The sequence below is a fragment of the Streptomyces halobius genome (assembly GCF_023277745.1).
GTDB classification, from domain to species: domain Bacteria; phylum Actinomycetota; class Actinomycetes; order Streptomycetales; family Streptomycetaceae; genus Streptomyces; species Streptomyces halobius.
The window spans coordinates 8,965,717-9,021,461 of sequence record NZ_CP086322.1; the positions used below are offsets into that span (position 1 = coordinate 8,965,717).

Sequence of the window (55,745 nt, forward strand, 5' to 3'; positions counted from 1 at the left end):
CCGCCGTCCATGGCCCGGACACCGGGCCTCCTATGCGGGCTTCTTGCCTTTGTCTACTTCGCCTTGGCGGTCTTGCCGGTGTCGGCCGCCTTCTCCTCACTTTCCCCTGTTTCTTCCTGTGCCCTGCTGCGCACGACCCAAGTGGCCCCGCCGATGGCGAGCGCGATTGGCCATTCGAGAGCACCGGCCACGGTGAGCGCTCCGAGGCCGCCGTAGAAGAGCAGGTTCTTGGTCGGAACCTTGGGGAGCCGGGAGGCCACCTCCTGCACGTTGGCCTTCACGTCGTCCGGGGTGAGGTACGGAACGGGCATCGCCGCATGGGCGGTGTGCATGTGCAGAACCTGCCCGACGTGCTCGGGTTGCTCCTGCTCGGCCTTCTTGCTTTCTTGCTCCTGTGCCGCGGCGGTCTTCCGCGCGGTCTCAGCTGCACTGGGCATCCCAACCACTCGATTCGCCTGAACAGGGTGAAGCAGTTCCTTTTCCATTCTGCCGTGCGCAGGGCTCAGGCGATATTGGGAGGACAGTGACGCAGCGTGACCATCCCTGGGGTGGGGCCGACGGCGGTCGCGAACTGGCCGGCGGTGAGGGCAGGACCGTATGCGTCATGGCTCATCCCAATCGGGCGGAATGTCGCGCACAGAGGCATCCCGGAGGAGATCGGCATCCCGGCGGAGATCGACGCCGCCGTGGCCATGGCGTACGCACCCCCGAACCGCGTCGGCCACCAGGACGGTGGAGCGGAGACCGGCGTCGGGACGCCGATGGCGCAGGTCGCCGCTGCGACTTCCGGAGGCACCGTTGCCGGGGAATGTCCATACTTTTCGGACAGGCGCGGCTCCCCGGGGTGGTGCCGCGCACAGGGGCGATCGACGGTGGAGGGTGTGTGATCCAGGCACTGCTTTCCGGAACCGTCCGGGTTGCCGCCGGGGCCGTGAACGCCGCGCCCCGGGTGCTTTCGGACCTCGGTCAACTGCTGATGCCGCAGGCGCGCCGGACATGGCAGGTTCCGGGCGGAGTGCAGATCCAGGTCCGCCGGGTGGGGCAGCCCGGGACGACGCAGGCCGCACGCGACCTGGAGGCCCGGTTACGTGAGGTGCCCGGGGTGGGCCGGGCGGAGGTGAACGGGGCGCTCGGCTGCGTGTTCGTCGGCTGCGAGCCCGCCGAAACCGACCTTGAACTCATCGTCCGCCGTGTCGCGGAAGCCGAGGCGGAGGCCGAGGCCGCCGCCGAGGCGGCAGCCCGGCGGGCGGACCGGGGTGAGGCCGCCCTGGGCGGGGACCGGGCACGGCGCGCCGTCGGTTTCCCCGGGGGCCCTGAGGCTCAGATCGGTGCGGCAGTGCAGCTCGGGGGGAGCATCGCGGCGTTCGGTGTGGCGGTGGCAGGCCGGGTCGCCCGGATCCCCGGTCTGACACCGGTCGTACCCGTTCTCATCCAGCTCGCGGAGGTCACTCCGTGGCTGCGCGACGCCGCTGTCCGCAAGCTCGGTCCGTCGGCTGCCGAAGCCGGCTGGGCGACCGCGAATCTGATCACCACGACGCTGACGTTCCGGCCGCTCGGCCCCGTCGTGGCCGGATGTCTGGCCGCCGTCCGGTATGCGGAGGCGAAGGCCCGGCGCGGGGCCTGGCAGGAATGGGCGCTGCGGTTGGACGGACACGAGGGGGCGTACCGACATGACGCCGCAGCCGCCCACGAGCGGCCGGTTCCGCTGCCACCAGGTCCGGCGGACCGGTACGCCCAGGTGACCGTCCCCGCGGCACTGGCGGGGTACGGACTCACCGCGGCCGTCACACGCAGTCACGACCGGGCTCTGGGCGTGCTGATCGCGGGCATGCCGAGAGGCCCCTCGTACGGACGCGAATCCTTCTCCGCCGCGGTGGGCCAGGCCGCCTCCGGCCGGGGAGCCCTGGTGCTGAGGCCGGAGGCGCTGCGCCGGCTCGACCGCGTCGACACGGTCGTCCTGGACGCCCGTGTGCTGGCCCCCGGCACCTGGACGGTCGGCCATGTGCTGCCCCTGTCGCCGCCCGGCGACCATCCCGGCGGTGTGCCCGAGCTCGATGAGATCCACGCCGCCGTCCACGAGCTGATCGACGGCGCCGACCCCTCGCAGCCCCAGGAGCGAGCGGGCTGGGCACTGCGTCTGCTCGCCGAAGACGACGACGCGAAGGCGGCGCTGCCCGAGGAGACAGCAGCCACGGCCGGGGACTGGGCCCAGCAGGGCGCGCGAGTCCTGCTGGTCTTCCGAGAGGGCCGGCCCGTCGCCGTCGCGGCCTTGGAGCCGCAGCTCCACCCGCTCGCCGAGCATCTGGTGGAGGCGGCGCGCGGGTGCGGCCGGGTGGTGCTCGCGGGTGGCCCTGCCGGGCTGCACCGCCGTTTCGGGCTGGACGAGGCCGTTGCCACCGGCGGCACCCGTACGGTCACGCTGGTCCGCTCGCTCCAGAGGGAGGGCCACGGCGTCGCCGTGGTCGCCACCCGCGCCCGCCGCGCCCTGGTCCAGGCGGATCTGGGCATCGGTGTGACCAACGGCTTCCGCCGCGTGCAGTGGGACGCCGATGTCGCCGCTCCGCCCGATGTGGTGCATCTGCTGCTGACCGCTGTCACGGAGGCCCGCAGACTGACCCGGATGTGCGTCCGCTTGGAGGCGGCCGGCGCTCTGGCCGGCGCGACGATGGCACTGGCCGTCCCCCGGCGTGATGCCTGGGCCCGCGCCGGGTTGCTGGCCGAAGGCATGACCCTCGCCGGTCTCGGCGCGGGCTTCTGGGCGGGGTGGCGGCTACGCGGCCGACCGGCCCCGGCCGCCGTCGAACGCACTCCCTGGCATGCCATGACGGCGCGGCAGGTCATGGCCCGGCTGGGCACGACGTCCCGTGGACTCGACGAGGCCGAGGCCGCACGGCGCCGCCAGTTCGAGGGATACGACCGGCCGACCGGCGCGGTCACCCTGATCGGCAAGGTCGTGGAGGAGCTGGCCAACCCGCTCACCCCCATCCTCGCGATCGGAGGCGGCATCTCGGCGGCGCTCGGCTCCGTACTGGACGCCGTGCTCATCGGCGGCGTGCTGGGCGTCGACGCGCTCGTCGGCGGAGCCCAGCAGCTGGGTGCCGACCGCGCCGCGGAGCGGCTCGTCGAGGCGACCTCGACACTGGTGCGGCTGCGCAGGGCGGGCCGGCGGGGCACCACGGAGGCCCCCGCCGACCGCCTGGTGAGGGGGGATGTGATCGAGCTGCGGGCCGGTGACGAAGTCCCGGCCGACTGCCGCGTGATCGGAGCGACGGGCCTGGAGGTCGACGAGTCCAGCCTGACCGGCGAGTCCCAGCCCGTCCTGAAGTCACCCGCGCCGACGGCGGCCCAGGCGGTCGCGGACCGTCGCTCCATGCTCTACCAGGGCACAACGGTGGCGGCCGGCAGCGTGCACGCCGTTGTCGTCGCCACCGGCTCCGCCACCGAGGCAGGCAGCGCCGCGGGGACAGCACCGGCGCGTGAGACCCCGCACAGCGGCGTCGAACGCCGCCTCAACGCGCTGGGCCGCTGGTTCCTTCCCCTGTCCATCGCGTCCGGCGGCGTTCTGTTCCTCGCGGAATTCGCCCGCAGGCGGCCCCTGGGCGCGGCCTTGAGTTCCGCGATCAGCCTGTGTGTGGCCGCGGTGCCCGAAGGACTGCCCTTCGTCGCCACCGTCGCGGAGCTGGGTGCCGCCCGCCGTCTGTCCACGCGTAACACCTTGGTGCGCCGTGCCTCCACCATCGAGGCGCTCGGCCGCACCGATGTGCTGTGCTTCGACAAGACCGGCACACTCACCGAGGGAAAGATCAGTCTCCAGCAGGTGTCCGACGGCCGCGCCCGGCGCCCGATCGACGCGCTCACCCCGCGGTTGCGCCGAGTCGTCGCCGCGGCGGCCCTCGCAGGTCCGCCCGGTCCGGCAGCGGCGCTCGCCCACCCCACGGATCGAGCCATCGCCGCCGGGGCCGAGCGGGCCGATGCCACCCCCGACCTGGTGGTGCCGGAAGCGGCCGACGGCTGGCAGCGGCTGGCGGAGCTGCCGTTCGAACCGGGGCGCGGCTACCACGCGGTCCTCGGACGTGCCGGCGGACGGACACGGCTGGTGGTCAAAGGCGCACCGGAGGTCGTCCTGGCCCGCTGCGACCGTGTCCGGCAGGACGGCACCGCCGTGTCGTTCACCGGGGACCTGCGGCACGCGATCGACCGCGAGATCGACCAGCACGCCCGGCGTGGCCTGCGGGTGCTCGTCGTCGCCGAACGCACCCTTCCGGACCGCGCCGCACGGGATCACGCGCCCCTCGGCGACTCGGATGTCGAGGGGCTGTGTCTGCTGGGCCTGCTCGGACTGGCGGACCCCGTGCGGGCCACCGCCGCCGAAAGCGTCCGCCGGCTGTCCGCCGCCGGGGTACGCATCGTCATGCTCACCGGAGACCACCCCAGTACCGCGGCGGCCATCGCCGGCGAGCTGCAGCCGGACGAAGGGCTGCGCATGATGACCGGCCCCGAACTGGACGCTCTCGACGACGCCGCCCTCGCCGACAAGTTGCCGCAGGTCACCGTCTTCGCCCGGGTCACCCCCGCCCACAAGGTGCGCATCGTCACCGCGCTGCGCGCCACCGGCAGGGTCGTCGCCGTGACCGGCGACGGTGCCAATGACGCCCCGGCCATCCGGATCTCCGACGTCGGCATCGCCATCGGCTCCCGGGCGACGCCCGCGGCCCGCGCGGCCGCCGACGTCGTGGTCACCGACGACCGCATCGAAACCATCATCGACGCCATCGTGGAGGGCCGGGCCATGTGGGCCTCGGTCCGCAAGGCCCTGGGCATCCTTCTCGGCGGCAACCTCGGGGAGATCACCTTCGTCCTGGCGACCAGCCTGCTCACCGGGCGCAGCGCACTGAACGCGCGCCAGCTGCTCCTCGTCAATCTCCTCACGGACATGCTGCCGGCCATGGCCATCGCCGCCCGCCCCCCTGCGGGCAGAGCCGGGAGACTGCTCGCGGAAGGGCCGGAGGTCTCGCTGGGCAGAGCCCTCACACGCCACATCCGTCTGCGCGCCGCCCTCACCGCGCTCGCGGCGGGCAGCGCATGGACCGTCGCCCGGGCAACCGGCACCCGGGCTCGGGCCGACACGGTCTCCCTGGTCGCTCTCGTCGCCTCCCAGCTCCTGCAGACCCTCGCCGACGCGGGCCGTGATCCGGTGGTCGCCGTCGCCGCCGTGGGATCCCTCACCGTCCTCGGCCTGGTTGCCTCCGTCCCCGGCCTCAGCCACTTCTTCGGCAGCCGGCCGCTCGGCCCCGCCGGCTGGACGATCGGACTGGCAGCAGCGGCGGGATCGGTCCTGCTGTCCGCCGCCCTGCAGCACCGCACCACGGAGACGAGCACCTCCCGGCCCCGAGAGAACCGGCCTCACTAGCGTGCGAACGCCATGGCCAGTTCACCCGCGGGTTACTTGTGTTCTCCTCGCAAGCAATGCGAGCACCGGACAAAGGAGCAGTACGGTCAGACATGCACAGAAAGGCGCTTCTCCGTGCCGCACCTGCTCACCTCCCTCCTCACCAAAGTGGCTGTCACCGTGATCGAGGGGCTCCTCGTCCGTCTGCTCGCGCAGCTCTGGAACGCCTACATCCGCGGCGGGCGCCCGACAGCGGCCACGGCCTGAGGCGCCACCCCCGACCAGCTCAAAACCCGGGTACGCCGCCGACAGCGCCGGGTGACTGGCGCCTTTTGCGCCTTCCGCTACGCCTGACGCGTATGGCGTACGGAGGCCGGGTGAACGGGGAACATGCGGTGGAATCCGTAGGCGTGGAATCCGTAGGCGTTGAAGGAATCCATAGGCGTTGAGCCGGCCACTGAGCTGCGACGGGACGAGGTGACCGGCCGGACCGATACCCGCATGAGGTAGGTTGACCCGCCAACGCACGGAAGCGCGGAGGGAGACCGTACAGGTGCGCGGTAGGGCGGCAATGTACTGGCTGGCGCTTGTCGCGCTCCCTGTGCTCGCCGTCGGGCACGGGTTCGCCGGCGCGGCTACGCACCTCCCGCACCATTCCGACCACGCGCTCGTGGCTGTGACCGAGACCTTCTCCACGTTCTCCGCGTCGCAGACGCATGACCATAACGCCCAGTCGCACAGCGCCACGCCGCACGCCGACGGGCATGACGGCACGTCCTGCAAGATCATCACCAGCGGTGAGTCCGCCCACCACCCCTCTCCCGCCGAGGGCAGCTCTGCCGCCCTCCCCGGGTGGCTGTGTCCCACCGCCGTGCCGGGCGGCATCGCCATCATGCCGCCCCGGCCCCCTCCCCAGCCGTCTCCGGCCGTTCTGTCCGTCCTGCGGATCTAGAAGAGGCGTCGTGTGCCGCTGCCGCTCGCAGCGACACACGGATGCGCGCTTCCAGAATTTCTCCGAGGAACGGACGGAACACGACACATGGAGATCAGGAACAACAACGCATCGCGGGTGATGGCGGACGTGGGGGCGGGCCGCATCGCCGCGGCGTTCGCCTCGCTGGGCGCCGCCGCGATCCATCTCGCGTCGGCACCCGACCACTACGCCGAGTGGTGGCCCGCCGGAGTCTTCTTCTACGCCATCGCCGTATTTCAGGCCGGCTGGGCGCCGGCCGCCCTCCGCCCCTCCGGCCGGGCCGTCATGCTCCTCGGTCTGCTCGCCAACGCGGGAAGCATCGCGCTGTGGGCAGTCAGCCGGACGGCCGGGATACCGGTGGGCCCCAGCGCGGGGGTGCCCGAGGCCATCAGCCGGGTGGGCGTGACCACCGTGGCCTTCGAGACGGTGATCTGCCTGGTGGCGCTGTGGTACGTACCGCGGCGCACCCCCCGCGGCTTCGCCAGCTCACTGCGGGCGGTCGTACTGGTCGGCGCCGCCGGTGCGGCGGTGACGGGTGTGACAGTGCCCGCGGTGGAGGGCGCCATGAACCACAGCCACAGCCACAGCCACCGCACGGTGGAGGACGAGCAGACTCCGCACGGCCACAACGAAGATGACGGCCACGACGACGTCCATCCGGAGAACACCCACTCCGGCAGCACGGCCCCGGACCCGGGCACAGAGGAGGCGTCGGCCACGCACTCCGCGGAGGAGTCCGGTGCGACGACGGAGCCTTCCGAGCAGCCCGCGGACGACGAGCCCGGCCACGACGACACACCGCACGGACACTGAGCGCGCCGGTAGCCCGGGCGTCCCCTCGCGCCTCCGCCGCCGTGCTGCCCGCACGGCGGCGACCCGCGTCGGTTCACTCGCCGGTGACGGCCGGGCTTTCTCGGGGGAGAGGAGCCCACGTCGGGTGAGGCGAACGTCCGGACACGGTCTCCTGGGTCCCTCTACGAGCGCGACGCCGGGCCCTTCCGACCTTCGGCCCGCGGGTTCTCGTTCTGTACGACCTTCGGCCCGCCGGGATCTCGTGCTGGCCGCCTCCGGCGCGGCCCCGTCCATATGCCGGAGCGGTTGTGCCGAGGGGCGGCCCGCGCCTGCGAGCCGCCCCCTTGGCCGGATCCTTCAGTGCGCGGCGATGGCCCGGGTGGCCTCGACCAGGACCTTCCCTCCGTCCCGACCGGACATCACGAGCCGTGGCAGCCAGGGCCCCTTGCGGTCGTAGGCATGGGTGACGGCCGCCTCGCTGGTCTCCCGCTGCGTACCGTCGCCGAAGTACCAGTGGTAGCGGTACCCGGCTGCGGGCGGCTTTCCGTCCACCGTGACGGACATGCGCACCTCGCGGCCGACGTGCGCGTTCTCCGGGAGCTGCAGCTGCGCCCGGGGTCCCTGCCGGGGGAGGCGGAACCATTCGCGCACACTCGGGTTGAGGAGAAAGGCGTCGGCGTACTGCCGGGCGCCCTCGATGTCGGGGTGAGCGACGGCCGCGGTCAAACACTGCGCCGGAGTCGGGCTGAGCTCGGGGCAGGCCCGTGTGCGCAGCGGGAACGCCGGGTCGGTCACCGGAGTGTTCCAGACCTTGGAGTCCCGGGTGAGAACGGCATTGTCCACGGTGAACAGTCCGTCGGCCGCGACCGCGTACGGGCCGTCCGTGGACGCCTCGTTGGCGGCGGCCGCCGCCTGGTGGTAGGCGGCATTGGCCAGTTGCGTGTACTGCTCGTAGCGTTCGGCCACGCCGCCGAGGGCGCCCTTGCAGGAGGCCAGCCGCCCCCCGGCGACTCCCGGGGTCGAACAGGTCTTCACCGGGATCGGAGAACTGCTGCGGCTCAGCGCGTAGTAGAAGTCGGCCACGATCACCTTCGGCCGCCCCGGCAGGGAATGGGCCTTCTCGATCGCCGCCCGCATCCCGCGTCCGCCGTATCCGACCTTCGCGCCGCTGAAGTACGGCACGTCCTTGGCCGGGTTCTCCGGTGCCGCGCCGATGCCGGAGCACTCGCGCTTCACTGCCTCGGGCAGGTTCTTCGAGCCGGGGGTGATGCCGACGCCGATGCCGAAGAAGGGATCGAGGTCGTTGATGCACCCGTTGATCACGACCAGATCGAGACCGTAGCCGCCCGCCCGCGCCTGTGCGCCCGCCTTTTCCAATTGGCAGAACACGTCCGGCGTTTGCTGGGTGACCTCGCCGAACTCCATCTCCCCGTCGCCGTCCGGATCCTGTTTCTCCGTGGTGCGCAGACAGGCAGCGTCATCGTTGCCCGCGGGTAGCTCGGGCGCGTCGAGCACCGCGCCGGAGATCGAGTAGTCCATGTGCTGATGGCCCCGGCCGGTCGCACGGCCGATCAACTGACCTGTCAGGTAAGGGAACTTCTGGTCGTGGTCCAGGCCCTGCCCCCAGACCACGGAGTCCCCGACGGACGCCACCCGCACCGGGTCGCACCCCCGGCGTACCGTGTCCCGCCAGACCTTGCCATAGCGGCCGGGCGCACGGCCGCCGGACGGGGCGGCGATGCGGGCGTCGACCTGTAAGGCGGTCTCGGTTGCGGGCACCCGGTCGTGGGGGATGCGGAACTCCGCCGTGCCGACATCGGCGGCCATGGCGAGACGCCCGCCGGCCAGCTGTTTCTGACCGGCGCGTACGCGCCACTCCACGGCGGCGCCCGCCTTCGCCGCGGCGGGGTCGTAGACCTGCACCCGGCCGTGCACGTCCCCGCTGCACACCGGATTCGGCGTCAAGTCCACGTCGAGGATGAGGGGGAACGCCGATCCCGGCAAGGCGCTGGTCTGTGCTGCGGCGGGGAGCCCGCCGAGGAGCTGGCCGAGGAGCACCGCGGCCGCGCCGACAGCCGCGAACCGCCTCGCCGCCAACGAGCGACCGGCCCTCCGTGGCCTGCCCGGAACGGAACCCGCGCCGGTGCCCGCCCGCCTTCGCGCAACCCACCGCCGCGACCACGTTGATCTCACGCCAACACCTCTGTTTTCGCCGTCATTTCGGTCTGTGCGGAGTCAACTGAATTCCGCATCGGTAGGGATGATGACAGTCGGGAGACCGGCGTGGAGTGCGGACCGAGTTCCGCACGGGGTGAAACTGATCACTTACCCGCAGTTACGGATCGGGTGGTTGAGTGGTCGGGGGGAGTGTGGCGCCGGGTCCGGCGGGAGCGGGGTGACGGATGGCGATGCTGACCGGCCGTCTGGTCGACTGGGGGCAGTGTCCGCTTCCATGCCGGCATCCACCTGTGTCGGACTGGTCATGGAGACGACTGACTCGGCATCACGCATTCAAGTCATCACGCATTCAAGTTCAGTGGCCCCAGGTAAAACACGGCAGCCCCAACAGGCGGCCCCCGCATGCGCGCAGAGCACAGAGAAATACCCCGGAACGAATTGACGTCCGGGGTATTTCTCTGTGTATATTGAGGGCTTCTGTGTCTTGCCAGACAATACAAAACCCAATGTTCTTAGCGAAGAATATCCGAGCGGAGCTGAATTGTCAAACGAGGAAGTGCAAAACGAGCAGGAATTCATCGATCTGCTCTATGAGCGCCTCGCCGAGGTGCGGGCCGAGGCCGAGATGACGGTGACGAAGAGCCTGTCGCTGGCGGGCAACCACGCCCAGACACGGTTGGAGCGCGATGTCCTCGTCGCCGAGCACTCCGGCCTGCTGGCCGCCGTCGACGCGGGGGAGAACGGCCTGTGCTTCGGCCGGCTGGCGTTCCGCGACGGCCGCGATCACCACATCGGACGCATCGGAATCCGGCGCGACGACGCGGAGCGTACCCCGCTCGTCATCGACTGGCGGGCCGACGTGGCACGCCCCTTCTACCTCGCCACCGGACACACCCCGATGGGGCTGCGCCGCAGACGGCACATCACGACCGAGGGCCGGCAGGTCATCGCCCTGCACGACGAGATCCTGGACCTCGCCGACACCGTACGCACGGGACATGAGGGCGCCGACGCGGACGCCGTGCTGCTGGCATCGCTGGACGCGGCGCGCACCGGACGGATGCACGACATCGTGCAAACCATCCAGGCCGAGCAGGACCGCATCATCCGCGCCCCGCACCACGGCGTCCTCGTAGTGGAAGGCGGCCCCGGTACCGGCAAGACCGTCGTCGCCCTGCACCGCGCCGCCTATCTCCTCTACGCCCACCGGCAGCAACTGGCCCGCCGGGCCGTGCTGATCGTCGGGCCGAACCCGTCGTTCCTCGACTACATCGCCGAGGTGCTGCCCGCCCTCGGCGAGACCGGGGTGCTGCTCGCCACACTCGGCGAGCTCTTTCCCGGCGTGACCGCGACCGGCACCGACACCGCCGGAGCGGCCGAGGTCAAGGGCGGCGCGGCGATGGCGGACGCCCTGGCGCGCTTCGTACGCGACCGGCAGGTCCTGCCCGACGAGGTGCGGGTGATCGACCACGAGGACGGCGAGCTGCGGCTGGACGCCGGCATGGTGGACGCGGCGCGGCGCAAGGCCCGTGAGACCGGGCTGCCACACAACCTCGCCCGCCCCCACTTCGCGTTCCGCATCATCGACGCGCTCACCGAGCAGCTGGCCGACCGGATCGGCGCCGACCCCTACGGCGATGGGGGTCCCCCCTGTTCGAGCGAAGCCGAGAACTCGGGGGCGAACCTGCTGGGCCCCGACGACATCGCCCAGATCGGCAAGGCCATCGCCACCAGCCCCGAAGTGCACGACGTCATCGAGGAGTTGTGGCCGTCCCTGACGCCGCAGCAGCTGGTCGCCGACTTCCTCGCCGACCCCGTCCACCTACCGGACGCCGACGCTGACGTGATCCGCCGTACGGACGGCGACTGGACCCCCGCGGACATTCCGCTGCTGGACGAGGCCGCCGAACTCCTCGGCGAGGACGACTCCGCGGCCCGCGCCCTCGCCGAGGCACAGCGCCAGGAGCAGATCGCCTACGCACAGGGTGTGCTCGACCTCTCCTACGGCTCCCGTACCCATGAGTTCGCGGACCGTGACGACGACGATTCGGAGGTGCTGGCCGCGCACGACCTGGTGGACGCGGAGCGGCTCGCCGACCGCCACGAGGAGGCCGACCACCGCAGCGCCGCCGAACGCGCCGCGGCCGACCGCACCTGGGCCTTCGGTCACATCATCGTCGACGAGGCCCAGGAGCTGTCCGCGATGGCCTGGCGGCTGCTGATGCGCCGCTGTCCGACCCGCTCGATGACCCTGGTCGGCGACCCGGCGCAGACGGCGGAGCCGGGTGGCTGCGGCTCGTGGGAGGCGATCCTCGCACCGTACGTCGGCGACCGCTGGCAGCACGTCCGGCTCGGAGTCAACTACCGGACGCCGGCCGAGATGATGGACATCGCGGCGCGGGTGCCCCGGTCCGTCGACCCCTCCTTCACTCCGCCGCGCTCGATCCGCTCCACGGGCACCCTCCCCTGGTCGCTGCGCACTGACGACATGCCGCGCGCAGTCGCGGAGGCCGTCGCACGGGAGACCCGCGACGAGGCGCGGCGTCGGGAGGGTCGCCTCGCGGTGATCGCCCCGGGTGCCCGTCACGCGGCGCTCTCCGCGGTCCTCCCCGACGCCGCGGGCCCCGCCCTGGACCTGACCCGTCCGGTGGTGCTGATCGACCCGCGGCAGGCCAAGGGCCTGGAGTTCGACACCGTCATCGTGGTGGAACCGGAGGAGCTCGGGCCCAGCGACCTGTACGTCGCGCTCACCCGGGCGACCCAGCGGCTGGGCGTCATTCACACCCGCCCGCTGCCGGCGGGTCTGGAGGTACCGCCGGCACCTCGGCCCGCGGCGTCCCGGGGGGGTGACGCCATGACGGTACGGGGTGAGTACGCGTCCGGCGACTGACGGAACGACATCGAGGTGGGCCCTGGGGCGTCTCCGACCCGGGGCCACTATGGCCCTCGCCTGCATGGTGCCGGCGCAGAGGCGGACGTACCCACCGCACTCCGATCGGCCCAGGCAGCGAAGTCCGCGGTGACCGCGCGCAGGGCAGCCGACACCGCTGTCGAGCGCGTCTCCTCTGCCGGACATCCGCCGGTCCTCGTGGATTTCCGGGCCCGCCCGGAAGGAGGCCCCAAAGTCAGCCCGCCGCGGTGGTTTCCGCGCGGGACAGGGCGACTTCGAGCACGACCAGCAGCGCATCCCGGACCGAGCCCGTTGTGCGGGCGTCGAAGACGATCAGCGGTACGTGGGCGGAGATGTCCAGCGCCCACCGCACCTCGTCGGGGTTGTGGTGGACCGCACCGTCGAATGCGTTGACGGCGACGGCGAACGGGATGTCCGTGTGCTCGAAGTAGTCCACTGCGGCGTAACAGTCGTCCAGACGGCGGGTGTCCACGATCACCAGACCGCCGAGGGCGCCCTCGACCACGTCGTCCCACATGAACCCGAACCGGTCCTGGCCCGGCGTGCCGAACAGGTAGAGCTTCAGCGTCGGGTCGATGGTGAGGCAGCCGAAGTCCATGGCGACCGTGGTGGTGGTCTTGCCGGGGGTGTGAGAGAGATCGTCCACGCCTGCCGCGACCTCGGTGATGGCGGCCTCCGTGGTCAGCGGCCGGATCTCGGAGATCGAGCCCACGGCCGTGGTCTTGCCGACGCCGAAGCCGCCGGCGATGACCAACTTGACCGGTACCGGCGGCTGTTCAACCGCTGTCACGGAGTGAGTCCCGTGAGTCGGGGACGGCACGGAGACCATCGATAACCCTTCGCAGTACGGAGATGTCCTGGGTTGTCCTGGCGTTCGGGACGTGAACCGCCAGATGTCCGGCGGAGCACAGGTCCTCCGCCAGCACCCGGACCACGTTGAGGTGGAGCCACAGCCGCGCGGCCAGTTCCGCCACCGACTGCGGCCGGCGGCAAGCGGCGACGATGTCGTGTTGTTCGAAGGCGAGCGAGTGCAGGGCGGAGAGCCCGGACGATGTCGCCACGACCTGGCTCTCGACCGGGACCGGTGGGCCGGCGCCGCCCCCCGCCACCCGGCCGGCGGTCAGCAGGAAAGGCCGGATCGCGGGGGCACGGCCGGCCGGCTCCGATGTCCCCCGGGCTCTGCCCGTTGCCTCGTCCGGTCCTGGTTCACCGACGGCCATCATGATCCTCTTCTCGGCGCCTGCATCCCTGCCTCCGCGGTGTGGGACGGGTCAGCGGGCCGGTGCGGCGCCGGCGTTCTTCTTGAGTTCCAGCACCAGCTGGGGGGTGAGCGCGCTCCCGGCGCGGTTGGCGAAGAGGGTCATCTCGTAGGCGATGTTGCCGAGCTTCGCCTCCTTCGAGGTCACCACGCCGAGGACGGCGCCGCAGCCGATGGACGACACCAGCACATGGCCGCCCTCCAGGTCGATGATGACCTTGTTGAGGCCGCCGAGGCCGTAGTTGCCGGACGCACCGGCGGCCAGACTCGTGATGCCCGACACGATCGCTGCGAGCCGCTCGGAGTCGGCCTGTTCGCGCAGTTGGGAGACGGCGATCAGCAGGCCGTCGGAGGACACCGCGATGGCGTCGACGACGCCGGCGGTCTGGGTGGCGAACCGGTCGAGCAGCCAGGTGAAGTCGGCCGCGGCGGCTGTCAGATCCATGGGCTCCTTCCGCTCGGAACCGCTCTTACCTGTCGGCGTCGTCACTGCCCGACTCCTTCCGGGGTTGCTGGTGTCGCGAGGTGGCCGGATGCTTCGGGGCGGGAGCGCTCTCCTGCTCTGCCCTGCGAACGGCGGCCTCGAAATCGTCGAGTTCCGAACGGACCGCGTCGGCGTCGACGGGCCGGCGCACGGCCCGGGCCCCACGGTCGGCCGTTGGGGTCGTCATGTCGAGCGTCGCGCCCCGTACCCGCCGTCGCAGTGGCCGGCCGGACTGGGCCGGCCGCGGCTCGAATGCGGGGGCGGTCTGTTCCGCGTCCGTGCGGTGCGGAAGGCGCCGGGGAAGCTCGCCCGGCCGCGAGGGGGCGGCCGGGCGCCGCTCGGGCGTGCTGGCGCAGGCCCGCACCGGCAGGGGCGTGGCGGAGGCCGGTGCGGGATCGGGTTCGGGCGCGGTGGACTCCCGCTCGGGTGTTGTCCGGTGCTCCGGCGCGGCCTCGGCCCCGGCCTGGCCGTCGACCGCGGTGTCGGCCCCGGCCTCGGTCCCGGCTCCGGCCACGTCCGCTGCCGGGGACGGTGCGGCGGCGGGGCCCACGGCCAGCAGCAGTGCGGAGGGGAGCCAGACGGTGCCGGTGACCCCGCCGCCCGGTGCACGGCTCAGGGTGACCCGTATGCCCGAGCGCCGGGCGAGGTTTCCGACCACGAACAGGCCGAGGACCCTGGTCGGTACGAGGTCGAGCCGTTCGCGGCGGATGAGCCGGGAGTTCTCCTCGTCGAGGCGTTCCGCGCTCATGCCGAGGCCGTGGTCGATGATCTCGATCAGCGCGCCGCCGTCCGAGGTGACATCGGTGCCGGGCCGGACGACGACGTCGACGGGTGTGTCGGACGGGGAGAACGAGACCGCGTTCTCCAGCAGTTCGGCGAGCATCAGCGTCAGATCGTCGACGATGTCGGGCGCGACGGTGACCTCGCTCTCGGATCGCAGGGACACCCGCTGGTATCCCTCGATCTGTCCGAGCCCCGCCCGTATGACGTCGACCAGGGGGGTCGGCCGGGCCTCCACCTCAAGGTCCCGGATTCCGGCGAGCAGCATCAGGCTGTCGGCGTTGCGCTGGAGGCGTACGGCGATGTGGTCGATGCGATACATCCGCTGCAGGACGTCGGGGTCGGTTTCCTCCCGTTCCACGGCGTCGATCAGCATCAGCTGGCGTGAGGCGAGGTTGCTGACACGGCGTCCGACGTTGCCGAACATCTCGGCGACGTTGCGGCGGCTGAGCACCTGCCGCTCCAGCAGTGCCGCGGCGGTGACCTGCACCTGGTTGAACGCCTCGGCCAGGTGGCCGATCTCGTCGCGGACCGGAACGGGGATCGGCCGCGGCCGCAGCGGGGTGCGCTCCGGCGACTCGTCGTCCTCGACCTTGGCGAGTTCCTCGCCGGCCACGTCGACCACCTGCTGGGCGGCGCCGGTCAGGGCCGCCAGGGGACGTACGACCGAGCGCCGGACCAGGACGGAGAAGGTCAGCCAGGAGGCGAAGCCGAGCAGGGCGAGACCGAGCATCGTCAGCGCGTTGTGCAGGGCGTTCCGGGAGAGACTGTCGGCCCGGTCGGCGATCCGGCCGATCAGCGAGCGGGTGATGTCCAGGCGGGCCTCGGCCTGCCGGGTTCCGGCGGTGATCGCCTTGCGCAGCTGGTGCGGGGTCTGGCCCTGCAGGGAGTCCGGATCGATCTGGAGCTCCGCGAACTGGGCCTCGATGCCGTTCTCCTCGGCGGCTCGCTCGATCCCGCCCAGCCGCAGCACCTGGTCCGGGTCGGCGATCCTGCCGAAGCGTTCGGTCTGCTCCTGGTAGAGCTTGTGGGCGCCGACCGCACGGGTGTATTCGGTGAGCGCGTTGGCATCCCGGGTCTGGGCGGAGAACACCCCGCTCTCGAAGGCCGCGTGGGCGGCGTCGGCGCGCAGTACCGGGTCGAGAAGACGGGTGACCGAGGACGACGAGGTGCCGACGAAGCGGTCGAGGCCGATGCCGTCGATCAGGTAGCCGACCGCGGCGGCGTACGCGGGATCGATACCGGCGGCCGGAACCGATCCCCGCTCGACCTTGTCGCGCAGCACGGCAAGGCCCCGGATGTAGGCGAGGGCCCGCGCCTCCTCCTTCGGCAGGCCCGCCCCGAACGCGGAACGCACGGCGGTCACCTGCTCATCGGTGTCCCGCTGCGCCTGACGGTAGGCGGCGGTTGAGGGCAGGGCGGCGCCGGGCGGGGCCGACTCCTGCTCCACGGACAGCAGCAGCGCCTGCCGGTGTTCGGCCTGGATGTCGTTGATCAGTCTCGTGACCTGCTCGCTGTCGCGCACCAGCTCCGCGCTCCGGCCGGCGTCCAGGGCCTTCTCCACCTGAGAGTTGACGCCTGCGCCCAGCAGCACGCCGACGACCGCGACGGGCGCGATCACCAGCACGTTGAGCTTCCGCCGGAACGGCCATCGGTCCAGGAGAGCGCCCACCCGCTGACGGAACCGCGGCCTCGACGGTGGCCGCCGGGACGGCTCCGGCTCGTGCGGCGGGTTCACCGTGCCCACAGGCACCCAGCCTCCTTACGACGTGCTCCTGAGCGGTGACCGAGGTGTTGTTGCCGACCGCCGACGACGGGGGAGCGTGACGCTTGCGAAGTTCGCCCCAAATGCGAGCGAAAAGATCGCGCCACATGCCCAACCGGCCGCGAACACTACCGCTTGTGCACACGTGCGCAACACATGACCCTCAACGGCCCAGCGGTATTCAACTCTTTGTCGCGTTTGGCCCGTTGGGCCCATCGCGGTGGATGCCCCGCGGAGGACCGCCACCCGTAACCTGTCTCCCCCCACCCCAACCCGTATCCTCAACTCGCCCTGCGAGGAGACCCGTGCACCCCACCCGCAAGGCGGTCGTGACAGCCGCCGCACTCCTGGTCATGGCCACCGCCGGCTGCGAACCCGGCGCCGGCACCACCGCATCCCACAGGAGCTCCGACACACCCGGATGCCCCGCCGCCCTCTCCAGAGCCAAGCAGGCCGTCAAGAAGGCCGAGGAGGTCAACGCCCCCTGGAAGGGCCCCACCACCGGGCCCAGGGCCGTCCACGGCAAGACCGTCGTCTACATCGCCCAGACCCTGACCAATCCCGGCGTCGCCGGAGTCGCCCAAGGTGTCCAGGAAGCCGCCAAGATCGTCGGATGGCACGCCCGCACCCTCAACGGCCAGGGCACGCCCGACGGCATTCGGGCCGCCTTCCAGCAGGCCCTCCGCCTCAAGCCGGATGGCATCGTCATCGGCGGTTTTGATCCCGAGATCGTCGCGGAGGACGTCAAAAAGGCCAATACGGCCGGGATTACGCTGATCGGCTGGCACGCCACCGCAGCTCCCGGCCCCAGTAAGGATCCGCAACTCTTCAGCAACATCACCTCCCGGGTCGAGGACGTCGCGAAGATCAGCGCGGACTGGATCATTGCCCGTTCCAACGGACGCGCGGGCGTCGTCCTGTTCACCGACGCCTCGATTCCCTTCGCGAAGCGCAAGTCCGATCTGATCAAGAAGCAACTCGCCACCTGCGCCGGCACCAAGCTGCTGAGCTACACCGACATCCCCATCCCCCAGGCCAGCAGCCGCTCTCTCGGGGAAGTCCGCTCCCTGCTGTCCCGTTTCGGACGCGAGTGGACCCATTCCGCCGCCATCAACGACCTGTACTTCCAGCACGCCGCCCCCGCCCTGCGCGCGGCGGGCAAGGACGGCGCCGGCGCCCCGTTCAACATCGGTGCCGGTGACGGTGACCCGTCGGCCTTCCAGCGCGTCAACGGCAAGAAGTTCCAGGCCGCCACCGTGCCCGAACCCCTCTCCGAACAGGGCTGGCAGATCATCGACGAGTTCAACCGCGCCTTCGCCGACGCCCCGGACAGCGGGTACGTCGCCCCCGTCCACATCGCCACCGCCGCCAACAGCGGTGGCGCACTGTCCTGGGACTCGGAGGGCTACCGCCAGGCCTACCGCAAGATCTGGGGCGATTGATGCGTTCTCCCGGCCCGCTCGGGCCGGTGCCAGGGGGCATCCGGCCGGGTGCGGATCGGAGCGGTGACGAGCCGCAGCGCGTAGGTCGCACGGCGGGTATCGGGCACCGGCCCGAGGTAGTGATGGCCGGTCAGGTGGCACCACGCCGGCAGATCCAACGGAGCCGCCGGGTCGTTCGCGCGCACATGGACCAGTGTCCCCGCGGGGGCATGGGCGGTCTCGCGGCGCAGGCGGAGCAGGAGCTGGACGCAGAGCAGATCGCCGCCGTCGACGACCAGGTCCGGTGCGGCCGTGGAGTCGGCGTGCACCCGGGGCAGGGCCTGGGTGATGCGCCACAGGCGGCGTGGCAGGTCGCCTTCCTCGAAGGCGTCGGCCTCCTTCAGCATCCAGCCCTTCGCCAGCGTGTCGACGAGGGAGTGGTCGAAGAAGTGCACGGCGAAGCCTCCGTGCTCGAAGATGTCGTCGCCGTGTGCGATTCCCGTGCCGTAGTGGGCGTCGCCGGTGTGGCGGACGGTGTAGACGAAGGTGCCGCCGGGCCGCAGGACGCGGCGGACTTCGGCGACGAGCCGCACGATCTCCTTGGTGGACAGCGCCATGCACAGCAGCATGTGCGCGAAGACGGCGTCCACCGAGGCGTTCGGCAGCGGCAGCGGCTCGCGTACGTCGTGCACGGTGGTGCTCACCCGGCCTGCCAGGTTCCGGTGGCCGGCGGCCTTGCGCAGCTGCTCCAGCCCTGTGGGGGAGAAGTCGGTGGCCTGGACGGTGAAGCCCTCTTGGGCGAAGAACAGGGCGTCGCGCCCGTGCCCGGCTCCCAGCTCCAGCACATCCCGGGCACCGGACGCGGCGAAGGCCGCGGCCGCGTGGGCGGCGGGAGCGGAGGGCGCATCGCCGTACATGCCCGGATGGGCGGCGTAGGTCTGCTGCCAGTGCGCGCGCTGCACCTGGGCCAGCTCCCGGTCCTGCTGCATGCCTACTCCTGTGTCCGGCCGTCCCGGCGGGGCGGTACTGAAGGTTGTGCTGTCCCGGCACCGTCGGGGACGGCCCCGTGCCGAAGGCCCTGTCCGTGCTTGTGTCTGTGCTCGTGTCCGTGTCCGGTCGCGACCGGGGGCTTTCCGCCTCGCAACGCGATGGGCGACGGCGAGGGCGACGTTCTCGGTGCCGGCGCGCAGGCCGTCCTCCTGGCCGCCGCCGTGGACGAGCGGTTCAAGCGCCACGCCGGGACGTACGTAGAGGGCGGCGATGCCCTTGGCGCGTACATCTTGTGCCCGGCCACGGTCAGCAGGTCCACGCCCGGCCCGCTGACGTCCAGGAGGATCTTCCCGGCGGCCTGGGCGGCGTCGCAGTGGAAGAGCGCGCCGTGTTCGCGGGTGATGCGGGCCAGGTCGGCGATGGGCTGGAGGGCGCCGGGCTCGTTGTCGGCGGCCATGACCGGGACGAGCACGGTGTGTTCGGTGAGCGCGTCGGCCAGGGAGACGGGGTCGACCCGGCCGCGGGCGTGGGGCCAGCGCGCCGGGGTTCCGTGCCGTGGATGTGGCTGCCGGAGGAGTTGCCGAACCAGTCCGTCAGATACGGGCGCATGGCCTCGGCCACCCGGGGTCGACGGGGGTGGTGGCGTTGTAGTCCAGGTAGACCGGCCCGTCCGCCGGTGCCGGGTGTGCGGGGATCATGCGGCGGTCCCGGTGGTCACCGGCAGCTCGGCCAGCCGCCACTCCAGCATGCCGTCGCTCAGCCGGACGGCCTTGCGCCCGTGCGCGCTCAGCAGCCGCACGGCGTCGTACGCCATGACGCAGTACTCGCCGCGGCAGTACACGACCACCTCGATGTCGTCGGGCAACTCCGCGATCCGCTCGGCAAGCTGGTCGACCGGGATGGAGACCGCACCGGGGATGTGCCCCGCGGCGTACTCCTCGGCGGGGCGGACGTCGAGGACCACCACCTTGCCCGCCTCCGCGCGGGCGAGCATGTCCTCGCGTCCGACCTCCGGTGCCCGGTCGTCGCCGAGGAGGGCGACGCGGGCGGGCTCGACATCGGTCTGATGGGCCTGGGCGACCTTCCGCAGGAGGGCGTACAGGGCGGCCACGTCCTGCCCGGCCAGCCGGTAGTGGACGCGTACCCCCTCGCGCCGGGTGGCGACCAGCCCGGCCTGTTTGAGGGTCTGCAGGTGGGCCGAGGCGGTGGTCAGATGCAGTCCGGCCGCCTTCGCGAGCGCGTCCACGGTGCGCTCGCCCTGGGCCAGCAGATCCAGCAGTTCCAAGCGCTTTCCGCTGGCCAGCGCCTTTCCGGTGCGGGCGAAAGCGTCGAACAGGTCGGCCTTGCCCCCGCTGGGCAGGGCATCTCCCATGGCTTCCATAGCTTCCTCCATTAATCCATGGAATATTGTAAAGGAAGGGGTCGTCGGCACACCATGGCGGGGCCGAAGGGCCCCTGGCACCGCGCACCGGTCCACGCAGACTGAAGAGAGCAGCGTCTTTACCAAGAGAGCAGCGTCTTCGCGGAGGTGAGGACGGTGATGTACTGGAACGGCGGCGGCTGGGTCTGGATGGCCTTCATGCCCCTGTTGTGGATCGCGCTGATCGGCCTGGTCGTGTGGGCGGTGGTCCGCCTCACCCAGCGCCCGGCCGGACGCGACGACGCTCCCGGACGCGACGACACTCAAGGCCGTGGTCGGCCACCGCGAGAGACACCGGAGGAGATCCTCGACCGCCGCTACGCCTCCGGCGAGATCGACACCGACACCTACACCGAGGCACGCGAACGCCTCGCCCAGCATCGTCCGAGGCCATAATGACCAGGCCGCACGGCCGATGGCTGCCGCTGGCCGTGCTCGCCACCGCGCTCGCGGCGCTGATCGCCTCGATCGTCTGGGTCGCCGGCAGCGCACCCAGCTCCCCATGGCGGCCAGGCCCCGGGGCGATGACGGGCACGGTCTCCAGCACAGGGCCGGTACGCACCCTGGCGGACGCGGACCGCGCGGCGGAGCGCCTCGCCGACCGGTGGGACCTGCACGTCGGGGACGTCATGCAGTTCAGCAACGGCTACTACGCCGAACTCCTCGACCGGGACGGCAAAGGCGCCACCGCGGTGCTCATCGACCCCGGCAGCCGCACCGTCCAGCTGGAGTTCGGCCCGGCCATGGTGTGGAACACCGCCTACGGCATGATGCCCGCCCTCGACCGGGCCGGTGCCGCGGCGATCGGCCCCGACCAGGCGGTGCGGATCGCCGACCGGTGGCTGCGGGACCACCGCCCCGGCCTGCACGCCGCCGAACCGGAACGGTTCCCCGGCTACTACACCCTGCACACCCTGCGCGGCGACCGCATCGTCGGCATGCTCTCGGTCCACGCCACCAGCGGCGACGTCTGGTACCACACCTGGCACGGCCGCTTCCTCCAGATGCAGGAACACCCCGGCAGCCGGTAGCCCATGCGCAGCGCATGCCAGGAGGCCGCCATGAACCGCCGCGAGGAGAGAATCAGCCCCTGATCCTGCAGGGCCAGGGGCTCACCGACCGCCCGGAGTCGACCCGATGCCCACCACGCGTGCCCACGCCGGCGGCGCGTCCGGGACGTAGTCGGGATCGTTCTCGTCCCACGACCGGGCTGCCTGCTGCCGGGGGAACAGACCCACCACCGTCCGGCACGGTGGTCGGGTGTCCGGCCAGGGCGTTTGGCCGTCGGTCAGGGCCACGATGACATCGGGGCGGGGCTGCGCCCGGAGTGCCGTGGCGAAGCCCGTGCGCAGATCCGTACCCCCGCCGCCCACCAGCGGTATCCCCTCGGCACGGCACAGCGGGTGCACGACCCGGGCGGCCGCGTCGCACGGCAGCACGGAGACCAGGTCCCGACGGCCGCCCACGGCACGGGAGATCGCGGCGACCTCCAGGAGCGCGCTGCCCAGTTCGGCGTCACTGACCGAGCCGGAGGTGTCGATGACCACGGAGATCCGGGGCGGTCCGGGAGGCTCGGCAGAACGGCGCCGGGCACCCCGGCCGAGCGCCGCGAGGGCCGGCCGTAGGTGTAGTCCTCGCCCGCGCCGGAGCCGGAGACTGCCGAGCGGACCGCCGCTCCCAGCAACTCCCGCCACGGCTGCGGCGGGTGGAGCGCCTCCTCCGCCCACCGCTGCCACCCCTTCGGCGCATTCCCCGGTCGGCCGGTGACGCCCTGCGCCACGCGGAACCGCACCGCGTCCCGCTCCTGCTCGCTGAGGCCGTGCGCGCCGTCCGGGCCGAGGTCCCATTCGCGTGCCAGTCCGTCGGCGCCACTGCCGCAGTCCAGCCAGGCCAGGCTCTGCGTGTACGGCCCGAGCCGGAACTGGCGCAGGTAGTCCTCCATGAGCTCCCCTTCGGGCAGCCCCAAGGCCGCCGGACCGACCGCGCCTTCGGGCCGGGCGAGGCCGTCACCGAACACATCGTCGTTGATCTCGCAGTCCGCCGCGATGTTCATCCGCAGCCGTTCCCCCGGGCCGGTCAGCCCGCGCTCCCGCGCGACCCGGTCACCGCGTCCGTGATGGTCGCGCAGCAGGTGCGACACCTCGTGCACCCATACTCCGGCCAGTTCCTCCACCGGCGTACGGTCCACGAACGCCGGCGAGACGTAGCACCGCCAGTACCGGTCGACGGCCATCGTCGGTACCCGCCGCGACTCCACGGTGTGCAGCGCGAACAGCGCCGTCGCCAAGTAGGGCCGGACCCGGGCGGCGTGCAGCCGTGCGGCGAAGAGCTTGTCGAGGTCCAGTGCCCCCGATGCGTTCGTGGTCATCGGCCCGCCTTCGCGGCGACCGCGGTCCGGGCCGCCGCCTGGTCCCCTCGCTGCGACAGGGACACCACCCCGGCGAGCTGCTCGATCGACGCCGGTACGTCCCAGTCCGCACGGCGCAGCGTGGCGAGTGTGGTCGCCGGGACGACCACCAGGTCCGGTGCCCCGGTCTCCACCGCCCGGACCAGGAGCGCCCACGCCGCGTCCCAGCGGGACTTGTCCGGCCGCTTGCGGACCGACGCCACCACACCGTCCAGCACGGCTTGGCGCAGATCCCCCCGCTCGGGCAGGGCGGCACCCGCCGGATCGGCGAGCAGCACCTCGGGGTCCGGGAGGTCCATCCGGTCCAGGCGGCGCACTCCATCCCGGGCCCGCGCCAGGGGCGTCAGTCGTCGGGACGGGTGATTTCCGGCGCCGCGTCACATCTCCGCGGCGGCGGGAGGTTACGGATGCGCGTATGAACGCTCAGCCCGTATGCGCGGAGTTCAGTCGTCGACGCCTGACGAGCGGCCGGGTGATCACCGTGGTGTGCGCTGCCGCGGCTTCGGCGCTCTTGCTGGGCTGCGGGAACGGCGCCGGAGAGACGCCGCGCCCCACCGAGTCGCCGACACCGGCCGCGACACCGACCGTGAGCCCGACAGCCGATCCGACGCTCTCCGCGGACCAGGCCGACCGCAAGGACCTGATCTCGGCCACCAAGATCGGCTACGACAAGGCAGCCGAAGCGGCCGTGGGGAAGGTCTCCGGAAGCAAGCTCGTCGACATCGAGCTGAAGTACGCTCGCGACGGCGGTCCGGAATGGGCCACCGAGGTCGCCACCACGGACGGCACCGCACACACGGGCCGGGTCGACGCCGTCTCCGGGAAGGTGGTCGAGTCCCAGCTCGCGACGCATCAGGGCGTGGACGACGAGCGGGAACTGGCCGATGTCCTCGCCAAGGCCAAGGTGTCGTGGAAAGACGCGGTCGGGAAGGCCCTGGCCAAGAGGAAGGGCACGGTCACCTCTGTCGAGCTCGGCACCGAAAACGGCACCCCCACCTGGATCGTCGACGTCGTGACCACGAAGGACTGGCTCAAGACCACGTTCGATGTCGACGCGATGAACGGCACCATCCGCCACGAAGAGGTCGACCGCGACTGACCCTCCGGGAGTCGCTCCGGACGTTCGCCGGAAGTCGCCGCGGACGTTCGTCGACCCGACCCGTCGGGCACAGGATGTCGGGTCCGGCAGGGTGGGACCTTCCTCACGTGAGTGAGCGAAGGGGAAGGACACCGGGATGCTGGAGCGGCTGAACCAGGCCATGGAGCACATCGAGTCGCGTCTCGACCAGCCGGTCGACGTGGCCGACCTCGCGCGGATCGCGGTGACGTCGGAATACCACTTCCGCCGGCTGTTCTCGGCGCTGTCCGGCCTACCGCTGTCGGAGTACATTCGCCGCAGACGGCTGACCGTGGCGGGCGCCGAGGTGCTCGCCGGGGAGCGGACACTGCTGGACGTCGCGATGCGCTACGGCTACCGCTCGGGCGAAGCCATTGCCCGTGCGTTCCGCGCCATGCACGGTGTGGGGCCGGGCGAGGCCCGGCGGACCGGTGCGGCTCTGCGCTCCCAGCCCCGGATGTCCTTCCGACTCGTCGTCGAAGGGAGCAGCAGCATGGCCAAGGTCGACTCCACCCACGCCGTACGCATGGTCTCTGTCACCGGCCGCAGGCTGCCCGCACACTGCACCGCCGTGGGCAAGATGCTCCTCGCCTCGCTCCCCGACGAGGAGCTGGAGGCCCGCCTGGAGGAGTGCGAGGAACTCGTCGCCCTCACCCCGAACAGCATCACCGACCCGGACACCCTGCGCGAGGAGCTCGCCGACATCACGACGGCGGGCATCGCCGTCGAGCACCGCGAGGCCAACCCGGACGTCAGCTGTGTGGCCGCCCCGGTCAAGGACGGCTCCGGCGCGGTCGTCGCGGCCCTGTCCGTCTCCGTGCCCATGGTGCGCTGGAGCCAGGACCGGGAACGCGAACTGGCCGAGCTGGCCGAGAAGGGCGCCGGCGATCTCTCCGCAGGCCTGGGGCACCGGGGCAGCCGGTGAGGGCCGAACTCGCGGTACGCGCCGAGGCCGAGCTCGGCGAGGGCCCGACCTGGGACGTGGCCGCGCGGCGGCTGATCTGGGTGGACATCCTCGGCTCCCGCGTCCACACCTGGGATCCCGCCACCGGCCGCCGCACCGTCATGGCCACCGAACAGCACGTCGGTGCCGCCGAACCACACGCCGCGGGCGGCCTGGTGGTCAATCTCCGGGACGGCATCGGCCGCTACGACACCGAGGGCGTGTTCACCTGGCTGGTACGGGACCCGGTGCCGGGCCGCCGCGGCAACGACGCCGCCGTGGCACCCGACGGCACCCTGTGGGCGGGCACCATGCGCTACGACCAGGCGCCCGGCGGCGGCACCCTCACCCGTATCGCGCCCGACGGCTCGACCACCGTTCTGCTCGACGATGTCACGGTCAGCAACGGCACCGGCTGGAGCCCGGACGGCACCCGCGTCTACTACGTCGACAGCCCCACCCGGCGCATCGACATCCTCCGAGCCGAGGGCCAACGGATAGCCCAGCGGCGGGAGTTCACCGCCATCGAGCCCGGCGCGGGCTACCCCGACGGACTCACCGTGGACACCGACGGCTGCGTCTGGGTCGCCCTGTGGGACGGTGGCCGGATCCGCCGCTACACCCCGGACGGCCACCTCGACCGCACAGTGGAGCTCCCCGTACAGCGCCCCACCGCCTGCGCCTTCGGCGGCCCGGACCTGCGCGACCTCTACATCACCACGGCCCGCACCGGCCAGAACCGTCCGGATCCGCTCGCCGGCTCGGTCCTGGTGCTGCCGGGCGTGGGTCAGGGGCTGGCCGGCGTACCGTTCGGGGGCTGACCGGGGAAGGATCCGCGTCGCACGGTCCTGTCGTTCCCCCGCCGGCCCGCGCACGCGTCCTGGGACACGCGGATGTCCCAGGACGCGTCAGCTACGGCCCGGCCTGCAGGTCAGCAGCCCGGCGCCACCTGGTCGATGCGGCCGCCGAACTTGCCGTCGGCCTTGTAGGCGTTGGAGTAGTCACCGGAGACCACACCGCGCTTCTCGAACGGGTCGGTGTCGATGAAGCAGCCGGCGACGTTGGCCTGGAAGGAGCCGACGTTGTCGTGCAGCTCGGGCGGCAGGTTCAGGGTGCCGCTGCCCGGCGACCAGCGCCAGGTGGGTGCGCCCGGCATGTCATTGTCGACCCAGAAGCAGATCTCGTTGGCCCCGCAGTCGGCGGCGCCCTTCGCCTCCGCGCCGTCCGCCGCGGCAGCCGTACCGGCGCCGAACAGCGAGCCGGTGAGCATCAACACGGACAGTGCGCCGACGACCCGGGCACGCGTCTTGGACATCTCGTTCTCCCGTTTCCTGGTGAGTCGCAGTCAGTTCTGCCTGTTCTGTGTCCGGCCGGACACTCCTCACACGAACGGCGGGGCCTGTCTGTATGACACCCGCGCCGGATTCTTGTGCATGACACCGGCGCCGGATCATTCGGACGCGGAGATGCGTGGGCGCGCACACGACGGGGCAGTCGCGATCGGGGCGATGACCCGGCCGCCAATTCGTCAGACGGCCGGGCACGGCGTACGTCGCCGCGGCCGGCGCGGTCGCTCAGGCGGCCTGCGGTACGACCGCCACGGGGCAGTCGGCGTGATGGAGCACGGTGTGGCTCAACCGGCCCAATTGGAGGCCGGGTTTGTCTTGGCGGCGCCGTGCTCCGACGACGAGGAGGTCGGCGGCGGAGGAGCGCGGCACCAGCACCTTGTGTGCCGGACCTTCGACGGTGACACGGCGTACCTGCACCGTCGGGTGGGCCTCGACCGCCTCGGCGAGGGCCTCGTCCAGCAGGGCGGACGCCCGTTCCTCATGGTAGCGCTCGGGCGCTTGGGTGTGCGGTGGACGGTCGGTGGCATGGTCGCCGGACTCGTGCGCGGGGCACCGCCAGGCCCGTACGGCATCGAGGGCACAGCCGCGGGCCTCGGCCTCGCGGAACGCGAACTGCACGGCGGCCGATCCCGTTGCCGTGTCCCCGACACCGAGGAGGATCCGCCCGTGCCGTCCCGCCAGGGCCTCGTCCCCACGCACCACGATGACCGGGCAGGGCGCCCGCGCCGCCACCGCCAGGCCGACGGACCCCAGCAACATGCCCGCGAATGCGCTGCGTCCCCTCGCCCCGAGAATCACGGCCGACGCGAAGCGGCCCTGCCGCAGCAGTGCGGCCACCGTGTCCTCGGCCAGCACCTGTGCCGATACCTTGACGCCCGGATTGCGGTGGCGGGCACGTTCCGCTGAGGTTCCGACGATGGTGTCGGCGAGCGCCCGCCCGGAGCGGCTGCTCAGGCTCGTTGTCGACACCGGTCCCTCGTAACGCTCCCACTCGGAGGCGTGCACCAGCCGCAGTGGAAGCCCATGGAGCGCTGCCTCGTCGACCGCCCAGTCAAGCGCGCGGAAACCGGAGTCCGATCCGTCCACTCCTACGACCAGGGGCAGCTCCATCGTTCCACCGCCTTTCCCTTTCTCGTGTCCGGGTTCGTGGCCTACACGTCCGTGGATATGGGTTCCTGCGGTGATGCGCCTGGTGACACTTTCAGCGTGGATTCACCCGAGAGCGTCGGACAGGGGCCGGTCGGCCTGTGTGCCGGCCCTGCGGCCCATCGCGGTGGCCGGCCGTACCCGGCGGAGAATAATCGGGCGACGGGGCCCCGCTCGCGCTGTTAGTTTCGGCGATTATGGACCCCGTAGGTGAAAAAGCGATACGTGCTTCTTTTGTTAATTGTTCGAAGGGGGAGGCCGGCAGAATCCATCTGCCCGTGGGGCTGGCCGAGCTTCCTTGGGCGGATCTGGACTTCTTGGGGTGGCGTGACCCGGGAGCCCCCGACCGGAGTTATCTGGTGGCGCCGCGGGGCGACGGGCTCATGGGTGTGACGTTGCGGGTGCCGCAGGGCGTGCGGCGGAGTTTCACCAAGACGACGGTGTGCTCCATGTGCGTGACCGGGCACCCGGGCTCCGGTGTCAGTCTGCTCGCGGCCCGACGCGCCGGGCCGGCGGGGCGGCAGGGGAACACCGTGGGGGCGTATCTCTGTGCCGATCTGGCGTGTTCGCTCTATGTCCGTGGGCGTAAGCGGTCCCAGCTCGCCGGGCGGCACGAGGAAACGCTGCCGTTGGAGGAGCGGATCGCGCGCACCGTGCGAAACCTGAATGCCTTTCTGGACAAGGTCGTTGAGGGAGCGAAAATAGCCGGGGGAAAAGAGAGCGCGAAGTAGGAGCGGATGGGGAAACAGTGAGCGAGGTAGGGAGAGGGAGCACGGCGGGGGAGCGGAAGGCGGGTCATGATCCGCCGGATACGGGGGCGTCCTCCGCTCGGGCGGCGGGCGGGCGGGTGCGGGGTTCGTGGGACGGCGGCGTGCAGAGGGCGGTGGCCAGTGGCTCCGCGCGGATGATCGCCGCCACGAGATCCCGTGGGGGTGGCGACGGGGGCGTGGGTGTGGGCGGGGGTTCCTGTGTCATGGCCGGGTGACCGGTCGACGCCGGCGGGGACAGGTGCGGGCGAGGGCCAGCAGTGTCTGGATCTGGCGGGTGATCTGGTTCGCTTCGCGCAGTGGGGTGGGGAAGGGCAGGCGGACGTCGTGGTGGCTCCGGGCGTGCTCAAGGCGGAGCGTGATCGCGTACCTGTCGAGGGCCAGCGGCCATACACGGACGACGCCGTGCAGGTGGCGCGGGTCCACCAGGCGCGTCAGCTCCGCGACCGCGTCGGGGTGGGCGTCGGCCAGGTGGGTGAGCATCCGTGCCTCGAAGGCGGTCAGGGGGTCCGCCTCGGCCAGGACGAGTTCGTCGAGGCCGACGTCGACGGCGCCGGCCGCTGTTTCGAGGGTGACGCGCGCGAGGTCCAGGCGGAGGTCGACACTGTCCACTTCCGCTTCCGAGTCCGCTTCTGCGTCCTCCACGGTCAGCCACCCGGAGAGCGTCAGCCGGGACCGTACACGATCCCGGACGGCGATCGGGGCGACATCGGTGAACGCCAGCAGAGCGGCCAGGGCGCCGCGTGGCGCGCAGGCGACTCTGGCGGCGAGGTGACCGTCGGCCGGTAGCCGCAGCCACAACCGGCCTTTGCCGTCAAGGATATGACGTCCCACCAGGTCACAGCGGTAGCCGTCCGTGGAGACCGTCAGGGAGCCCGCGGCGGCGAGCACGGAACGGGCCTGTTCCGCTGCGCTCGGCTCCGTCGCGCGGAAAGCGGTGACACTCATCCAGAACCTCCATAAGGTAAGCCTTACCTAACTTAACCCGAGGTCCTGGGTGATGGCCAGCCCGCCACCCGTCGGGAGCGGGGTCGTGGGCCCGAAGCCGCGCGGCGGCGCGGACGCCGAATCGCCGGTGCCTGGTGGCGGATGGGTGGGCGGCATCGTTCCGCGTCGTGGCGATGTGCATGGCCCGGCTGAGACTGCGCACCAAAACGCCGGCCCGGAAGAGGAGCCCACTCGCCGATCTCCGTGGCGGATGGGCCGAATTCAGGTCACGTACCCGGGTAGGGGCAAGCGTCGCTTCCTTCGGTGCCGCCAACCAAGTCCACTCGGGGTCCGGACGGTTCTCGGACCACTCATCGCCGACGAGAGAATCGGCGAGACCTCCTGGGACATCGTCCTGAGTGTCAAGGCGGCAGGCGTTCTCCTGATGGCGCTGGTGATGTATCGCATCACCGTGAAGCGTCTGCCGCCGCTCGCACAAGCAGGCAGCACGCTGGTGGCGCTCCCGCTGATCGCCCTTGGCCTGGCGGCGAATGTCTACTGGCCGGCGATTGCCGCATTCGTCGCGGGGCCGGGCCTGGGCTTCAACAGCATCGCGTGGGAAACCACACTGCGGGAGCACATTCCCAAGATGGTGTGTCCCCGATCTCGTCGTACGACAACCTCGGTTCGTTCGTCGCCATCCCGGCCGGACAGCTCACCGCCGCCCCGCTCGCGGCTGTGTTCGGCGCCTCGTGTGTGGCCCTGGCCGGGTCACTTTCCTCGCGTCGGGGTGATCTCGACAAAGGGGATGTGGTCACGGCCGACGAGGTAGTAGTCCTCGGTGCTGCCGTCGGTCTCGATGCCGCAGATTCCCATGAGGCGGCGGGCGGTTCGCGGGTGGCGGGGTGCGTAGTCGGCCATGGCGCGGCCGGATTCCTCGGGTGTCATGGGGCGGGCGACCGCAGCGGTGCGGTGCCGTCCGACCTGGATGGTGACCTGCGGGCTGTGCCGGATGTTCCGATACCACTGCGAGGTGGGGCCGAAGCCGGAGGCCACGTGGTAGGCGCCGGTCCGTGGATCGCGGCCGGTGATCTCCAGAACGACCTGGCGGGGCTGTCCGCTCTTACGGCCGGTGTGCGTGAGCAGCAGGACGCGGCTGCCTATGAGCGCGCCCAGGTGCCAGCGGTACAGATGGATCGGGGCGCGCGCGATCCGGCGGCGCCAGCCGGTGGGGGACGGGGTGGGTTTGACCTTACGGGGCATGGCGGATCCTTCGGTGGGTGCGCGGCGGCATGAGCGCTGGGAGCCGTCTCATGCCGCCGTGTGCCCACCACCGTTGGAACGATGACGGAGATCCCTATGTTTGCACAGGGCAAATGAAGCCCGCACGCGACGTGCGGATCGCTTCGTGGGGATTGCTTCGTCGGGACCGCTTCGTCGTCAGGACGCGGCGGCGCCGGGCGGGTCGGGCCAGCCCAGGGGATACGGGTCGCGGCCGGCGCCGGGGGCGGCCGGCTCTCCGCCGGCGTCGGCGAACGCGGTCAGGGCCTCGACCAGTGAGGCGCGCTGCCCGGGAGGCATGTGCTCGACGACGGTGGCGATCTCCCGGCGACGGCGCGCGGTGACCTCCTCGACGATGTGGCGGCCCTGCTCCGTCAGCCCCAGCCGGGTCTCGCGCCGGTTGTCCGGGTTGACCTGCCGGTCCGCGAACCCGGCGGCGATGAGGCGGTCGACCATGCGCATCGCGGTGGACGGGTTGACCCCCAACCACTCGGCGACCTGGACGAGTTTGGCCGTGCCCTGCGTGGAGAGCGCGACCAGCAGCCGGAACTGCGGCAGCGTCACCTTGTCCTCGACAGCGGTGAGCGAGCGGGCGGAGACGGCGACCAGGACTCGGGAGGCGGTCAGCACGGCGCGGGTCACGGCGTCGACGTCGGCTACGGCTTCGGGCGGGTTCGTGCGTTCGTCCATACCTCCCTTTCTATCCCGGAGGGGCCACGCACGTGGTGGCCGGAACGACACGTCCCGCCCTCGGACCGGCACGCATACGGGACGGAGGGTCACTTCGGCACGGCCGAGGCGACATCGTCGAGAGTGGCATCCGTGACCAGCCCCGTGTCCTCCAGCACCTCCATGTGGTCCTGGACGGTGTCGTTCGCCACCGTCGCCAGGCGCCGTACCAGCGGGTGCTTGGTCGCCGCGCGGACCTCGCCGATGGTGATGAAGACCTTGCCGTGGGACGCCCGCAGCAGGTCCACGAAGAGCTGATCGAAGGCGCTGCCCCGAGCATTCTTCAACTGATCGACCCAGCCTTGCTGTTCCGGGGTGGCCTCATCGGGGATCGGCACGTTCAGTGCGTCGGCGTCCTCACGGACCAGTTGGTCGAGTTTGCTGTGCCCGTCGAGCAGATGCGTGCCGGCGCGTTTGACGGCTTCGCTCGAAGCGCGTGTCTGGGCGAGCCGGCCCGCCGGTATCTCCCACAGCCCGGCCTGCCGCACCTTGGTGAGGAAGGTCTTGTCGAGCGCGGTGAGCGAGTCCGCCCCACCGTCCTGCTGGGCGGCCGGGCCGGCCGCTGCTGCCGGGAGGTTGGCGGAGACCGGCTCGTCCGCGGAAGTGTCTCTCTGCGAGAGCCACACGGACACGGTGGCGATGACCGCGACGAGGGCGACGACGGCGGTGATCAGTAGGCCACGGCGGGGTGCGGGCCTCGTATTACGGGCGTGCGATTTCATCATGCCTCCTGGAGGGGGCCACGGTTCGCCGACGGGCGATGCGGCGCCTGGGCTGCTGTGGGGCGTGGGCCACGCTAAACGTTGCATTAGGCAAACGAACCGATTCAGCGACGGTGCTCAAAAGCCCGCAAGGCGCGGCATCTCTCCGCTACGATCCCGCCTTTGCCGCGCCGCCCTGCGCTGCCCGCCCCGCGCTGCCCCCCGCCGCCCGCACCGCACCGTCCCGCCGCGACATACGCATGCCGGCGACGCCGGCCGGTGCGGTCACGCGTCGTCACAGGTGGTGCGACTGTCGTAAGCGTGCCCGCGCCCGGTGGCAGAGTGGCGGGCCCGCGCGGGCTGTCGTCCCCATGCTTCTGGGCCCACCGGGTGGAATATTCAGATTCACCGAGGCAGGCTGGACGCATGCGGTCGCCTCTCCGCTCGCCTCCCCCGCCAGGAGCGAGCGGTCACAGCCGGGTCCTCTTCGCCTTCGTGCGGGGTGTGCCGTTCGCGATCGCGCTGCTTGTGGTGGCCATCGAGCTCACACCCGTACATGTGGTGTATACGGGCCCCCTCCTCACCGCGACGCCGGCGTTGGCCGCGGTGTCGATGGGTCCCAAGGGCACCATCACGGCAGCCGCCGTCGCTCTGGTCGTCAGCGTGATCACCGCCACCTACAACCAGGCGTGGGGCACACAGATGGTCTACACGAATCTTCTGGCGCTGCTCCTGGTGTCCGTGGCCGCTGTCCTCATCAGCAGAGCCATGCGTACGCGCAGCCAGAACGAGCTCAACCAGGTCCGCCGGATCGCCGAGGCGGCACAGGAGGTCCTGCTGCGGCCGGTCCCCGCCCGGCTGGGCCCGGTGCGGGCGGCCAGCATGTACCTCGCGGCCGAGACGGGCGCGCAGATCGGCGGTGATCTGTACGAGGCCGTGCAGACCCGATACGGGGTCCGCATGATCGTGGGGGACGTCCGGGGGAAGGGTCTGCCTGCCGTGCGCTCGGCGGCGGCCGTGCTGGGCGCGTTCCGGGAGGCCGTGCACTACGAGGACGAACTGGTCGAGGTGATGAACCACTGCGCGGCCGCGCTGCAGCGGGAGTGCGCCGTGCCCGGTGCCGTCGATCACGAGGCGCTGGCGGAGGGATTCGTCACCGCGCTCCTGGCTCAGGTGCCGGACCGCCCCGTGGTCGAGCTGGTCAACCGGGGGCATCCGCCCCCGCTGGTGCTGCGCGAGGGCAAGACGGAGGCCCTGCACCCCGCCTCGCCGCTGCCGCCGCTCGGCCTGGAAGACTTCATCACCGGCCATTCCGTCAAGGCGGAGAGCTATCCGTTCGCACCGGGTGACCGTCTGCTGCTGCACACCGACGGTGTGACCGAGGCCCGCAATCGCGACAACGAATTCTTCGCCCTGTCCGAGGCGATGGAAGCGGTGCGCGCCCGCACCCCGGCGGAGTTCCTGGAACAACTGCACCAGGGACTGGTCCGCCACACTCGGGACCGTCTGGCGGACGATGTGGCGATGCTCATGATCGACCGGTTCGACGGGTTCGAGGGGGGCGAGGGCGTCGACGGAGAGGCTGTGCGCGAGGTGACGTAGCTGTCGGCCTTCGTCGGCCTCGGAGGAAGCGCTACACGCTCTGGGACGCGCACATCACCCAGCACCGGGTGGAGGGATACGCCCCGACGGGACGCTCCGCACCAGCTTCCCGGTGAACGGACCGGGCGGCATCCGGCGCGGCCCGGACGGGATGATGTACGTCAACCACGGTGTGAACCCGCTTGCTTCGGGGCTCTCGGGCGGCGGCATCATGCGCTTCGACCCCACCGCCGCCGAGCCGGAACCGGAAAAGGTCGTGGAAGGGATCTCCGGCCTCAACGGCCTGGCCATCGACGCCGACGGCAACTTCTCCCTCGGCCGCGAGTTTGCCGCCGGCGTCCTCAAGATACGCCCGGACGGTACGAAGGACGAGGCGTGGACTGCGGGCCGCGGACCTGACGACCTCACCCACTTCGACGGCGACCTGGTGGTGGCCGGCTTCCGCGACGGCGAACTCATCCGGGTGGATCCGGCGACCGGCCGCTCCTGCGTCCTGGTGGCGGGGCTGCGCATGCCCACCAGCGTCCGCGTCCCCTGGGGCTTCGGCGGCCACGATCCTCGGAGCGAGCTGTTCGTGACCGAAGCCTCCGGGCGCGTGGTGACCGTGCGGGTCGGACGGTGATGTCGCCACGAGGTGCCGGGCGTTTCAGCGGCCCTGCGCAGCCTTGACGTTGTCGCCGAACGTCCAGTCCTTCGACCCGTCCCAGTTGAGCGACCAGGTCATCAGGCCCTTCAAGCCGTCGTCGTACGTATGCCATGCCTGCGTCACCAGGTTCGGAGGCATATGGCCGCCACCGGCGCCCGGTTGCGCGGGCAGCCCCGGGACCTGCTTGTCGTAAGGGACCCTGATCGTGGTGCCCTGGACGGTCAGCCCCTTGTCGAGGCAGTCCGTCTGCGCGGTGAAGCCCTCGATCGTGCCGGCGGCGTACGAGTCGCCGGAACACCCGTACATGCTGCCGTTGTAGTACTGCATGTTCAGCCACCAGAGCCGGCCGTTGTCCGCGTACTTCTTGATGACGGGCAGATATGCGCCCCAGATCGATCCGTAGGTCACGCTGCCACCGGTGACGTAGGCCGTCTCGGGGGCCATCGTCAGACCGAAGTCCGGAGGCATCTGGGCGAGTACGCCGTCGATGATGCGGATGAGGTTCGTCTGCGAGGCCGACAGCTGGTTGATGTCGCCGCTTCCGGTGAGGCCGGTCTCGATGTCGATGTCGATGCCGTCGAAGTGGTGCTTCTTCAGGATGGGGACAATCGTCTCGACGAAACGGTCCGCGACGGCACTGGAGTTGAGGTCGATACCGGCCGACGCACCGCCGATGGACATCAGGACGGTCAGGCCGTCGCCCTTGGCCTGGCACATCTCGGCCGGGGTCGGCACCTTCACCGTCGCGTCCATTCCGTCCTCCCAGAGGACCGTGCCGTCCGCGCGGATGACGGGGAACGCCGTGTTGATGACGTTGTATCCGTGTTCACGGATGCGGGTGTCGGTGATCGGCGTCCAGCCGAAGGGTGGGTGCACACCGTTCGCCGCGCCGTCCCAGTTCTCCCAATACCCCTGGAGGACCTTGCCCGAGGGCCTCGGCTTGACCGCGCATGCGTCGTCGCGGGGCGCGCCGGCGGGTGCCGCAGCGACCAGCATCGGCATGACGAAGGTCATCGCCAGGCCGGCCCTCAGCAGACGCGACAGTCGACCGATCACGCTGTGCTCCCTTCGTCTTGTGACGGGGTGTCACCGAGGGGTCAGGTGCCCACAACGTAAGTTGGTCCATACCTCTCGTCAAGAGGTATGGACCAACAGGGGAGGGGACAGTGACAGGCCTCTGTCTCTGCGGCGAGTTCGGGCAGCCTCGAATCCTCGGGATCCCAGTCCAACACCTTGTCGATCTCCTCGACGGCCCGGGTGAACTCCTCGGGCCCGGCGGCGAGCAGCGCGCTGACACGGGCCATGGGCACACCGGTGTCGGCCAGGGCCTTGATCCGGGTCAGGTCCACATCCGTGGTGAGCGTACTGCGCCGGGCCCCGGCCGGAACCCGGAGCTCGCCGTGCGACACCGACGCGGCCAGTACCTCATAACGGCGCCGTCTGCCGTCGGTCATAAGCGGACCCGCTCCAGCCCGTGCCGCCTCGGTCGTCCTGGTCCTACGACAGACCCGGCCGCATCAGCGTCGTATCCACCGCTTTGAGCCCGCTGTGACGCATGATCGACTCGGCTGCCCTGGTACGGCGGGGCGAGTACGCGAGTGTGGTGGGAGGCTGTGGTGGCAGAGCGTCCGGTGTTCGGATACATCGTCTGGGCGGTGCTCTTCGGTGCCGTGTTCGCCTGGGAGGGCATTGCCCTGATCCGGGCGGGCGACGTCTTTCCCACGCTCAGCGATGCCATGCGCGCGGTCATGCGCTATCCGGTGGGGCGATGGGCGCTGTTCGCGCTGTGGCTGTGGTTCGGCTGGCACACCTTCGTCCGTGGCTGGCACTTCCTGCTGAGGGACGGGCAATGACGGCCCACGGGTGATCGAAGGGTCCCTGGAGTGCTCCCCACCTCACTGAACCTCGCCCTCATGCTGACCGGTTATCTGCTGGTCATGGGCTACCTCGGGGTCGGCCTGCTCCTCCTGCGCCGACCCCCGGAGCACACCGAACAGCCTCCCCGGCGGCCGGGGCCCCGGCGCGCCGGGGCCCCTGTCCCCGTTCCCGCTCGACGGGGATGGCCCGGCCTGATCCGCCAGGTGGTCGGCACCGCCATCGGCGGATATGTGCTGCTGATGGTCGCGGCGTTCGGCTACTACTACGGCGTGGTGGGCTTGGGCGGCCGATTTCTGTTGAGCGCGGTCACCGGTTCTGCGCTGATGGTGGGGGTTTCCCTGCCGCTGTTCTTCATCGCGTCGTGGGTGGCTGCATGGTGGCGGAAGCGGTCGTCCCGGGCTGCGGACCGGAGTGGGCCGGCTGACTCGGAGCGGTAGCCCTGGTGGCTGCGGGCCGGGGCCGATCGGTAATCCTGGGTGTCAGGCTGGTCGTCGGCCACCGCTCACGGCAACCACCGCACCGGAGACACCCGGCGGATGTGGACGAGCACGTCAAAGGTGTCGGCAAGGGAAGCGACGGCGAGGTGCTCGGCGGTATCAGGGGACGGGGCGCAGACGCCGCTGATGGCATCGGGCCACACGGCCTCGTCGCCCGCGTAGTCGCCCCGCCCGGCCTTCGGATGATCCCGGTTGAACACCCGGATCCACTCCCATGCCGCGCCCATTCCGGAGGTGCGCCAGGGTCGTCAGGCGTCGTCGAGCTCGGATTCGGCCGCGCCCTCGCCGCCGCGCACGTAGCGGTCGAGGATGGCGGTGACACCGGTGAGGTTGAGGTCAAGCGGGACCCGACTGCCGGAACGTCCTCCAGAACTGACGTCGCTTCTCGTCCTTCACGACGACACCGAGACGCGCCAGCTCCTCACGAAGGTCCCGAACGTCATCGTCGGAGGGCCCTTCCTTTTCCAACGCCTTCTGGCGGGCCTTGAGGAGGGCGTTCGCCCCCTCCGGCAGCCCGGGAGACTCCGGGACCCAGCGGCGGAACTCGTCCTCGTACGGATCGGCATCCGCCCAGGGGTGGCCATGCTCGGCAAAGGCGTCGGCAACGCGGCCGGCGTCCAGATCGCACTCCTGCCGAGTGAGTTCACCACCATCGTGGCCGATCAGGACGAGGCGCTTGCCGTCCCGGAACGCCGTGGCGACGGCGTCATGCGAGAACTCCTGCTCCCGGCCCTTGCAGATGAGCTCGACGCGGTCATCGGACAGGCGGATCACCAACTGCTCGTGCTGGGCCACGAGTCCGAGGACCAGCCCTGCCACCGATCCCGCAACGGGCAGCCACGGAGCGGGAATTGACGCAAGGAGCTCGGCCGGCCCCTGCAGCGGTGCCCAGGGGAGCGTCACGAGCCAGTCGGCCAGGAGGCCGACGAGCCAGCCGATACCCGCCCCCGCCAGCGCGAGAGTGAGATAGACGCACACGGTGCGCCAGACCGGCTCGCGGAGCACGGTGAGCCGGTCACCCCGCGTGCCCTGCTCAAGTCCCTTGCGCATCCTCACGTTCCCCCTTGCCCCGGCCGTACCCCTCGTCATGCTCGTCATTATAGACCGAGCGCTCGGTCTATAATGAGCCATCAGTCATGCAGGATCCGGAGGAGTCGAGAGCCGACGAGGAGGAGGCCACGTTGAGGACAGTCGACCCGGCCAGACACCGGGCACGGCGCCGGCACATCGTCAATGCCGCGGCCGAACTCTTCGCCGCCAAGGGCTTCGAGCGCACCACCACGGCAGAAATCTGCAAGGCCGCCGGCATGAGCGCGGGCAACCTGTTCCACTACTTCCCCAACAAACGCGCGATCTTCCACGCCGTTTTCGAGGATGACGAGCACGGCGAGGCCGACCGGCACGACCAGCATGGAGAGCAGGTCCGGTACGACGGGCACGACCGGCACGGTGAGTGCGAAAACGCCCCCACCAAGTACGAGCGTCTCGCTGCCGCTCGTGCCGCCGACGATCCGTTGACCGCCCTCCTCGACACCGTCGACCTTCTCACCGCCCCCGCCAGGGAGCCGCTGGCCCCGGCCCTCGTCATGGAGGCGATGATCCAGGCATACCGCGACCCCGAACTCGAAGCGCTGCTGAGCCGGGACAACGACGAGGAGCGGTCCACCCTCACCACCGTGCTGCGGAACGCGGCCGCAGCGGGCCAGATCGACCCCGACCTCGACCCGGACGACACCGCAGCCTGGGTCATGGCGCTCATCGCCGCTCTCTACATCAACGCCGCCACCGATCCGTCCTTCAGTCCGGCCGACCAACTCCCCACCCTGCGCCTGATCATCCAGCGCTTCCTACGGCCCGACGCCGTCCCGGAGCGAGCGACAACCGCCGGAACGGTAACTGCTGGAGCGACAACCGGCGGGCCCTTCCCGGGAAGGTAGGACGAGGTGACCTGCGCGCGACAGCGGTGGTGGCCCGCCCCGGCCCTGGGGCAGGCCACCACCGCGTGCCGGCGGATCAGACGTCCGGCATCTTGTTGAGCAGCCAGAGCACGCTGTTGTCCCCGCCGAGCTGGGGGAAGTGGTGCATGGCCTGCTCGCAGAGATCGATGAGGTGGGCCTTCTTGCCCGTTGCGGGCAGCTGGTAGAACTCGAACGTCGGCCCCGGGTTCTGGGGAATGAGGGGGCCGATGTTGAGCTCGCTGGCGACCATGGTCTCGGCCACGGTCACCAGCACGCCCTGCATCAGGGAAATGAACGTGCGCTCCAGGTGATAGCGGTGATTCTCCTTGCCCGGCGCGAGATCTTTCCACGACGTCTCGTAGATGACGTCCAGCATGTGCAACGTGTAGCAATACGCCGCGTTGAACAGCGTGTTGATGGCGTGTGCCGCGGGCTCTCTCTTCTTGTCGTAGTCCGTGGACTTCGGGTCCGTGGGAAGGTTGTAGACGTTCCCCAGCGGCTCGACCCCGTCGGCGATCCGCTTGAACTTCGTGTAGTGGGGCAGTTCATCGAGTCCGGGTTTCGGGTTGAGCGGGTCGATCGGCACCGAGGGGCTCTTGGGATCGATCCCTTCCCCCTGCTCCACGATGATTTTCACGGCGTCCTGCGCGCTCTTCAGATCGTGCACGAGGACCGGCTCGCCACCGCCGTCCTTGTTCCAGTACACCTCCACGTACTGGAATTCCGATTCCTTGGTCTGCCAGAGCTCGCCCTTGGTCTTCTTGTCGAGGGCCTTGATACGTTCCCCCACGGACTGGTAGAATTCGCCGATGGTCCGGTACCAGCCGTCCGGGATGGCCTCCAGAGTGGTCACGTCCTGTCTCGGGAGTTCGAACTCCATGAAGACGTCCTTGACCAATTTCTTGCTGCAGGGCCCCAGATGCAAGGTCAGCTCGGGCCAGCGGTGCAGCATGAGCGACGGATAGGCTGGCACGAATTTCTTGTCGTAGAACTTGATCTTCTTCCGGGCGCCGATCGCGACCAGAATGTTCCGCACCAGGGACAGATGCAGCATCTCCTCGACCACGATGCTGCGGATCAGCCGCGACGCACCCATTCCCGGATCCCACTGGGAGTAGCCCCGCGTCTCGATCGAGAGCAGGGCGTACAGATACATCGGGACCGTCGACATCTCCAGATAGGCGGCCTGGAGCAGGTGATTCTCCAGCTGCTCCATATCCTCCTTGTCGCTTTTGGGGTCCACCGGCCAGATGTCCAGGACGGCTGGCACGAATTCCTTGGTGAGAGTTGCGGTGACCATCGTGGATGCTCCTTCACTCACGTTCATTCACTCATGGGGAACTGACGTCATGGCATGGCCGGGGAGCGTCGTCATGCGCCGCCTTCGGCGAGCCGTGCGGACAGCAACCGATAGGCGTCCGGCTCCAGTTCGGTCACCTTGATCGTGTAGTCGCGCCGCCAAAGAGCCAGGTGTACGGGCCCCGGCGCGGGCGGTTCGGCGGGCCGCCCGCGCCGGACCGCCGCGTGGTAGGTGTGCACGGGCGCACAGACACGCAGCACCCGCAGACACGAAGCCGGTGCCGGCACGGTGCCGGACCATCCTGGCGCCCCGCCCTCGGTGCCGGGGCCGTCGTAGACCTCGGCGAAGGCCCGCTCATAGCGGGCGAGATCGACGATCACGTCCACCCAGCCCTCGCGTTGGCCGTCCGGCAGACCGCGGTCGGGCCGATGGGCGCAGAGGTGCTCGACGAACCGTGCGTCCAGCTGGCAGAGGGTGTACGAGCGGGAGGGGCGGGCGTCGAGGTAGTCGAGCGCGAAATCGTCGAACAGCTCGGGGCCCAGTAGGGCCCGCAGGGCGGGGTGCAGCTCGCGCATCGCCTCCAGCAGACGCAGGCGGTAGCCGCGCCGGTAGACGTCGAGCCGCTGCCGGGCGCTCAACTCGGTGGAAGGGGTGAGCACTTCGTCGACGGCGTCCGGCGGCCCGTCCGGAGTGAGGATGGCGTGCTGCAGCCAGCGCTGGGTGTCGGCCAGGGTGACCGGTGGACTAGCCACAGAGCACCCGCGCCCTCGTGTTCCCGGCCGCGGCGGTGTACCGGCGTGCCTTGGCCAGCTCGTCGAGCAGTTCGGGGAGGGCGGGGATGCGGTCGTCCCATTCGAGCAGGGTGGGGACCGGACCCGTCAGAGAGGTCGCCAGCCGGTACAGCCGCCACACCGGGTCGGCCACCGGACGGTCGTGGGTGTCGATGATGTGGGTGCCGAGGTCGGTGTGGCCGGCGAGGTGGATCTGCACCACGCGCTCGTGCGGCAGCGCCCGTACGTACTCCTCCGGGTCGAAGCCGTGGTTGACGGAGGAGACATAGATGTTGTTGACGTCCAGCAGCAGTCCGCACCCGGACTCGTCGGCCAGCCGGGAGACGAACTCCCACTCGCTCATCGCCGACCCGGTGAACTCCGCGTAGCTGCTGGGGTTCTCCAGTACCAGCGGACGTTCCAGGAAGTCCTGTACGGCCCGCACCCGGCGGACCATATGGGCCAATGACTCCTCGGTGAACGGGACCGGCAGCAGGTCGTGGGTGTTGATCCCGGCCACGCCCGTCCAGCAGATGTGGTCGGAGACCCAGCGCGCCCCGGTCGCGTCTGCCAGGAGGCGCAGCCGGCCCAGATAGGCGAGGTCGAGCGGATCGGTGCTGCCGATCGACAGCGAGACCCCGTGCATGACCACCGGATAGCGCTCCGCGATCCGGTCGAGCGCGTAGCGCGGATAGCCGCCCGAGTCCATGAAGTTCTCGGAGATGATCTCGAACCAGTCCACGTGCGGCCAGTGCCCCAGCACATGTCCGAGATGCGGGGTGCGCAGCCCGACGCCGAATCCCAAGGGGCTTTCCGGCAATCCCAAGCCTCTTTCCGGCAAGGGGGACGGGGTATTCCGTCGCGTCGCGGGCCCGGAGGCCGGGACATCGCCGACGGTCATACGCCGGAGCCCTTGGTGCCTTTGGGAATCTTCCGCTTCTCTTCGTACCTGGGCACCAGGTTGTCCGGGAAACCCTCGCCGGGAGAGGGGCCGAAGGGAATCCCGGCCTCATACATCCGTTCCTCGAAGATCTTGCGGGCCCGTTTCCATACGCTCGTGCCGCGATAGGGCCCGGCGGCATGCACCCTCCCCTCGTTGATGGGGCTGGCGCAGCTGCCGTTCCAACGGCAATCCTGATTACCGGGTTTGGCCTGCTCCGCGTCGCTGCCGCTGTAACCGCAACCGCCCTGCGCCCGGCACGCGTTGGCGCCGTGACAGACGTGGAAGACGGTCGCGCAGTTCCCCATTCCGGCCATGTCGCCGGACCCGTCGACGCCGTGCCTCCGGCAGGCGTTCAGCCCCATGCACACATGGAGCTCGATCTCCTTCTGCAATTTCTCCGGCTCGATGAACGCCGGAGCGGCCGACCTGGCCCCCGCCCGCTTTCTGGCGCCGAGCTCTCCGCCCTCCATGAGTAGGGAGATTTCCTCGGCGCTCAAGCGCTTCTCGCCGTTATGGTGCGGTGTGCCCATTTCCGCTCTCCTCATTCTCTGTCTCCGGCCCCATGTGGGGACGGGCCGGAGCTGGATACCCGGAGTTGCCTTCCAGCGAGTACCGGCCAGGAAACGAGTCATAAGGGTGAAATGAGATCTTTCAGGCGCTTGGTCGAGCCTGGAGCCTGGTCGACGACCTGACGCATGAGCGGGGGGCAGAGCGGTCAAAACCTGCAATCTCGGACCCCGCATCCCGCTCACGTGGTACCGAGTGAAAGGGCGAAAAGCCGGGGGGTTAGCATATGAGCACCGCCTAGCTCGAAAGATAAGCCTGTGACTGTCAATGACGACTCGTTCACCAATTGGAAGAACCGCGAGGAGATCGCGGAGTCGATGATCCCGATCATCGGGAAGCTGCACCGGGAGCGGGACGTCACGGTCCTGCTGCACAGCCGCTCCTTGGTGAACAAGTCGGTGGTCAGCATCCTCAAGACCCACCGATTCGCCCGGCAGATAGCGGGGGAGGAGCTCTCGGTCACCGAGACGCTGCCGTTCCTGCAGGCCCTCACCGCGCTCGACCTCGGCCCGTCCCAGATCGACATCGGCATGCTCGCCGCGACCTACAGGGCCGACGACCGCGGTCTCCCGGTGGCGGAGTTCACCGCCGAGGCCGTCGCCGGGGCCACGGGGGCCGACAAGATCGAGCGTCGCGAACCGCGCGACGTCGTCCTCTACGGCTTCGGCCGTATCGGCCGCCTCGTCGCCCGTCTGCTGATCGAGAAGTCCGGCTCCGGCAACGGCCTGCGGCTGCGTGCCATCGTCGTCCGCGGAGGCGGCGGCCGGGCCGCCGAGGATCTCGTCAAGCGCGCCTCGCTGCTGCGCCGTGACTCCATCCACGGCCAGTTCCAGGGCACGATCACCGTCGACGAGGCGAACAGCAAGATCATCGCCAACGGCAACGAGATCAAGGTGATCTACGCCAACGACCCCTCGGAGGTCGACTACACGGCGTACGGCATCAAGGACGCCATCCTCGTCGACAACACCGGCAAGTGGCGCGACCGCGAGGGCCTGTCGACGCACCTCCGCCCGGGCATCGAGAAGGTCGTCCTGACCGCGCCGGGCAAGGGCGACGTCCCGAACATCGTCCACGGTGTCAACCACGACATGCTCAAGCCGGACGAGCAGATCCTTTCCTGTGCGTCCTGCACCACCAACGCGATCGTCCCGCCGCTGAAGGCGATGGCGGACGAGTACGGCGTGCGGCGCGGCCACGTGGAGACCGTCCACTCGTTCACCAACGACCAGAACCTGCTGGACAACTACCACAAGTCCGACCGCCGCGGCCGCTCGGCACCGCTCAACATGGTCATCACCGAGACCGGTGCCGCCTCCGCCGTCGCCAAGGCGCTGCCCGACCTCAAGGCGAAGATCACCGGCAGCTCGATCCGGGTCCCGGTGCCGGATGTCTCGATCGCGATCCTCAACCTGCAGCTCGAACGCGTCACGACGCGCGAGGAGGTCCTCGGCTACCTCCGCAATGTGTCGCTGACCTCGCCGCTCAAGCGTCAGATCGACTTCATCAGCGCCCCCGACGCGGTTTCGAACGACTTCATCGGCTCGCGCCACGCCTCGATCGTCGACGCCGGCGCGACCAAGGTCGAGGGCGACAACGCGATCCTCTACCTCTGGTACGACAACGAGTTCGGCTACTCCTGCCAGGTCATCCGCGTCGTCCAGCACGTCTCCGGGGTGGAGTACCCGACCTACCCGGCACCGGTGGTCTGATTCCGGTGGCCTGATCCCGGTGGTCAGGACCGGTCCGGTACGGAGATCCGGCGGGTTGGGCGGCAGTGGGGCGGTAACCGATTCCGATCGGTTACCGCCCCACTGCCAGTTGCCGCTCTCCGGCCGCCGCCGGCACCGCCCCGGCAGACTCAGTCCCCTTGGCCGCGGCGGCCTCGGCGAGTCCGGTCCGGCTACTCCTGCGCCGGCTCGTCCTCACCGTATGCGTCGTGCCGGTTCCACCATTCGTACGGCGGGGTCTGCGGATAGCCCTCGGGCGAGTCCTCCCGTTCCTCCCGCCGCCCGAGCGCGGACATGTCGAGGCAGCTCCAGGTGCTCTCCCCAACGCCTCGTCGCCGCGGGCGTTGATGAAATAGGACCTCCGGCATCACGGTGCCCGTCCGCATCAGCCGTCAGTGCGTCGTGGCAGCGGGCGGCTGCGCCTGCGGGCGGTGCGGGATGTCGCGCGGTCCCGCCCCCAGCGCGTCCACGCACAGCTGGGCGAACCAGCGCACCCCCGGCACCACCAACAGCCACCCCAGCACCGCCCACCCCAGATGCAGATGCCCCAGCATCCGGGCGAGCGCCGCGACGCCCTCCGCCCGTACGGCGCCGTCGTCCGTCTCGTACGTCATCCGGCGCAGCGGTCGTGGGTGGTGCTCGGCCGGTACGAGTTCCAGGGCGACCGGGTGCCGGCGCGCCACCCAGCGGCCGAACCGGCTGCACGGGCCGCAGCTTTCCGCGACGTACAGCCGGGCGGTCGCCGTGCCGCTCCACGGCCGCAGGCGCGGCAGCCACGCGCGTACGCCCGCGCGGTAGGCGGCCCACCGCTCGCCGTGGGCGTCACGCAGCCCGGCCGCCTCGTGCCAGTCGGCGAGCCCGGCGCCGTACGCGAAGGACGTGGCCGCGGCGGCGAGCAGTCGCCAGTCAAGGGCGATCAGGCTGAGCAGTGCGTAGCTGAGGGTGACGGACAGCTGCATCGGATTGCGGACGTATGCGTACGGGCCGCTGGTGACGAGCCGTTGCGGCGGATCGTAGGGGAGGGGCGTGCCGCCGCCGCGCTCGGCGAATTCCCGTACGGCGATGACGCCCAGGAGGAGGGGCACGGCGAGGAGCTGCACCGTGATCGCGAGGCCGGCCGTGCCACCGGGAATGTGGGGACGGACCAGGGCGATCGGGAGCGCGAACATCAGCACCGCGCTGAGCAGCATCTGGGCGCCGGCACGCAGGGCGAGGTGGGTCGCCCGCCGGGTCCAGCGGGCGAGCAGCAGGCCGGGCACCAGGGCTGCGGCAACCGCCGCCGCCTCGCCCACGAGCCAGTCGGCGCCGAGCCGTACGACGGGTGCGGCGAACGGCATCACGGCGAGGTCGAGCCAGGCGAGTCCCGCCACCAGCAGCGGAAGCCGAATCCGCCCGCCGTCCGCGAGGACGGGCAGCGCGCCCCACAGCACGGACCAGCCGATCAGCAGGTCGACGGGGATCCCCGCGGCCGTGCCGCCCTCGGCGTGGAAGGTCCACCAGCCGGCCCGCACGGCAAGGAGGTTGAGGGCGGGCAGCCAGACGGCGTTCCAGGCGGTGGCCACGATCGCGGCGGCGAGGGTCCGGCGCGCGGGCGGTCGCAGCCCGGCTGCCACGGCCGTGGCGATGGCCGGCCCGAAGAGGCAGGCGGCGCGGACCAGCGCGGGGTCGTTCATCGTGCCGTGGCCCCGAAGGTGTCGGAGAGATACGCGGCCGCCTGCTCCATGGCGTACTGCTGGACGGGGCCGAAGTACCAGCTCGGGTCGTAGGTGCGCCGGTAGTCGAGGGTCCAGGTGACGTCGGTGCGGCGGCCGTCCGCCCGGGGCTTCCATGTCACCTCGGCGGATTCGATGTCCAGCCAGCGGGCGTAGGTCGTGTCGCGCTCGACGGCGAAGACGACGCGGCCGGGGGCGCGTTCGGTGATGACGAGGCGCATGGAGCGCGGGGTGGGGCGGGAGCCGAAGCCGAGGGACTTGCGTGGAGAGAAGGTGATCTCCCGGTGGTCGCCGACGCTCAGGCCGGTGCCCGTGGACGACTGCGGGCGGGGGAAGGGGATCTGGAGGAACACGGGCCGGGGCGTGTCGAAGCGGGGAGGCGCGGCGAGGGCGGCCTCGTAGCGCGCCGGAGTCAGGTCCACGGTACGGGTGACGGAGGCGGCGTTGTCGCGCGGGAGCTCGTACGCCCCCGTGCCCTCCATCGTCAGCACGGCGAGCAGGGGCAGGGTGACGAAGGCGTGCGCGCGCCCGCCGCGCCCCTCGCGCTCCCTGCGCCGGGTGCCGTCGACGATCAGGCCGATGGCCACCGCGAGCAGATAGAACAGCGGGGCGGCGAAGACCAGGCAGATCACCCCCTCGTCGAGCAGCGGCCCGGCGAGGGCCAGCCCGATGGTGACGGCGGCGAGCGCGCTGCCGGTGGCGCTCCTGGGCCGGGCGCCGATGGCCACGGCGAGGGCGATGAAGGCGGGCAGGCCGACGTAGAAGAGAGCGGTCTGCTCCAGATGCCCGGCGTGCAGGACCTTGTAGAGCAGCATCGCGGCGAACAGGACGGCGAGCACGCCGATCAACCGCCACCGTGCCCGCGAGACCCCCTGCTGTCCGTTGTCCTCGGCCATCGTTCCCACCCCTGTTCGTGGCGGTCTCTTCATCAGTGGTCGCTCGTCAGTGGCCGCTTGTGGCCACTCATCGTGTGATCTCTTCCGCACACAGTTCTTCATCGAGCGGTTTAATCAGTTGATTAAAGCGTATGATGAAGCCACGGTGAGAGGATGGTCAAGTCAATGACGGTGGACACCAAGGACCGGCTGGTCGAGGCGGCGACGACGGTGCTGAAGACCCAGGGGTACGGCGGCGCCAGCGCCCGTACGATCGCCAAGGAGGCCGGGGCCAACTCGGCGCTGGTCTTCTATCACTTCGGGGGCGTCGACCAGCTGCTGCTCGCGGCCCTCGACCGCTCCTCCGCCGAGCGGATGGCCCGGCACCGCGTCACCGTCGCCGACGTCACGACGCTGGAGGAGCTGGCCGAGGCCGCCACGCGTATCTACCGGGACGACCTCGACGGCGGGCATATCGCGCTCTTCTCCGAGCTCGTCACGGCGGCCGTGGCCAAGCCCGAGCTGCGCGGCGAGGTATCGCGGCGGGCGGAGCCGTGGCAGGCGTTCATCGAGGAGACCCTGGAGCGGGTGATCGGGGGCAGCGCGCTCGCCCGGCTCACCCCGCCGCGCGATCTGGCCAACGCGGCGATCACGTTCTACCTCGGCGTGAACCTCTTCACCGTGCTGGACGAGGACCGGTCACGTACGGACTCGGTCTTCGCGATGGTCCGCCGACTGGCTCCGCGCGCCAAGCTGCTGACGATGCGTCTGCCCAGCCGGAGCCGGCGCGGGGCGGCGGCACCCAAGGACCACTGAGTTCAAGGGTTGCTGAGCCCAAGAACCGCTGATCCCGCCCGCGGAGGCGGGGCCGAGGCGGCGGTGCGTCCCGTGCGGGCAACCGTCGGGTTGTCGGGCCACCGTGCCGTGTTCGAGCCCCCGGACGCCGCCGGATCGACCGGTATCGGGTGTCGAGGCCCTCGCCCCCCGGGAGCATCGATGCTGCGACGACGGGGACTCTTCCTCTCCCGTAAGGCCCGTACGGTCCTCGTGCTGGCAGGACCGCTGACCCTTGCCGCGGGTGCCGCCGGGGCCGTGGCCCGTGGCCGCCGCATCGTCGGGCCTGGGCGGGGGTGCGGGGTGCGCGCGCAGGACGCTGACGTAGTTGCCGTGGGAGAGGGCGCACCCCTTTTTCGGCCCGGTCGTTCCCGACGTGTAGAGGACGACCGGCAGGTCGTCGGGCCGGACGTTGTCCTGACGCCCGGTCAATGCAGCCGCGGGCACGGCGGTTCGTCCGAGCCGACGGAGCTGGTCCGGCGTCAGTACGCCGGCGTCCCGCCACCGCACGGCCGGCGCCGTCGGCCACCGTTCGGCGCTCCGTCGCGCCAGGTGGGCGAGGGTGCACGGCCCGCCCGTACCCTCGGCCCCCCTGCCCGCCGTTCATCCGTTCCGCTCGCCCCGCTCGCCCCGCTCGCCCCGCTCGCCCCGCTCGCCCCGCTCGCCCCGCTCGCCCCGCTCGCCCCGCTCGCCCCGCTCGCCCCGCTCGCCCCGCTCGCCCCGCTCGCCCCTCCCGTTCATACGGCCTCTCCGTCTCGCCGGGTGTCGAGCATGTAGCCGGTGCGCCACACGGTCTTGATCACCAGGCCCAGTGGCGCGAGCCGGCGGCGGGCCCGGAGCACCCTGACGTCCAGGGCGTTGCGGCGCTCGGCATCGCCCTCCGGCCACATCCGGACGGCCAGCTCGGCCCGCCCGACCACCGACCGGTAGTTGTCGAGCAGCAGCCGTACCAGGTCCGCCTCGCCGGCCGCGAGCGGAAGGGCCCGCCCGGCGTAACGGAGGACGTTGTGCACGTCGATCACCGGCTTGCGGCACTCCGCCCTGGCCCGCAGAGCGGCCCGGCGCGCCTGCAGGTCCCGCTCACCCACCGGCGCCCGGACCCAGTCCTCCAGCGGGTCGACACAGACCGGCGGCGAGGCGGCCGGCTCCACGAGCAGCAGCCGCGGAATCCCGTGCGTACGACATCGCTCGACCTCCGCGGCCTGCTCGGGCCAGCGCAGCAGGGGCACCGCACGGTCGGCGCCGGACCTGCGGGTCTGCGGCGCCGCGACGGGCGGGGAGCCCCGGACCGCCGAGGCGGGGAACGGTGTGGCCTGGCCGGGCACGGTGGGCTGCGGGGCGGTGGACCGCGGAGGCACTGCGGAAGTCGAGGACACAGGCGTCTCCCTGGAGTTGTGGGGACTCCGGTCCGTGGGCGGGCGCTGGTGTCGCACCGGGCCCAGGACCGGAGAAACCGCGGCAGTGATCAGTCATGCGCCGCAAGAAAAGGGAAACCTTCGGCACGGCGTATTCCAAGGGATTCGGGCGTGCCTTTGACGTGCGTCGGGCTCGTCTCCTGTGAGCAGAGCATCGCCAGCCTCACCACGGCCTGGCTGGAGGCCGCCGCCCCGTTCGAGCCGCCCGGCCGCGGTCTGCGCATCAGCCCGGACCGCGTGGCCGCTCTGGAACGACGCCAACGGAAGACCCAGGAGCTCTACGAAGAGCTGGCCTGCTCGGCGCATGGGCGATGACGCTGCTCACCACGCAACACGTGTGCTGCGGGGAACCGGCCAACGCCCACCCCATGCTCGACGCCGCGCACCGGGCCTGCGAACGCTCCGGTCACAGCCCCGGCTGGCCGCCCTGATCGGCCTCATCCGCGCCAGCGCGTACGCGATGCAGCAAGAACAGACCGCCGCCCTCGACCATCTGCTGCCCCTGCTCGACCCGGCCCCCCACGGCCACCCGATTCGAAGCCCGCAACACCGCCGTGGGGACCGGATACGCCGCACGGGCACACCTCGCCTCCGGTGACACCGACGTGGCCCTGGACCGCGCCCGCCAGGCCGTCACCTTCCTCGCCTCGCCCTCCTTCGGCGTCGAGAAGCAGGGGCAGCTGCTGCGTACGGAAACCCCCGACAACCAGGCCGGCGCATGGCAAGAGCTCGGCGCTGCCCTCACCCTCCGCGCGGCCTGACCACAACGCCGCAGGGAGAGCCCGTCCCGCCCTTCCCTTCGTCACGCGGTGTCCGGCGGTACCGGAATCGCCTGCCGCCAGCGGGTGGATTCGATGTCCGGGGCGAGGCGCCGGAGCCGCGCCGCCGTCGCCTCGGGATCGGGAGTGGTGACGGCGAGCAGGCCGAACGGCGACGAGGGCCGCAGGGCGACGCAGACCACGGGCCTCCGCGGCCGGACGGCCACGAAGTCCTTCCCGTCGTGGTGCCCGCGGACGCCGATGCACAGCCCGCCGGGCACCCACAGGCCGCGCCGGCGGACCCCGCGCAGGGCCCGCCACCAGTCCGGTTCGACCATCACCTGACGCACCGCCGACAGCGGCACCCGCACATCGCCATGGAGCCCGGCGGCCTTCTCCCACCACGACAGACGGACGACGAGCTCCGCACCCCAGACCAACAGCCGCGCCATCGCTCTCACCTCCCCCCTCATTACACGACGTCCGGTCCGACCCGGCGTCCCGGAATATTCCGTTCACAGCGGTGAACAAGGCGGCCGAGCGGTCGACTACCGTTCCGCGTGAAGCGGTCACCCGGAGTGAGAACTGGTGGTCACATGGTGCAGAAGGAGCCGGCTGCCGTGCGGGAACGGGCCGTGCGGCATCCCCTCGCGGTGGTGCGGACGGCGGCGGGGCATTCTCAGCACGTCTACGCCAGACTTGTGGCCAAGACCCACGCCGCCCTCGGCTTCGGCCGGATGGCCGCGCGCCGGGAGAAGGTCGCGCGATGGGAGTCGGGCCGCATCGTGCCGGAGCTGACCGCACAACTCGCCATCGCGCACATGCACCAGGTGCCCCGGGACGACGTGCTCTGTGACGAGTGGCCGATGTGGCTCTACAAAGCGGCGTCGGACGGCGCACCGTCCGCTTGGCCGTGGACGTCCGGGGGCACGGCCGAAGCCCTGCGCAGTGCGTCACGGCCGACGCCCGCCGTGGGCCGCGGGCTGTTCACCGCGTCCGGCGAGACCGTCGCACGGCTGATCCGCGCCTGGCCGCACACCGCCGACCCTCCGCCCCCGCCCCCGGCGGCGCCGCCGGCCTCGCCGCGCGGTGTGGCGGCGCTCGCCGCGCTGGAGAGCAGGGTGGCCGCCCTGGAATCGATGATCTGCCACCTGGGGCCGGGAGCGCTGGTCCCGCTCGCCCGCAGTGAGGCCGAGCTGATCGCCACGCTGCTGGACGACGCCGCGTTCGACGACGAGGCGAGGACGCGGCTGCGCCTGCTCGGTGCCAGGGCCTCCGCCGTGTGCTCCTGGGTATGGCTCCTGGGCGACCGCGCCGCCGGGGAACGGTGCTTCCTCACCGCCGTCCGGGCGGCCATCGACGCGCGGGCGCCCCGGCTGGCCGCGACGCTGCTGGCCCATCTCGCGTACGCGCACTGCGAGACGGACGGCGCGCGGGGCGCTCTCGCCCTCGTCGACGCCGCACACGGCCTGGCGCACCGGCCGCGGCGGCCCCCCGCCCCGCTCCACGCCCTGCTCCATCTGCGACGGGCCCATGCCCAGGCCCGGCTGGGGGAGACGACGGAGAGCGGCCGGGCACTGGACATCGCGGAAGCGGCCATGGACGTGGCCACGGACCGTGCGGACGAGCCGATCCCCGCCTGGCTGCTGGCCGGCACCATGCTCCGTATGAGCGCGGGCGTGGTCCACCTCGCACTCGGCCGTCCGACGAAGGCGCTGGACCGCTTCGCGCCGCTGCTCGACGCGGCGACGGCGGACGTCCAGTCCCCGGGAATCGCCGTCCTCTACCTGCCGCACGCCGTCCGGGCGCAGCTGGCGGTCGGTGACGTCGAAACCGCCGTGGGCAGCGGCGAGCGCGTCGTGGCACTGCTCGGCGGCGCGCCCGCCGAGGCGCTGGAGAGGCTTCGGCACGCCTTCGCCCCCCACCGCGACGTACCCGCCGCGCGCGCGTTCCTGGAACACCTGGAAAAGGGCCGTCACGCGGACGGGCTTCCCGGTGGTGGCGACCCGTACGCCGACGTCGGTGAGCGGGGCCCTGGGGCGATATGAACATGCCATGGCCGCCCGGTTCCGCAGGACGTGTGGAGTCCGACGTCCTGCGGATCATCGGCTCCCGACTGGACGCCCTGATCACCCTGGAGCGAACGCTGGGCTCCCAGCGCCTCGCCGCCCCGGCCGAAGCCGAACTCGCCCTGCTCACCGGGCTGCTCGAAGAGGGCGCCCACGACCCGGCCACGCGCGCGGAACTGTACGCCGCCGCCTCCTTCACGGCCGGGCTGCGGGGCTGGATCGCCTACGACGCCGACGACTTCGCCGGCGCCGAGAGCTTCTTCCACACCTCGCGGCACCTCGCCGACGTCGGCGGAGCGACCGAACTGCACGCCCACTTCACGATGCACCTGGCATACCAGCAGTGCGCCGCCCACGCCCCGGCCGCCGCGCTGACCCTGCTGAACGCGGAGCTGAACGCGCCGGGCGAGCGGCCCTGTGCGCGCACCACGGCGGCACTGCACGCCGCATCCGCACGGGCCCACGCCCTGCTGGGGGACCATGTCGCGCACGGCCGGTCGGTGGCGGCCGCCCGCACCGCGCTGCGACACGACGAGGGCTCCCGGACGAGCCCGCTCACGTCCTGGATCACCGCCTCGGCACTCGAATCGCAGTGGGGGAGCGACCTGCTGGACCTCGGCCGCCCCCGGCAGGCTCTGGTCCACCTGGCCGTATCGGGCTCCGCCGACCAGGACGACCGGACCGCGGCCATCCGCTACGTCCGTGCCGCCCGGGTGCTGCTCGCCGGCAACGAGGTGGAGGCCGCCGTGGCGTGGGCCCTCTGGGCGGCGGACCGGCTGCACGGCATCCGGTCCGGACTCGTCCGCCGCGAGGCGGACCGGTTGCTGCGCGCACTCGGCGCCTATCGGGATGTGCCCGCCGTACGGGACTTCCTGCGGTGCGCGGGGCCGGCGTGGCCGTGCGTCACGACGGGACGTCGGGCGGAGTGATCCCCATACGGTAGGCCAGACCCCGCAGCTCGCACCCCTTGGTGACGCCGGAGGAGCGCGTCAGCAGTTCCGTGACGGCGCGCTGGACGTACGGGTTTTCGTGCGTATGCTCCGGAACCGTCCGCTCCGCGCGGAGGAAATGTGCGACGGCCTCGTCCTCGTGACCTCGCGCGTACATCAGTGCGTCCCCGAGCACCGCGTGACGGTGCGCACGCTCGAACGGAGAGGAACCGGTCGGGACACGGACCTGACGCGCCAGGTGGGCGACATCGTCATGCCGGCCGAGCCAGCACATCACCTCCGCACGGTCCATACCGGCCTTGGTGGGCGTGAACAGCAGATCGCCCGCCACACCGCCCCCGGCCCGGCCGAGGACCCCGATGCCCTCGCGCAAGTACCCGAGGGCGTCGTGCTGGCTCCGCCTGCGCGCGGACGAGATCGCGGCACGCAGGCAGAGGCTGCCGTAGACGGAGAAGTCCTCGGGAGTGCGCGCCGCGCGGGCCAATGCGTCGGCCGCCGTGGCACAGGTACGCGTGATGAAATCATCAGCGCCCACGAACCAGCTGGACCACGCACGCCAGTAGGCATGCGTGGCGTGACACGAGGGTTCGTCGATTTCCCTGACGTACACCGAGGCATACTCCACGGCGAGATACGCCAGATCGTGATATCCGAGGTTACGCAGAGGAACCACGCATACCGGGTGGTAGGCACGCAGCAGCAGCCGTACATACTCCGCCCGCCGCGCAGAACGCTCCTTTTCCACCGCCTCGTACAACCGGGCCAGCAGTCCGGGAATCCGCTGGAGCACTCGGACGTAATCGCAGCGGTACACGAGCCGCACCGCGTCGTCGATCTCCGCCCGCAGGAATTCCGGCGTCACCGCCCGCGAGTCCGCCGGCGGTGGCGGAGATACCCGGGTGAGCGCCCCACGCACCTGAGGCACGGCGGCATGCGCCGCCTCCGAGGCACGGTGGGTCCGGGCAGGGGCCTGCCCGGTCAGCTCGGCGGGCGAGATCTGCAGGACCTCGGCCAGGGCGGCGATATGGGAATGCCGGTCAAGCCGTCGCTGCCCCCGCTCCACCATCGACAGGAACGCCGGTGAGATCCCCGCGCGCTCCGCCGTCACTCTGAGCCCCAGCCCGCGCAGCAGACGCCGAGCACGAATGCGCTGCCCCACTTCTTGTGCCGCACGATCCACAGGCAGGCCACCTTCACCTTTCACGGTGCGCATCACGCTCGCGCACACACCGCCATCGCCTCTTGCCCAGTTGCCCTATCGCCCCATTGTCCTGGAATTCTCGGGTACTCGTCGCACGCGTTGGGATTGCTCTGCGTGTTCATTCAAATACGTTGCGTCCCCGCGGCCTGGTCGCCGCAGGCCGGAGAAATCTGTCAGGAAAACTCGGCCACGAGCATGAATTCCTCCTCGGGTCACAGTAAACGGATCGAGAACGTCCGCAAACATCCACGTGATCGGATGGCTCTGGAGCGCGACCCCCCGCCGCCGCATCCCGGCCTGGGGCCGGCACGGCCTACGCAGGGTCACCCTGATGGGTGGCGATGGGCATCGTCACCCGCTCGACGAGAGCGAGCCGCATGTCCAGCGCGACGGAATGTGTCATGAATGGAGTTCGGGGCGAGGAGTCGGGAGCGAGAACACTTCTCCGGTGAGAACACTCCTCTCGACAACCCGGCGTCCCGTCCGTTCCGTTTCCGGCTTCGTGTCCCAGAGGCAGCCACTGTGAAGTCTTGATCATGTCAGCCTGATCCCGGGCGCCCGACCCACACATCCCCGCACATGTGAGTGGCGGTCATGATCCTGGGCGTTCTCTCACAGGAGTCCCCTCATGCGCCCCTTCCCCCGGCCGCCGTCGCAGTCGCTCGTTATGGCCGACCGAGCCCTGAGCGGCCGCCTGGACGACGGGACGGCGAAGGAGCGCACACGCTCCGGGCCTGGGCGGTTGCCTTCTCTGACCGGTCTGCGCTTCATCGCCGCGGGCGGAGTCGTCTATACGCACTGCGCGTTCTTGATCCACCCTCACTCCGTCCAGACCATCGGCCTCCACGAGTGGGTGGGCGGAAGTTCGGTATCGCTTTTCTTCATCCTCAGCGGCTACGTCCTCGTCCACTCCGCCCGCCCGACCGACACCGCACGTGGATTCTGGCGTCGACGTGCCGCCAAGGTTCTTCCCAACCACGTGGTCACCTGGTCGCTGATGATGGTCGCGCTCGCCGGCGCCGGTGCGGCGGCCGCCACCAGCAATGCTGGATTAGAGGCCCACCTCTCCAGTCTCTTTCTGGTGCACTCCTGGATTCCCAGCCAGCGGTTCGTCACGGCAGGCAACCCCGTTGCCTGGTCCCTGGCCGCCGAGATGTTCTTCTACCTCCTCTTCCCCGTACTCCAGCCATGGATCGAACGACTGACGCTCCGTGGACTTCTGGTCGGCTCGGGATTCGCCCTCGCCCTCGTCTGGACATGGCCGGTGCTGTGCGAGGGCATCATCAATACGCGCGGAGCCTTCTTCCCCGAATACTGGTTCCTCTACGTACTGCCCCTCACGCGCCTGCCCGAATTCGTTCTCGGGATGATGGCAGCCCGTATCTCCGCAACGGGATTCCGGCTGCCGCGCATCGGCGTTCTCCCCGCCGCGCTGGGCGTCATCGGCACGATTGTCGTGGGCGACACCTGCCTGCCGCCCAGGTTCATGTACGCGGCCGCGACCGCGTTCCCGCTCGTGCTCCTGGTTTACGCCACCGCGGAACTGGACCTACGCGGCCGACCGTCGCTGCTGCGTACGCGCCCCCTGGTATTCCTCGGCGAGATCTCCTACGCCATCTATCTCACCCATTTTCTGGTGCTGGGATCCGTCAATCTCGCCCCGAAGGATCATGTAAGCCGTGTCTGGGTGGTGGTGATCGGCGTTCCCGTCGTCCTGCTGGCCTCGTGGCTGCTGTACGTCCGGGTGGAGCGACCGTGCGTGCGTCGCCTTTCCGCTTCCCGCGCCCGCACGCGGGCTCGTGCGGCGACAACCTCGTGATTTCCGCCAGTTCAAAGGCGCGATCACTGAGGCCGGATTCCTCGAAGTCGACGTCCTGGACCCGGGTTCCGTCCCGCAGATAGTTGGCGAGATTGCCGGCCCCCGGGCCGAAGACCGCTGAGGCCTCCCGCATGGCGTCGGCTTCCAGCCCCGACCGGGCCAGCCACCTCAAACCGTCATCCACGGCCCGGCGCACCAGCCCCTGCGCGCTGGGCGAACCGCCGTGGCCCACCTGCCGGGTTGCCTGATGAGCTCCCTTTGATGCCCCGGCCTCAGCGGAACTCCGCGGACAGACAACGTCCGGCGGCACAGCCCCGTGAAGCGCGGTCACCACCTCGACCAAGGCATCAGGCTGCTCGGTCCCGATGGGACTGCCGCGCAGCGGAGCACCGGCAAGCCGGGACATCACCAGAACCGGCTCATCGGCTGCGAGGTCTGCCTCACCCCTACCTTCGGCCGCCGACCGTGTTGTTGCAGCCCTTCCTCGAACCCA

General features: G+C 70.8%; 55 protein-coding genes and 2 pseudogenes. 24 read left to right on the forward strand and 33 right to left on the reverse strand.

Annotated elements, in window-relative coordinates:
• Window positions 1-53 precede the first annotated feature (53 nt).
• Window positions 54-437, reverse strand: a complete 384-nt coding sequence (locus tag K9S39_RS40670; RefSeq protein WP_248868296.1) for a hypothetical protein — start codon at window positions 435-437, stop codon at window positions 54-56.
• 446 nt (window positions 438-883) lie between these two features.
• Between K9S39_RS40670 and K9S39_RS40675 the strand changes: the two genes are divergently transcribed.
• From K9S39_RS40675 to K9S39_RS40685, 4 genes are all read left to right on the forward strand, one after another.
• Window positions 884-5,410: a cation-translocating P-type ATPase gene (locus tag K9S39_RS40675; protein WP_248868297.1), complete on the forward strand. Its 4,527-nt coding sequence runs from the start codon at window positions 884-886 to the stop codon at window positions 5,408-5,410.
• A gap of 114 nt (window positions 5,411-5,524) precedes the next feature.
• On the forward strand, window positions 5,525-5,656 hold the full coding sequence (locus tag K9S39_RS42225) for a hypothetical protein (protein ID WP_283113333.1): 132 nt from the start codon (window positions 5,525-5,527) through the stop codon (window positions 5,654-5,656).
• A gap of 403 nt (window positions 5,657-6,059) precedes the next feature.
• Window positions 6,060-6,341 carry a hypothetical protein gene (locus K9S39_RS40680; protein WP_248868298.1) on the forward strand — a complete coding sequence of 94 codons (282 nt, stop codon included), beginning with the start codon at window positions 6,060-6,062 and terminating at the stop codon, window positions 6,339-6,341.
• An 87-nt stretch (window positions 6,342-6,428) separates the two neighbouring features.
• Window positions 6,429-7,175, forward strand: coding sequence for a hypothetical protein (locus K9S39_RS40685; protein WP_248868299.1), 747 nt, complete (start codon window positions 6,429-6,431; stop codon window positions 7,173-7,175).
• A 336-nt stretch (window positions 7,176-7,511) separates the two neighbouring features.
• Here K9S39_RS40685 and K9S39_RS40690 read toward each other — a convergent pair whose 3' ends face one another.
• Window positions 7,512-9,251 carry a PKD domain-containing protein gene (locus K9S39_RS40690; RefSeq protein ID WP_248868300.1) on the reverse strand — a complete coding sequence of 580 codons (1,740 nt, stop codon included), beginning with the start codon at window positions 9,249-9,251 and terminating at the stop codon, window positions 7,512-7,514.
• Window positions 9,252-9,888: 637 nt separating this feature from the next.
• Between K9S39_RS40690 and K9S39_RS40695 the strand changes: the two genes are divergently transcribed.
• On the forward strand, window positions 9,889-12,222 hold the full coding sequence (locus tag K9S39_RS40695; RefSeq protein ID WP_248869200.1) for a HelD family protein: 2,334 nt from the start codon (window positions 9,889-9,891) through the stop codon (window positions 12,220-12,222).
• Between the two features lie 235 nt (window positions 12,223-12,457).
• Here the strand turns inward: K9S39_RS40695 and K9S39_RS40700 are convergent, their stop codons facing one another.
• Genes K9S39_RS40700 through K9S39_RS40715 form a run of 4 tightly spaced genes read right to left on the reverse strand, consistent with a single transcriptional unit; the run spans window position 12,458 to window position 16,518 of the window.
• Window positions 12,458-13,072 (reverse strand): GTP-binding protein, encoded by a 615-nt coding sequence (locus tag K9S39_RS40700; RefSeq protein ID WP_248868301.1) that lies wholly within the window; start codon window positions 13,070-13,072, stop codon window positions 12,458-12,460.
• Window positions 13,020-13,466, reverse strand: a complete 447-nt coding sequence (locus tag K9S39_RS40705) for a DUF742 domain-containing protein (RefSeq protein ID WP_248868302.1) — start codon at window positions 13,464-13,466, stop codon at window positions 13,020-13,022. Before K9S39_RS40705 ends, K9S39_RS40700 begins: the two co-directional genes overlap by 53 nt.
• 48 nt (window positions 13,467-13,514) lie before the next feature.
• Window positions 13,515-13,946, reverse strand: coding sequence for a roadblock/LC7 domain-containing protein (locus tag K9S39_RS40710; protein ID WP_248868303.1), 432 nt, complete (start codon window positions 13,944-13,946; stop codon window positions 13,515-13,517).
• A 25-nt stretch (window positions 13,947-13,971) separates the two neighbouring features.
• Window positions 13,972-16,518, reverse strand: a complete 2,547-nt coding sequence (locus tag K9S39_RS40715; protein WP_406708107.1) for an ATP-binding protein — start codon at window positions 16,516-16,518, stop codon at window positions 13,972-13,974.
• Window positions 16,519-16,835: 317 nt separating this feature from the next.
• Between K9S39_RS40715 and K9S39_RS40720 the strand changes: the two genes are divergently transcribed.
• Window positions 16,836-17,972 carry a substrate-binding domain-containing protein gene (locus K9S39_RS40720; protein WP_248868304.1) on the forward strand — a complete coding sequence of 379 codons (1,137 nt, stop codon included), beginning with the start codon at window positions 16,836-16,838 and terminating at the stop codon, window positions 17,970-17,972.
• Here K9S39_RS40720 and K9S39_RS40725 read toward each other — a convergent pair.
• The 3 genes from K9S39_RS40725 to K9S39_RS40735 form a co-directional block, all read right to left on the reverse strand.
• A complete protein-coding gene (locus tag K9S39_RS40725; protein WP_248868305.1) occupies window positions 17,948-18,940 on the reverse strand; it encodes a methyltransferase domain-containing protein in 993 nt (330 codons plus the stop codon). The genes K9S39_RS40720 and K9S39_RS40725 overlap by 25 nt on opposite strands.
• Before the next feature lie 2 nt (window positions 18,941-18,942).
• Window positions 18,943-19,413, reverse strand: a complete 471-nt coding sequence (locus K9S39_RS40730; protein ID WP_248868306.1) for an aminotransferase class V-fold PLP-dependent enzyme — start codon at window positions 19,411-19,413, stop codon at window positions 18,943-18,945.
• Between the two features lie 222 nt (window positions 19,414-19,635).
• A complete protein-coding gene (locus K9S39_RS40735; RefSeq protein ID WP_248868307.1) occupies window positions 19,636-20,322 on the reverse strand; it encodes an ArsR/SmtB family transcription factor in 687 nt (228 codons plus the stop codon).
• A 159-nt stretch (window positions 20,323-20,481) separates the two neighbouring features.
• Here K9S39_RS40735 and K9S39_RS40740 point away from each other — a divergent pair, with 159 nt between their 5' ends.
• Window positions 20,482-20,757, forward strand: a complete 276-nt coding sequence (locus K9S39_RS40740; protein ID WP_248868308.1) for an SHOCT domain-containing protein — start codon at window positions 20,482-20,484, stop codon at window positions 20,755-20,757.
• On the forward strand, window positions 20,757-21,392 hold the full coding sequence (locus K9S39_RS40745) for a hypothetical protein (RefSeq protein WP_248868309.1): 636 nt from the start codon (window positions 20,757-20,759) through the stop codon (window positions 21,390-21,392). The genes K9S39_RS40740 and K9S39_RS40745 overlap by 1 nt, the downstream gene beginning before the upstream one ends.
• A gap of 81 nt (window positions 21,393-21,473) precedes the next feature.
• On the opposite strand, the pseudogene K9S39_RS40750 reads toward K9S39_RS40745, so the two are convergent.
• Window positions 21,474-22,729, reverse strand: a pseudogene (locus tag K9S39_RS40750) (vWA domain-containing protein).
• Window positions 22,726-23,076, reverse strand: a pseudogene (locus K9S39_RS40755) (AAA family ATPase); the annotation flags it as partial. The pseudogenes K9S39_RS40755 and K9S39_RS40750, both read right to left, overlap by 4 nt.
• A gap of 107 nt (window positions 23,077-23,183) precedes the next feature.
• On the opposite strand from K9S39_RS40755, the gene K9S39_RS40760 reads away from it, so the two are divergent.
• The 3 genes from K9S39_RS40760 (at window position 23,184) to K9S39_RS40770 (ending at window position 25,649) form a co-directional block, all read left to right on the forward strand.
• Window positions 23,184-23,867, forward strand: a complete 684-nt coding sequence (locus K9S39_RS40760) for a PepSY domain-containing protein (protein ID WP_248868310.1) — start codon at window positions 23,184-23,186, stop codon at window positions 23,865-23,867.
• 136 nt (window positions 23,868-24,003) lie between these two features.
• A complete protein-coding gene (locus K9S39_RS40765) occupies window positions 24,004-24,810 on the forward strand; it encodes an IclR family transcriptional regulator domain-containing protein (RefSeq protein WP_248868311.1) in 807 nt (268 codons plus the stop codon).
• Window positions 24,807-25,649, forward strand: a complete 843-nt coding sequence (locus tag K9S39_RS40770; protein WP_248868312.1) for an SMP-30/gluconolactonase/LRE family protein — start codon at window positions 24,807-24,809, stop codon at window positions 25,647-25,649. Before K9S39_RS40765 ends, K9S39_RS40770 begins: the two co-directional genes overlap by 4 nt.
• 110 nt (window positions 25,650-25,759) lie before the next feature.
• On the opposite strand, the gene K9S39_RS40775 is transcribed toward K9S39_RS40770, so the two are convergent.
• Window positions 25,760-26,143, reverse strand: coding sequence for a hypothetical protein (locus K9S39_RS40775; RefSeq protein ID WP_248868313.1), 384 nt, complete (start codon window positions 26,141-26,143; stop codon window positions 25,760-25,762).
• A 259-nt stretch (window positions 26,144-26,402) separates the two neighbouring features.
• Window positions 26,403-27,287: a universal stress protein gene (locus K9S39_RS40780; RefSeq protein ID WP_248868314.1), complete on the reverse strand. Its 885-nt coding sequence runs from the start codon at window positions 27,285-27,287 to the stop codon at window positions 26,403-26,405.
• Window positions 27,288-27,520: 233 nt separating this feature from the next.
• Between K9S39_RS40780 and K9S39_RS40785 the strand changes: the two genes are divergently transcribed.
• Complete coding sequence (locus K9S39_RS40785; RefSeq protein WP_248868315.1) at window positions 27,521-28,054, forward strand: FBP domain-containing protein; 534 nt, start codon at window positions 27,521-27,523, stop codon at window positions 28,052-28,054.
• Window positions 28,055-28,294: 240 nt separating this feature from the next.
• Here K9S39_RS40785 and K9S39_RS40790 read toward each other — a convergent pair whose 3' ends face one another.
• The 4 genes from K9S39_RS40790 to K9S39_RS40805 all read right to left on the reverse strand — a co-directional run bounded on the left by K9S39_RS40790 (window position 28,295) and on the right by K9S39_RS40805 (window position 31,752).
• Window positions 28,295-29,038 carry a DUF2470 domain-containing protein gene (locus K9S39_RS40790; protein WP_248868316.1) on the reverse strand — a complete coding sequence of 248 codons (744 nt, stop codon included), beginning with the start codon at window positions 29,036-29,038 and terminating at the stop codon, window positions 28,295-28,297.
• Window positions 29,039-29,788: 750 nt separating this feature from the next.
• A complete protein-coding gene (locus tag K9S39_RS40795; protein ID WP_248868317.1) occupies window positions 29,789-30,280 on the reverse strand; it encodes a nitroreductase family deazaflavin-dependent oxidoreductase in 492 nt (163 codons plus the stop codon).
• A 177-nt stretch (window positions 30,281-30,457) separates the two neighbouring features.
• Entirely contained in the window at window positions 30,458-30,988 is a 531-nt protein-coding gene (locus K9S39_RS40800; RefSeq protein ID WP_248868318.1) for a MarR family winged helix-turn-helix transcriptional regulator, read from the reverse strand.
• Between the two features lie 89 nt (window positions 30,989-31,077).
• Window positions 31,078-31,752 carry a DUF4142 domain-containing protein gene (locus K9S39_RS40805; RefSeq protein ID WP_248868319.1) on the reverse strand — a complete coding sequence of 225 codons (675 nt, stop codon included), beginning with the start codon at window positions 31,750-31,752 and terminating at the stop codon, window positions 31,078-31,080.
• A 402-nt stretch (window positions 31,753-32,154) separates the two neighbouring features.
• On the opposite strand from K9S39_RS40805, the gene K9S39_RS40810 reads away from it, so the two are divergent.
• Together K9S39_RS40810 and K9S39_RS40815 are read left to right on the forward strand one after the other, a co-directional pair.
• Entirely contained in the window at window positions 32,155-33,330 is a 1,176-nt protein-coding gene (locus tag K9S39_RS40810; protein ID WP_248868320.1) for a PP2C family protein-serine/threonine phosphatase, read from the forward strand.
• Between the two features lie 112 nt (window positions 33,331-33,442).
• Entirely contained in the window at window positions 33,443-33,952 is a 510-nt protein-coding gene (locus K9S39_RS40815) for an SMP-30/gluconolactonase/LRE family protein (protein WP_248868321.1), read from the forward strand.
• Window positions 33,953-33,976: 24 nt separating this feature from the next.
• Here K9S39_RS40815 and K9S39_RS40820 read toward each other — a convergent pair whose 3' ends face one another.
• Complete coding sequence (locus K9S39_RS40820) at window positions 33,977-35,029, reverse strand: chitinase (protein ID WP_248869202.1); 1,053 nt, start codon at window positions 35,027-35,029, stop codon at window positions 33,977-33,979.
• A gap of 44 nt (window positions 35,030-35,073) precedes the next feature.
• Entirely contained in the window at window positions 35,074-35,430 is a 357-nt protein-coding gene (locus K9S39_RS40825; protein ID WP_248868322.1) for a hypothetical protein, read from the reverse strand.
• Window positions 35,431-35,592: 162 nt separating this feature from the next.
• On the opposite strand from K9S39_RS40825, the gene K9S39_RS40830 reads away from it, so the two are divergent.
• Both K9S39_RS40830 and K9S39_RS40835 read left to right on the forward strand, forming a co-directional pair.
• A complete protein-coding gene (locus K9S39_RS40830) occupies window positions 35,593-35,829 on the forward strand; it encodes a DUF6186 family protein (protein ID WP_248868323.1) in 237 nt (78 codons plus the stop codon).
• 30 nt (window positions 35,830-35,859) lie between these two features.
• The gene (locus tag K9S39_RS40835) at window positions 35,860-36,291 is read left to right on the forward strand and encodes a DUF6256 family protein (RefSeq protein ID WP_248868324.1); all 432 of its coding nucleotides are present in this window, start codon (window positions 35,860-35,862) and stop codon (window positions 36,289-36,291) included.
• 65 nt (window positions 36,292-36,356) lie between these two features.
• Here K9S39_RS40835 and K9S39_RS40840 read toward each other — a convergent pair whose 3' ends face one another.
• Both K9S39_RS40840 and K9S39_RS40845 read right to left on the reverse strand, forming a co-directional pair.
• A complete protein-coding gene (locus K9S39_RS40840) occupies window positions 36,357-36,578 on the reverse strand; it encodes a hypothetical protein (protein WP_248868325.1) in 222 nt (73 codons plus the stop codon).
• Between the two features lie 109 nt (window positions 36,579-36,687).
• Window positions 36,688-37,401 (reverse strand): YqeB family protein, encoded by a 714-nt coding sequence (locus K9S39_RS40845; protein ID WP_248868326.1) that lies wholly within the window; start codon window positions 37,399-37,401, stop codon window positions 36,688-36,690.
• A 131-nt stretch (window positions 37,402-37,532) separates the two neighbouring features.
• On the opposite strand from K9S39_RS40845, the gene K9S39_RS40850 reads away from it, so the two are divergent.
• Window positions 37,533-38,288: a TetR/AcrR family transcriptional regulator gene (locus tag K9S39_RS40850; RefSeq protein WP_248869203.1), complete on the forward strand. Its 756-nt coding sequence runs from the start codon at window positions 37,533-37,535 to the stop codon at window positions 38,286-38,288.
• 76 nt (window positions 38,289-38,364) lie between these two features.
• Here the strand turns inward: K9S39_RS40850 and K9S39_RS40855 are convergent, their stop codons facing one another.
• The 4 genes from K9S39_RS40855 to K9S39_RS40870 all read right to left on the reverse strand — a co-directional run bounded on the left by K9S39_RS40855 (window position 38,365) and on the right by K9S39_RS40870 (window position 41,852).
• Window positions 38,365-39,609, reverse strand: coding sequence for a ferritin-like domain-containing protein (locus K9S39_RS40855; RefSeq protein WP_248868327.1), 1,245 nt, complete (start codon window positions 39,607-39,609; stop codon window positions 38,365-38,367).
• Between the two features lie 71 nt (window positions 39,610-39,680).
• Window positions 39,681-40,361 carry an HvfC/BufC N-terminal domain-containing protein gene (locus K9S39_RS40860; RefSeq protein ID WP_248868328.1) on the reverse strand — a complete coding sequence of 227 codons (681 nt, stop codon included), beginning with the start codon at window positions 40,359-40,361 and terminating at the stop codon, window positions 39,681-39,683.
• Complete coding sequence (bufB, locus tag K9S39_RS40865) at window positions 40,354-41,199, reverse strand: MNIO family bufferin maturase (RefSeq protein ID WP_248868329.1); 846 nt, start codon at window positions 41,197-41,199, stop codon at window positions 40,354-40,356. The genes K9S39_RS40860 and bufB overlap by 8 nt, the downstream gene beginning before the upstream one ends.
• 77 nt (window positions 41,200-41,276) lie before the next feature.
• Window positions 41,277-41,852: a hypothetical protein gene (locus K9S39_RS40870; protein ID WP_248868330.1), complete on the reverse strand. Its 576-nt coding sequence runs from the start codon at window positions 41,850-41,852 to the stop codon at window positions 41,277-41,279.
• Between the two features lie 294 nt (window positions 41,853-42,146).
• Here K9S39_RS40870 and K9S39_RS40875 point away from each other — a divergent pair, with 294 nt between their 5' ends.
• A complete protein-coding gene (locus tag K9S39_RS40875) occupies window positions 42,147-43,601 on the forward strand; it encodes a glyceraldehyde-3-phosphate dehydrogenase (protein WP_248868331.1) in 1,455 nt (484 codons plus the stop codon).
• A 191-nt stretch (window positions 43,602-43,792) separates the two neighbouring features.
• On the opposite strand, the gene K9S39_RS40880 is transcribed toward K9S39_RS40875, so the two are convergent.
• From K9S39_RS40880 to K9S39_RS40890, 3 genes are all read right to left on the reverse strand, one after another.
• The gene (locus tag K9S39_RS40880) at window positions 43,793-43,915 is read right to left on the reverse strand and encodes a hypothetical protein (protein ID WP_248868332.1); all 123 of its coding nucleotides are present in this window, start codon (window positions 43,913-43,915) and stop codon (window positions 43,793-43,795) included.
• 96 nt (window positions 43,916-44,011) lie between these two features.
• The gene (locus K9S39_RS40885; RefSeq protein WP_248868333.1) at window positions 44,012-45,292 is read right to left on the reverse strand and encodes a methyltransferase; all 1,281 of its coding nucleotides are present in this window, start codon (window positions 45,290-45,292) and stop codon (window positions 44,012-44,014) included.
• Window positions 45,289-46,227 (reverse strand): hypothetical protein, encoded by a 939-nt coding sequence (locus tag K9S39_RS40890; RefSeq protein ID WP_248868334.1) that lies wholly within the window; start codon window positions 46,225-46,227, stop codon window positions 45,289-45,291. The genes K9S39_RS40885 and K9S39_RS40890 overlap by 4 nt, the downstream gene beginning before the upstream one ends.
• 153 nt (window positions 46,228-46,380) lie before the next feature.
• On the opposite strand from K9S39_RS40890, the gene K9S39_RS40895 reads away from it, so the two are divergent.
• Window positions 46,381-47,022 (forward strand): TetR/AcrR family transcriptional regulator, encoded by a 642-nt coding sequence (locus tag K9S39_RS40895; protein ID WP_248868335.1) that lies wholly within the window; start codon window positions 46,381-46,383, stop codon window positions 47,020-47,022.
• On the opposite strand, the gene K9S39_RS42230 is transcribed toward K9S39_RS40895, so the two are convergent.
• The 3 genes from K9S39_RS42230 to K9S39_RS40910 all read right to left on the reverse strand — a co-directional run bounded on the left by K9S39_RS42230 (window position 46,906) and on the right by K9S39_RS40910 (window position 48,416).
• Window positions 46,906-47,550 carry an AMP-binding protein gene (locus K9S39_RS42230; RefSeq protein WP_319949624.1) on the reverse strand — a complete coding sequence of 215 codons (645 nt, stop codon included), beginning with the start codon at window positions 47,548-47,550 and terminating at the stop codon, window positions 46,906-46,908. The two genes, K9S39_RS40895 and K9S39_RS42230, sit on opposite strands and share 117 nt — an antisense overlap.
• A gap of 93 nt (window positions 47,551-47,643) precedes the next feature.
• Window positions 47,644-47,781: a hypothetical protein gene (locus K9S39_RS40905; protein WP_248868336.1), complete on the reverse strand. Its 138-nt coding sequence runs from the start codon at window positions 47,779-47,781 to the stop codon at window positions 47,644-47,646.
• A complete protein-coding gene (locus tag K9S39_RS40910; protein ID WP_248868337.1) occupies window positions 47,778-48,416 on the reverse strand; it encodes a winged helix-turn-helix domain-containing protein in 639 nt (212 codons plus the stop codon). Before K9S39_RS40910 ends, K9S39_RS40905 begins: the two co-directional genes overlap by 4 nt.
• A 150-nt stretch (window positions 48,417-48,566) precedes the next feature.
• Between K9S39_RS40910 and K9S39_RS40915 the strand changes: the two genes are divergently transcribed.
• Complete coding sequence (locus K9S39_RS40915) at window positions 48,567-48,770, forward strand: hypothetical protein (protein ID WP_248868338.1); 204 nt, start codon at window positions 48,567-48,569, stop codon at window positions 48,768-48,770.
• Between the two features lie 239 nt (window positions 48,771-49,009).
• Window positions 49,010-49,216 (forward strand): hypothetical protein, encoded by a 207-nt coding sequence (locus tag K9S39_RS40920; protein WP_248868339.1) that lies wholly within the window; start codon window positions 49,010-49,012, stop codon window positions 49,214-49,216.
• Between the two features lie 41 nt (window positions 49,217-49,257).
• On the opposite strand, the gene K9S39_RS40925 is transcribed toward K9S39_RS40920, so the two are convergent.
• Window positions 49,258-49,665, reverse strand: coding sequence for a hypothetical protein (locus K9S39_RS40925; RefSeq protein WP_248868340.1), 408 nt, complete (start codon window positions 49,663-49,665; stop codon window positions 49,258-49,260).
• Between the two features lie 144 nt (window positions 49,666-49,809).
• On the opposite strand from K9S39_RS40925, the gene K9S39_RS40930 reads away from it, so the two are divergent.
• Both K9S39_RS40930 and K9S39_RS40935 read left to right on the forward strand, forming a co-directional pair.
• The gene (locus K9S39_RS40930; protein ID WP_248868341.1) at window positions 49,810-51,261 is read left to right on the forward strand and encodes a hypothetical protein; all 1,452 of its coding nucleotides are present in this window, start codon (window positions 49,810-49,812) and stop codon (window positions 51,259-51,261) included.
• Between the two features lie 32 nt (window positions 51,262-51,293).
• Window positions 51,294-52,211 carry a hypothetical protein gene (locus K9S39_RS40935; protein WP_248868347.1) on the forward strand — a complete coding sequence of 306 codons (918 nt, stop codon included), beginning with the start codon at window positions 51,294-51,296 and terminating at the stop codon, window positions 52,209-52,211.
• Here K9S39_RS40935 and K9S39_RS40940 read toward each other — a convergent pair.
• Window positions 52,186-53,412: a helix-turn-helix domain-containing protein gene (locus K9S39_RS40940; protein WP_248868349.1), complete on the reverse strand. Its 1,227-nt coding sequence runs from the start codon at window positions 53,410-53,412 to the stop codon at window positions 52,186-52,188. The two genes, K9S39_RS40935 and K9S39_RS40940, sit on opposite strands and share 26 nt — an antisense overlap.
• A 649-nt stretch (window positions 53,413-54,061) precedes the next feature.
• Here K9S39_RS40940 and K9S39_RS40945 point away from each other — a divergent pair.
• Window positions 54,062-55,252, forward strand: a complete 1,191-nt coding sequence (locus tag K9S39_RS40945; protein WP_248868351.1) for an acyltransferase family protein — start codon at window positions 54,062-54,064, stop codon at window positions 55,250-55,252.
• The last annotated feature ends 493 nt before the right edge of the window (window positions 55,253-55,745 follow it).

Bases quoted from the DNA above. Each gene is read 5' to 3' on its own strand.
- K9S39_RS40700 (WP_248868301.1), bottom strand. From the start codon at position 13,072: ATGGTCTCCGTGCCGTCCCCGACTCACGGGACTCACTCCGTGACAGCG.
- K9S39_RS40825 (WP_248868322.1), bottom strand. From the start codon at position 35,430: ATGACCGACGGCAGACGGCGCCGTTATGAGGTACTGGCCGCGTCGGTG.
- K9S39_RS40895 (WP_248868335.1), top strand. From the start codon at position 46,381: ATGGTCAAGTCAATGACGGTGGACACCAAGGACCGGCTGGTCGAGGCG.
- K9S39_RS40765 (WP_248868311.1), top strand. From the start codon at position 24,004: ATGCTGGAGCGGCTGAACCAGGCCATGGAGCACATCGAGTCGCGTCTC.
- K9S39_RS40670 (WP_248868296.1), bottom strand. From the start codon at position 437: ATGCCCAGTGCAGCTGAGACCGCGCGGAAGACCGCCGCGGCACAGGAG.
- K9S39_RS40945 (WP_248868351.1), top strand. From the start codon at position 54,062: ATGCGCCCCTTCCCCCGGCCGCCGTCGCAGTCGCTCGTTATGGCCGAC.
- K9S39_RS40800 (WP_248868318.1), bottom strand. From the start codon at position 30,988: ATGGACGAACGCACGAACCCGCCCGAAGCCGTAGCCGACGTCGACGCC.
- K9S39_RS40810 (WP_248868320.1), top strand. From the start codon at position 32,155: ATGCGGTCGCCTCTCCGCTCGCCTCCCCCGCCAGGAGCGAGCGGTCAC.
- K9S39_RS40845 (WP_248868326.1), bottom strand. From the start codon at position 37,401: ATGCGCAAGGGACTTGAGCAGGGCACGCGGGGTGACCGGCTCACCGTG.
- K9S39_RS40740 (WP_248868308.1), top strand. From the start codon at position 20,482: ATGTACTGGAACGGCGGCGGCTGGGTCTGGATGGCCTTCATGCCCCTG.
- K9S39_RS40685 (WP_248868299.1), top strand. From the start codon at position 6,429: ATGGAGATCAGGAACAACAACGCATCGCGGGTGATGGCGGACGTGGGG.
- K9S39_RS40725 (WP_248868305.1), bottom strand. From the start codon at position 18,940: ATGCAGCAGGACCGGGAGCTGGCCCAGGTGCAGCGCGCGCACTGGCAG.
- K9S39_RS40870 (WP_248868330.1), bottom strand. From the start codon at position 41,852: ATGGGCACACCGCACCATAACGGCGAGAAGCGCTTGAGCGCCGAGGAA.
- K9S39_RS40855 (WP_248868327.1), bottom strand. From the start codon at position 39,609: ATGGTCACCGCAACTCTCACCAAGGAATTCGTGCCAGCCGTCCTGGAC.
- K9S39_RS40760 (WP_248868310.1), top strand. From the start codon at position 23,184: ATGAACGCTCAGCCCGTATGCGCGGAGTTCAGTCGTCGACGCCTGACG.
- K9S39_RS40880 (WP_248868332.1), bottom strand. From the start codon at position 43,915: ATGTCCGCGCTCGGGCGGCGGGAGGAACGGGAGGACTCGCCCGAGGGC.
- K9S39_RS40780 (WP_248868314.1), bottom strand. From the start codon at position 27,287: ATGGAGCTGCCCCTGGTCGTAGGAGTGGACGGATCGGACTCCGGTTTC.
- K9S39_RS40890 (WP_248868334.1), bottom strand. From the start codon at position 46,227: ATGGCCGAGGACAACGGACAGCAGGGGGTCTCGCGGGCACGGTGGCGG.
- K9S39_RS40705 (WP_248868302.1), bottom strand. From the start codon at position 13,466: ATGATGGCCGTCGGTGAACCAGGACCGGACGAGGCAACGGGCAGAGCC.
- K9S39_RS40775 (WP_248868313.1), bottom strand. From the start codon at position 26,143: ATGTCCAAGACGCGTGCCCGGGTCGTCGGCGCACTGTCCGTGTTGATG.
- K9S39_RS40805 (WP_248868319.1), bottom strand. From the start codon at position 31,752: ATGATGAAATCGCACGCCCGTAATACGAGGCCCGCACCCCGCCGTGGC.
- K9S39_RS40930 (WP_248868341.1), top strand. From the start codon at position 49,810: ATGGTGCAGAAGGAGCCGGCTGCCGTGCGGGAACGGGCCGTGCGGCAT.
- K9S39_RS40885 (WP_248868333.1), bottom strand. From the start codon at position 45,292: ATGAACGACCCCGCGCTGGTCCGCGCCGCCTGCCTCTTCGGGCCGGCC.
- K9S39_RS40795 (WP_248868317.1), bottom strand. From the start codon at position 30,280: ATGCCCCGTAAGGTCAAACCCACCCCGTCCCCCACCGGCTGGCGCCGC.
- K9S39_RS40790 (WP_248868316.1), bottom strand. From the start codon at position 29,038: ATGAGTGTCACCGCTTTCCGCGCGACGGAGCCGAGCGCAGCGGAACAG.
- K9S39_RS40905 (WP_248868336.1), bottom strand. From the start codon at position 47,781: ATGAACGGGAGGGGCGAGCGGGGCGAGCGGGGCGAGCGGGGCGAGCGG.
- K9S39_RS40785 (WP_248868315.1), top strand. From the start codon at position 27,521: ATGGACCCCGTAGGTGAAAAAGCGATACGTGCTTCTTTTGTTAATTGT.
- K9S39_RS40745 (WP_248868309.1), top strand. From the start codon at position 20,757: ATGACCAGGCCGCACGGCCGATGGCTGCCGCTGGCCGTGCTCGCCACC.
- K9S39_RS40735 (WP_248868307.1), bottom strand. From the start codon at position 20,322: ATGGAAGCCATGGGAGATGCCCTGCCCAGCGGGGGCAAGGCCGACCTG.
- K9S39_RS40710 (WP_248868303.1), bottom strand. From the start codon at position 13,946: ATGGATCTGACAGCCGCCGCGGCCGACTTCACCTGGCTGCTCGACCGG.
- K9S39_RS40925 (WP_248868340.1), bottom strand. From the start codon at position 49,665: ATGGCGCGGCTGTTGGTCTGGGGTGCGGAGCTCGTCGTCCGTCTGTCG.
- K9S39_RS40840 (WP_248868325.1), bottom strand. From the start codon at position 36,578: ATGGGCGCGGCATGGGAGTGGATCCGGGTGTTCAACCGGGATCATCCG.